Here is a 57,671-nt window from a genome sequence, read left to right as displayed (position 1 = left end):
TACCCCAAAAACAAACTTCATCTTAAACACACTAAGCATCATAATTGTATTTTTAAAGTCGATCATCGGCCCGAAGATCAGGAATCCCAGTACGGAAGACTTAGGAAATATACTGCTGAATGAGGCACCAATAAAAGCGTCGGCCTCTGAGCATAGTGACAAAACATAGGCAAAGCCCATCATGATTAGCAAGGATACTACCGGATTATCGGCATTTTGCAGAAATGTTTTTGCCGGCATATAGACTTGTACAATGGAAGCTAATAAAGCACCAATAATTAAATATTTGGCCATGTCAAAAAATTCATCGATTGAATGGGTCAGCATCGACCAAATCCTGTCCAGGAAAGAACGATTGTTTTCGCTGATGTGGGGTAAGTGAATACTATCTTTCAATTGCCCGGACTTAAAGATGATGCTCACGCTAAAGGCAACTATTATGGCAATTAGGAATCCCAGTCCCATTCGTAAGCCCGCCATTTCAAAATCGTTTCCAAAAGCCATGTATGTAGAAGCAATGACGATGGGATTAATCAGGGGTCCAGTCAGCATAAAACCAATCGCTGCATATACTGGAACACCCTTAGACATAAGCCGGCGAATGATGGGGACAATTCCGCATTCACACGCTGGAAAAAGGGCGCCTGCTACACAGCTCATGACAACTGCAGCCGTTCTATTTTTCGGGATCCACCTTTTTATATGGTCTTCTGTAATGAAAATTTGGATAAAGCCTGCAATCAGCACACCAATAAGGACAAAAGGCAACGCTTCTATTAGGATGCTGATAAAGATAACATTCAGATTTAACAGAGAAGGGGGGATATCAAAAGATAAACCTAAGCCAGAGCTGAAAGATATGAAATATACCAGAATGGCTATCAAAATTATGCCCGTTATATCAATGATATGGCTGCGAAAAAGTCGGTTCATAGTATCCTCCTGTATTTAAAAATCGTAATGATTTCGTTTTATACTCTATATTAATTTTATGAAAATGTAAATGGGATTATGAGCATTTTGAAAGGATAGGAGAATCGAAGGATAAAAAAATATAAAGTTTATCCTTGCAATCGAAAGAAAATTTTAATATGATTTAAATCGTAACAATTACGATTTGATGAAAACTTCCCAATATTCTCGAGTTAACACTGTCTGTATCTAATCACGAAGAGGGAGTATTAATCAGCTGTAAATCGGAATGAATACTGTTTATGCTGAAAAGGAGAGAAATCGATGACAAAGAAGATACCCGTCACTGTGCTGAGCGGCTATTTAGGTTCAGGAAAAACCACTCTGCTGAACCACATTTTAAATAATCGCAGCAATAAGAAAATTGCAGTAATTGTAAATGATATGAGTGAAGTCAATATTGACGCATCCATAGTACAAAAAGGCGGTTTTTCCAGAACCGATGAAAAACTCGTTGAGCTTCAAAATGGCTGCATCTGCTGTACTCTGAGAGAAGACTTGATGATGGAAGTGGAAAGGCTGATTAATGAAAGGGACATAGATTATATCCTGATTGAATCTTCCGGTATCTCAGAACCAATACCGGTTGCCCAAACATTTACTTATATGGATGAAAGTTTAGGAATTAATCTTTCAAAAAGGTGCACCCTTGACACAATGGTTACAGTTGTAGATGCAAATCGTTTTTGGCATGACTTTGCATCGGGAGAATCTCTGCTGGACCGCAAACAGGGCACAGACGAAAGCGATGACCGGGAAGTTGTTGACCTATTAATAGACCAGATTGAATTCGCCAATGTCCTGGTGCTGAACAAACTGGATCTGGTTGATTCAGAAAGTGCGGATGAACTTAAGGCCGTATTAGAAAAGTTAAACCCTGAAGCAAAAGTTATTAAAGCCGTAAATTCAGAGGTTGAACCGGAAGAAATCCTCGATACTCGTCGGTTTGATTTTGAAACGTCGAGCCAGGGAGCAGGCTGGATCAAAGAGCTGAATGAAGAACATACACCCGAAACTGAGGAATATGGAATTTCCTCCTTTTTATATAGAAGAAAAAGGCCTTTTCATCCGGAAAGGTTCATGCAATGGCTTGAGGATTTTCCTGCAGATATTGTGAGAGCCAAAGGATTTTTCTGGCTGGCTTCCCGCCATGACATGGCCGGTCTCCTTTCCCAGGCAGGACCATCCATAACGCTGCAAGGTGCTGGGGAATGGATTGCAGCCCTTCCAGAGGTGGAAAGAAACGAAATTTTAAAGGATGAACCAGAACTGCTTGATAGATGGGATAAGGATTTTGGAGACAGGATGACAGAACTTGTATTCATTGGCATGGGTATGAAACAAGAAGAGATTGCATCAAGTCTGAATGGCTGCTTACTAACCGATAAAGAAATGAGTTCAGACTGGTGCATGCTGGCAGACCGGCTGCCAGCTTTTAATTCTAATATGATGGAGGAAGTGAAATGAGATTGAAAATTACTTTGGCATGCACAGAAACAGGGGATCGCAACTATATTACAACCAAAAATAAACGAAATAATCCTGATAGAATTGAATTAATGAAATACTCTCCAAAACTAAAAAAACACACCCTTCACAGGGAAACAAAATAACATTATCGTTCCCTTTAATGTTTGGCTGAGCAATGACGAAAACTAACAGAGCAATCTGAAAAATGTGTTGCTTTTTCCTGGTCTTGCAGATATGCTCAAAATAGGAGATATACGGAAGGGGAATTGAGATTCTATTATGTGGCAGAACTTGTAATCATTAAAGCTTAAATAGAACAGCATCTTTTAATATAGGGAGAGGTTTGTCTATTCTTATAAATGATGAAACAAGGAATGCCTCCTGTGGAAACTCAGACCGTGAATGGCAGATACCTTGTTGTGTATCTGCCTTTTTATTGGAATCTTTATCTCCAGGCTAGTCGCAGCAGGCCCAAAATGGAGGGAACGCTGAATGGATCAACAGAATAAAACCGCAATTGTTACAGGCGTCAGCAGCCATAAAGGCATTGGTGCTGCTATTTGCCGAAAGCTAGCCAGCCGAAGTTTTAATATATTTTTTACTTATTGGGATGCTGAACCCCATTGGGAAAAAGAATTCAGCAAGGAAATATCGGCAAGCGGGGTTGCATGCAAAGGTCTTGAAGCAGACTTATCGGATGTTCAATCAGCAGAAAAGGTGCTGGGATCCGTTGCCTTAACAGTTGGAAAGCCGATGGTCCTCGTTAATAACGCAGCACATTCAACTAGAGATGGTTATCTTAATCTTGACGCAAACACTCTTGACGCACACTATGCGGTTAATATGAGAGCCGTATTTCTTCTTTGTACTGAATTTTCCAAAGGGTTTCCGGATTGGAAGTTGCCTTACGGACGAATCATTAATATGACTTCCGGACAAGAGCTGGGATCAATGCCCGGTGAATTGGCCTATGCTTCTACTAAAGCAGCCATAACGGCATTTACCAGATCTTTGTCAACAGAAATTGCCCATTTAGGAATAACCGTCAATGCGATTAACCCTGGTCCCACCGACTCTACATGGATGAATGAGGAGATAAGAAATCACCTTTCGCCTAAATTTCCAGCCGGCAGAATCGGCCAGCCTGAAGACGCAGCTAATCTGGCAGCATTTCTGGCAAGTGAAGATTCAAAGTGGATAACAGGGCAGGTGATTCATTCCGAGGGAGGGTTCATTCGCGGTTAACCTAAAGGCAAGTGACATTTATTTAACAAATCTCAGCTATTTATATCATTTTCGATACAAAATACCCAAACGGGTTTATGGATCTCCTCCAAATGTGTATAAATAGAAGTTAGTAGAGGGGAGAGACCTATGTTAAATTTATTAAATGACCCTGATTTTGTGCAAAAATGTGAAACTTCTTCCCCGCTTGAAATGGTTGAACATTTAACAGGCGGCAATATTAGAGGATTGGAAAAAATCGCTTTGGGTACGCTTGCAAGCAGAAAACTGCTGCCGCAAAATGTCGTGAATGTAATGATTGTTTATTTTTTCAGCACATTTGCCAATAAAGTTTATGACCGAAATGATCTTGCCAGGCTTTATGATTACTGGGCATCGAATCATGTATACAGTTTTGCAAAAGCACAGGAAATGACAGCCGAAGATATTGAAAAAGTCCTGGCCGGCTTAAAATAATAGAGTAAATGAAAAGTTCATCCCACTTGGGCTGAACTTTTTTTGATATAACCTATTTCTTTTTATTGCTGTATGCACCTTCTATAGTCTGTTTCATCATTTGATGTCCGAGAACCGCAACACCTGCCGCAACAATTCCGTTAAGGACCCCTTCAATTGAAAACCCAAATGCAAGGCTGCCTGCGGATACCGAAATGATCGCAAGAATCCATACGATGGACCAATCAGGAACTTTTGGCGTCTGTTTCAAGGCATACCCAATTACCCACAATGCAGGAACCAGCATGTAATAATTCTTGTTTAAAAAATCAAGTAAGTTCAATGCACTCACCTCCTAATTCTGTTTTCTATATTTTATGAAAGTCTCTTATAAATGGTTTGTCTGATTGTCTCTAAAAATGGGAGAAATTATTATTAATAGACTTATGCATAAATGGAAGGGGATAAATGGCGAAATAGTTTGAAAATTACTTTCTGAAGACGGCCGGTATAGTTGACATTCCTTCCTATAAGTGCTAAATTTGAATCAGCCGTTATGCATCGTGTTATATTTTGCTAGCTGCTTTTTCAACCGTTAGGGAATGGTCTGGATGAGTAATGAACGTAAAGTTATAAGCGTGTATATGGTGAATTTATACATGGCTTTTTCTAGCCAATAGGAGGATTTTTTTCATGAAAAACGGTAAAGTAAAATGGTTCAATGCTGAAAAAGGTTTCGGTTTCATCGAAGGTGAAGACGGAAACGACGTATTCGTACATTACTCTGCTATCCAATCTGAAGGTTTCAAATCTTTAGAAGAAGGCCAAGAAGTTTCTTTCGAAGTTGTTGAAGGTGCACGCGGACCTCAAGCAGCTAACGTAACTAAACTATAATCGACAGACCCATATAAAAACAGCCTGGCCATTAGGTCAGGCTGTTTTATTTTGCTCCAAATTTAATATTCCTCCATTAATTCAACACCCTATTAGAAAAAGGAGGGTGAATCCAGATGAATTTTGCCTGGCAATCAGTGATTCTGGTTTTCGCAGGAGTTTTGCTTTTACGAGTTGCCGGCAGGAAATCTATTTCACAAATGACACTGGCACAAACGGTAGTCATGATTTCCATTGGTTCTATCATCATTCAGCCAATCATAGAGACAAGTGTATGGAAAACCATCGTGGCTGCAGGTATTTTTGTTGGATCACTAATTTTGATGGAATACTTGCAGGTGTTTTGTTGAAAAATTTATTACAGGCAAATCCAAAATTGTGATTGAGAATGGGAAACTAAAATCAGCAAATATGAGGAAATTGCGCTTTACAGCTGATCAGCTGGAAATGAGGCTAAGAACCAGCGGAATCACAAAAATTTCAGATGTCAAAATGGCTACCCTTGAACCAAATGGACAGCTTGGGCATGAGTTAATGAATGATGCGAAGCCTTTGACTGTAGGAGAATTTAAAATGCTGATGGGGGAAATGATTTTGCAGTCACCCGTTCAGCCGGCCCATCAAGTATCAGATGATATTTTTCAGGAGCTGAAAAAGGGGCATTCCCCGCCAAATTCCAAAGATCTGCACTAGTTTTAAGCCGCATTGCGGCTTTTTTAATTCCAATACCCATCTTTCCCCTTTTAAAATATTATTCAGATTTTTAGTCCATAACAAAAAAGTGCTTGAAGTTTCACGAGTTTCCTGTATAATTTTCAAGCGTGAGTTATTTCAGAATAATTTCATATAAATCACTTATCAAGAGAGACTGAGGGACTGGCCCGAAGATGTCTCGGCAGCGGGCTCTATAGAGCGCTGTGCCAAATCCAGCAAGCATAGGTGCTTGGCAGATAAGAAGAGAACGATTGATTTGTTAAGATCTCTTCTTGCTTGAAGAGGTCTTTTTATTTTATGGAAAATCCATTTGGAGAGGAGATTTTTAATGAAAAACAAGGGCAATCCCTGGGCTTTATTGCCGCTTTTGGCTTTCCTTCTTATTTTTATTGGAAGCGGCATAGCAACAGGAGATTTTAATAGCATTCCAATCATTGTCATTGTATCTGCTGCAGCCGGAATTGCACTGGCAATGAACAGAAAAAAGCCATTTATGGAAAAAGTAGAGATATTCACTAAAGGGGCCGGACATCCTGATATCATATTAATGTCTATCATTTTTATCCTGGCAGGGGCCTTTTCTGGAACGGCTAAAGGAATGGGTGCGGTTGATTCCACTGTGAACCTTGCACTCTCTTTTATTCCACAGAATCTGCTTATGGTCGGAATTTTTATCATTGCATGCTTTATTTCATTATCGATGGGAACATCCATGGGGACAGTTGTGGCTCTTGCTCCAATTGGTGTAGCCCTTTCTGCAGAGACAGATATATCTGTAGCATTGGCCATGGCAGCAATCATAGGCGGTGCCATGTTTGGGGATAATCTTTCCGTCATTTCTGATACGACCATTGCAGCGGTCAGGACTCAAGGAACGAGAATGACCGATAAATTCCGTGTGAATTTCTTAATCGTTCTGCCTGCTGCATTGCTTACAGCTTTGATTCTTGGAATTTTAACAGCAGGTCAGGAAAGCGTGGTAACCAGCGGGGATTATAGCTTTTTGAAAGTAATTCCTTATCTGGGAGTATTGGCTGCAGCTTTACTTGGCATGAATGTCATTCTAGTGCTTAGCGGGGGTATAATGCTTGCTGGACTAATCGGAATTGCAGACGGCAGCTATACTTTTGTTTCATTCCTGCAAATGATTGCTGAGGGAATGGGCGGCATGCAGACCCTTGCGATAATTGCCATTCTCATTGGCGGATTGGTTGAGATCATCCGATTTAATGGCGGAATCGATTACTTGCTTCACATAGCTACAAGCAAAATAAAATCCCGCAGGGGAGCTGAATTCGGTATTGCGTCACTTGTCTCCCTGACAAATTTATCTACAGCCAATAACACAATTGCCATCATTATTGCAGGTCCGCTTGCCAAAAAAATTGCGGATCAATATAAGATTGACCCGCGTAAATCAGCAAGTATTCTTGATATATTTGCCTGTTTTGTACAAGGGACTATCCCATATGGGGCACAGATGCTCGCTGCTTCCGGACTCGCTGCGATTTCGCCGGTAAGCATTATGGCATATTCCATTTATCCGATATTAATTGGCATTTGCGGTATTATTGCCATTTTAATCAACTTCCCAAATCTAAAAAAATAATAGATGAAAGAGCCTATGCTGGGCTCTTTTTCTTTTCGAACAATGCTATGTTTTGGAAAAAAATTCTGGTATAATAAGAACGAATGTTCTGTAAAATCCTGCTGAGCCACTGCCCTTTTTTGATTTGGTATAATGGTAACATTGCAGAAAGAATCTCAGGCAAGGAAAAGAGGGTGCTAGATATGAAATTTATCCATACCGCTGATTGGCATTTGGGCAAGCTGGTCCATGGAGTATACATGACCGAAGATCAGCGTCATTTTTTGCATCAATTTATTGATGTGGTAGAGGAAGAAAAGCCGGATGCAGTCGTCATTGCAGGAGACTTATATGACCGGTCCGTACCTCCGACTGATGCTGTTGAATTGCTGAATGAAATTCTCTTTAAAATAAATGTAGAGCTCAATATACCTGTGGTAGCCATAGGCGGAAACCATGACAGCGCTGAAAGGCTGTCCTTTGGAAGCTCCTGGTATAAACAAAGCAAATTCTACTTGTCTGGAAAACTTGTAAATGATTTTATGCCCATACATATTAATGGTGTGAACTTTTTTCTGGTTCCTTATGCTGAACCCGGAATGGTCAGGCATTTGCTTGATGATGACCGGGTGCACTCCCATGATGATGCAATGAAGGCAATTGTGAGCAGAATTGAAGAGTACCTGAACCCAAATGAACCGAACGTTCTTGTCGGACATGCTTTTGTGCTGGGCGGTGCTACCAGTGATTCGGAGAGGACCCTCTCTGTCGGAGGATCAGGCTGTGTCCATTCAAGCTGCTTTGATCCTTTCTCCTATACGGCACTTGGACATTTGCATAGTCCTGATGCCATAAAGCATGACAAGATCCGCTATTCAGGCTCCCTATTAAAATATTCTTTTTCCGAAGCCAAACAGGAGAAATCCATTTCTATTATAGAAATGAAGGAAAATGGCGAATTTGACTTGCGTACCCGTTCCCTTAAGCCCAAAAAAGACTTGAGAGAGATCGAAGGGCATCTGGATGAACTGATGGATCCAGCTTTCTATGAAAAACAGAATCTTGATGACTATCTGAAAATCACCCTTTTTGATGAAGGTGCATTGCTTGATCCAATTAATAAGCTGAGACAGGTCTATCCGAATGTTCTTCACCTTGAAAGAAAGCTAGCGGTTACAGATATGAAGAAAAAAAGCTCCTTCATATCAATGAAAGAAGAGAAAAAGTCGGAGCTTGATCTGTTTAAACAATTCTATGAACAAATGACCACTTCAAAATTTACGGAAGATAAACAGCGGGTTATGACCGATGTAATCGAAAAAGTGCTGAGGGAGGAGGCGCTGAAATGAAGCCATTAAGATTAACGATGCAGGCGTTCGGCCCCTATGCAGACAGTGAGAGTATTGATTTTACCGAACTTGGAAATCGGACGATGTTTGTCATCTCCGGTAAGACGGGTTCAGGCAAAACCACTATTTTTGACGGTATTAGCTATGCGATTTATGGAAAGGCAAGCGGGGAGGATCGGAATGGTCCCGAACTTCGAAGCCAGTTCGCGAAAAATAATACACTAACCGAAATTTCCCTCGAATTCATTTTAAGAAATAAAAGGTATTACATTACAAGGTCTCCTCAGCAGGAAAAGAAAAAAGAGCGCGGCGATGGCACGACGACAGTGAGCGCCAAAGCAGAACTGTATATGCATGGTGAAAATGGAGAGCAAAAGCTCCTGGCTTCAAATGTCAGGGATGTTGATGAAAAGATAAAAGAAATCATGATCATCGACAGCAATCAGTTCAGGCAAATTCTGATGATCCCCCAGGGAGAGTTCCGAAAGCTCCTAACTTCTGAGAGCAAGGATAAGGAAATCATTCTTCAGCGGCTATTCCATACACAAATATACAAGCGCATAGAAGAAAAGTTAAAAGAAGATGCGACTGAATTAAAAAGAACGGTGGAAGAACAGATAAAGCTGAGAGATCAGTATTTTAATCAGGTGCAGGCTTTATACAGCGCGGAGCTGAAATCTTACCTCGAAGCAGGAAGTGTCAATGACATCCTGCTCCTGCCGCTTCTTGCAGAGGAAATTAAGGAGATGGCAAATGGCCTTGATGAAATGACAGAATCAGGCAGGAAAAAGAAGGAACAGAGAGATCAACTTCAGCAAAAGCTCTATGAAGCTGAAATGGTGCTCAAACAGATGAATACGAAAGAAGAGTTAAAGCTTAGGAAAGAAGAACTGGAAGGGCAAAGAGGCCAATTCGCTGGCAAAGAGAATGCCATAGCTCTTGCCCAGAAAGCAGCCCTGCTGAATCAGCAGGAGCAGCTCTGTCATGAACTGAAGAAAGATCTGGATGCGGCAAATGCCGATCTTAATGAGCTTCAGAAAAATATTGGCACTCTTGAAACTCTCCTAAAAGAAAAAAAAGATAAATGGGAGTCGGAAAAGAACCGTGAGGAAGAAAGAAAACAGGCTGCAGAACAGGTTAATCACCTGCATAGTATGAAAGAGGACATTCACTCTTATGCAAAAGTGGAAAAGCTGGTCCGTTCTCTTGAAAAAAATCTTGAAAACCTCCGGCTTCAAAAAAGACAGAAAGATGAAGCCTATAAAAAAGCTGATCTGCAAATAAAAACACTGGCTGAAGAAAAGCAGGACATTGAAAAGAGTAAGCTTGCACAGATTGAGAACGAACGAAACCTGGAGAAACTGACGGACGAAATAGAACGGCTTCAAAGATATGAAGATCTGCATAATGAGCATCAATTATTAATGAATGCCTGCAGCAATAAGAAAAATTATTTTGAAAAGATTTCATTCAGGCTGAATGATGCCAAACTGCTTGTGGAGGAACTGGAGGGCAAGTGGCTACATGGACAGGCATCAATCTTAGCAGACAGGCTCCAAAACGGGGAGGCATGCCCAGTCTGCGGCTCAGACCACCATCCAAATCCGGCTGTATCGCCACATGATATTCCGGATGAAAAAGACCTGAAGGAAGCAAAGAAACAGGCAGCTCAAATTGAAGCTGAGAAAGCTAAAGCTGAGTCGGCATTTTATGAAGCCCAGTCCCGCATGAATTCCAGCGAGAGTGGATTGGCTGAACTAACAGCCCAAATACAAAAACACCGTACTGATTTTAAACGGGATAGTTTGCTTGTGCTGAAAAATACTCTTGCCGATCAAAAAAAGGATCTACTGACACTTCATGCTGAACTGAAGAAGAAATCTTCAAGGCTGGAAAACTGTACTGCTGAGTTAGAAAAAACACAGCAGATGGAAGAAGCCTTAGCTGCAGAAATTGACCGGCTGCAAGACCAAATAAATGACGCGGCCATTATGCATGCGGAAAAGAAAAGCAACTTGGTGAGAATGACGGAAGCAATTCCTGAAAACCTGAGGTCTATTGAAGCTTATGAGTTAAGTTTGAAAAATGCGGCTGAAAAATTTGAAATTATGCAAAGACAGCTGGAAACAGCCCAGCAGAATTATCAAGATGCAAAGTCCGCCCATATGGCAGAACAGGCAAAGCTGGAGACACTTCAAAAGCAGGCTGTTAAAATCGAGGATAAGCTTGCAGCCGAAAGGCGGAATTTTGTGCAGCGCATGAAAGACCAGGGTTTTGAGGTCTATGGTGAATACCGGGATGCAAAAAAAACAGAAGATCAAATCAGGCAGCTTGAAGGTGAAGTAAGGGAATATCGTGAAGAGGTCCGTTCTGTACATGATCGATACGATGAGCTGATGCAGCTCTTGGAAGGGATTGAAAAACCTGACCTGGAAAGCTTGCAGGTATCATTACAAGAATCAGATGATCAATTGAAACTGCTGCAGGATCAATATACAAATCTGTTTATGAAGAAAAAGCAAAACGAAGAAACGATGCAAAAAATTACAGAGATAAATGAAAATATGAAAGCCATTGAGGAAAGGTACAAAGTAATCGGGCACTTGTATGAAATTTCAAAAGGGCAGAACACATACCGAATTACTTTTGAACGATTTGTCCTGGCGGCATTTTTAGATGATATACTGAGGGAAGCCAACGGACGTTTATCGAGGATGACCAGCGGAAGATATATGCTGCTTCGAAAAACTGACCGGTCAAAGGGTAACGCACAAAGCGGTCTGGAATTGCTTGTGTTCGATCAATACACTGGACAGGAAAGGCATGTAAAAACTTTATCTGGCGGAGAAAGCTTTAAAGCCGCGCTCGCACTTGCTCTTGGTCTGGCCGATGTGGTGCAGCAATACGCAGGAGGAGTTTCCCTTGAGACGATGTTCATTGATGAAGGATTTGGGACACTTGATCCCGAATCATTAGACCAGGCAATAGAAGCATTGATCGAAATTCAGAGCAGCGGCAGGCTTGTAGGAATCATCTCTCATGTTCCCGAGCTGAAGGAGAGGATTGATGCCCGTCTGGAAGTAACTGCAAGCCAGTCAGGAAGCCGCACACAGTTTCAATTTATAAATTAGGATTCAGGGGAAAAAGGATAGACCATCTATCCTTTTTCCCATACTATTAGAGTTGGTGATGACTTTTGAAGAAGAAAGTGGTTTTATCCTGGAGCGGAGGCAAAGACAGCTGCCTGGCTCTTGATGTGCTGATAAAACAGGGGTATGAGGTTGCATGCCTTCTGACAACGGTTCCGCAGGAGATTGGCAGAACCTTCGGGCATGGAGAAAAAAAGGAATTAATTCAGCTTCAGGCAAAATGCTTATCCATACCTGCAGAGTTTATTTATTGTACTTTTGAAGATTACTCGGAGCGTTTTGTGAGTGATTTAGGAAAAATAAAAGATACATATGGGATAACAGGCATTGCATATGGGGATCTTTACTTGGATGGACACCGCGAATGGGGAGAAAAAACAGCAGCTGAAGCAGGATTGGATGCGGTATATCCTTTATGGATGGAGGAGAAAGATAGTCTTAAGGCTTTAAAGGCTTTTGTGGAGTCTGGCTTTAAAGCAAAAGTCATACGTGTCCGGGAAGATGTATTAGACAGCTCCTGGCTCGGCAAAGAACTAAATCATGACTTTTTAAGCAAAATTGAAGCTGAACCCGTTTGTCCGATGGGTGAATCAGGTGAATATCATACCTTTGTTTATGACGGTCCGCTATTTTCTAATAGCATCCAGCTGGACTCTCCTGAAATTATTCAGCTTGAAACCACAAAGAAATTGGAATTTGGTGAGTTTAGGCTCGCTGAAAAATAATAATAAACGTCATTGACGAGAATGTGCAGGTAACGAAATGATTGAAATTAAGACATCAACAGTAAGCGATGGCGAACATAACAGAGGAGTCTTTGCTACTCGTGATATTAAGAAGGGTGAACTGATTCATGAAGCTCCGGTCCTTCCTTATCCAAACAAGGAGCATCAGCATATTGAAAAAACGGCTCTGGCTGATTATGCATTTGAATACGGGAAAAATCACAGTGCCATTTTATTAGGCTATGGGATGCTTTTTAACCATTCATACAAGCCAAATGCAGTATATGATATCAATTTTGACAATCATACTTTTGACTTTTTCGCCTATAGAGACATTAAAGCAGGTGAAGAGGTATTGATTAATTATAATGGGGAAGCTGATAATGATGATCCCCTTTGGTTTAATAAATAATTTAATTGGAGACTAGTCCTTTCCTGCTCGGAGAGTAGTCTCCAGCCCGGAAGGGGGAGAATTTTTTGTCCGGAGTATTTTCTCATGATTATAAAGCTTTCCCTTTTATGGTTTTTTCCGCATCTCATATTGTCATGATTGTGTTATTTGCAGCAGCAGCCGCGCTTTTATTCTTATTAAGAAAAGTGCTATACAGGCTTGATCAAAAATTCAGGCTGTATATGTTTCTATTGCTTTTTACATTGGAACTGCTTTACCATATCTGGCTTTATCTTGGCGGGAAATGGGACATTTCCTTCACTCTGCCGCTTCAGCTTTGCTCCATAAGCTTAGTTCTTTGCTTGTTATTATTAGCATCGAAATCTAAGGACGTCTTCCAGATTGTCTATTTCATAGGCGTCATGGTGGCATTAATGGCCATCCTGACTCCTGAGCTGTTTTTAGGCTTTCCTCATTTTCGCTATTTTCAATTTTTTATTACTCATAATCTAATCGTTTGGACTTGCCTTTATTTCGTATTTGTACATCAATTCAGGCCAACAGGAAAGGGTATGTACCAATCTTTTATCTTCCTGAATCTCTGCGCAGCCGCGGCATTACTCGCAAACAAGCTAACAGGAGGAAACTATATGTTCCTGTCCCGTAAGCCGGAGAATACTTCATTATTAGATTACTTCGGGCCTTATCCTTATTACATAATAACACTGGAAATATCGGCATTATTCCTGTTTTCATTACTGTTGCTGCCATTTATAATGATTGGCAAAAATAAAGCTGGAAAGGCGGAATCTGCTTGAAGCCTGCAAAAATAGGAATTGATGCTGGAGGTTCTCTGCTGAAAATGGCTTTTGAAGAACATGGTCAAATCCATTACAAAAGCTATTCGATTGATGAACTAAATAGTTCTATGAATTGGCTGAAGATGACTGCTGCTGATTCGCCAATTGCCTTGACAGGCGGGAAAGCTGAATATCTTAAAAAAGAGTTTTTTCATAATGCCCGGATTGTTCCTGAATTTGAGTCTTGCGGTTTAGGTGTATCCTATTTGAAGCAAGATGGATTATCATACGAGAATTTTCTTGTAATAATTATAGGCACAGGAACATCAATTTGCCTAAATTGCGGCGGGAAAGTCTCAAGGATTTCCGGGAGCGGCATCGGCGGTGGCACATTAATGGGCCTGGGGAGATTGCTGACTGGTGAAAAAGATTTTTCAACGCTCGTTTCGCTGGCTGGAAGCGGGAGAGCAGAGAATGCAGATTTAATGGTCAAAGATATTTATGCACCATTCGATTCACCGATAGATGGGAGCCTGACTGCCAGCAATTTTGGGAAAATTAAGGATGATCATGTAAGCAAGGAAGACAAAGCTGCCAGTTTAACTAACATGATTGCAGAAACAATTGTACTCCTAAGCACTCAGGCAGCATTTCAGCACCAAATTGACGACATTATTTATATAGGAAGCACGCTTCAGTATAATGACCCGTTAAAGCACCTTTTAGAGAAGTATACGGCCATGCTTGGCAAGAAACCTGTTTTTATTCAAAATGGGGCATATTGCGGAGCTATAGGTGCGCTGCTGTCCTTATAAAACCAAGATGATTGAAAGATTCTTTTTTTCAGGATACAGTAAAAAAAGAATGCAAAAAGAAGCAGGTGGCAGATTTGACGAAAAGATACTTTACAATCGGTATGGCAGGCCATATCGATCATGGAAAAACAACATTGACAAAGGCCTTAACAAATGTGGATACAGATAGGCTCAAAGAAGAAAAAGAAAGGCAAATATCCATAGAACTCGGATTTGCCCCTTTACATGAAGATGAGGAAATTCAAATTTCAGTAGTAGATGTACCGGGTCATGAACGTTTTATCAGGCAGATGATTGCAGGTGTTGCAGGTATAGACTTAGTCATCCTGGCTGTTGCAGCAGACGAAGGGGTTATGCCGCAGACGAGAGAACATCTGGAAATTCTCGATTTTCTTGGGATCCGCAATGGCATCGTCGCCATAACAAAGATTGATCGTGTGGACGAAGAGTTCGCCGTCCTTGTAAAAGAAGAAATTCTTGAGGAACTGAAAGGAACTGTTTTTGAAGATGTTCCATTTATTTTAACAGATAGCCTGTCGGGCAAAGGGGTTGAAGAGTTAAAGCAGCTGATTATCCATATGCTGAAAGAACAGGACACGCGGGATGCAAAAGGCGCATTCCGCCTTCCAATCGATCAGGTATTTACGGTGAAAGGCCAGGGAACCGTAGTCAGAGGCACTGTTTATGAAGGAAAAGTCGAAGAAGGACAGCTTTTGAAAATCATGCCAAATGGTATCGAGACCAGGGCACGCCAGCTGCAGGTACATCATCAGCCTGCAAAAGCGGCATTTGCAGGGCAAAGGGCAGCGATTAACCTATCGGGTGTTTCGAAGGAGGATATAGAGCGTGGGGAGGTCCTTGTATCCTCTGAGCATTTCAGCGTCACGAAAACCATTGATGTAGCTGTAAGAATGGTGGGAGATTTAGAGCATATCGTCAAACAGAGAATGCCGATCAAATGTCATATTGGTACTGCTGAAGTCATGGGCAAAATCGTCTTCTTTGACCGTAATGAATTATCCAATTCAGAAGGAGAAATTCTCTGCCAGCTCCGTTTAGAAGAGGAAATTGTCGCCAAAAGGGGAGACAGGTTCATTTTAAGACGGCCAAGTCCCCAGGAGACAATCGGCGGGGGCTGGGTTATCGATCCCAACGGGGAAAAATACCGTTTCGGCCAAAAAACCATCGAAGACTTAAGCAGGAAGAAAGAAGGGACACCGAAAGATCGCATTAAAGCGGCGTTGTCCGAAGATAAGGTCCTTTCGGTTTCAGAGATTACAGCGAAAACTTCACTGGATGAATTGACGGTTAAAGAAATACTTAAAGAAGAAGATTTCCAGAGCATTAACAGAAAGGAATTCACTTTATTAGTCATAAGAGAGGCAATAGAGGAAGAAATAGCTGACCGCCTGAATGAGTTCCACCTGGAAAATCCTATGAAGCAAGGGGTCAATAAAGCAGAATTACTGCAGGCAATGCAGAATAAATATCCTAAAACCCTGGTTGAATTTGTCTTGAATTCAGGGATTGAAGAGAGAGCGTTCCAACGAAAAGGTCAGTTTCTGCAGAATAAAGGTTTCAATCCTCATGTACCGAAAAGCTGGCAAAAACGCACTGACAATCTTCTTGCTGAATTAAAAAAAGATGGCTATAAAGTAAAGCCTTTCGATGAATATTATGCTTCTGTAGGAATCCCTGAGAATCTCAAAGGAGACTTAAAACGATATTTAGAAGACCAGGAAATCGTCGTACCGCTCGATGCTCAGTACTATTGGCATGGTGATCATTTTAGAGAAGCAGTAGAAGAACTCAAAACGAGCACAGCTGCTGAATTTGAAGTGGGCAATGCAAAGGAAGTATTGGGCCTTTCCAGAAAGTATATGATACCTTTCCTTGAAAAACTTGATTCTTTGGGAATTACACGGAGAGCAGAAAATAAGAGAATATGGATTTAAATAGTTTTCTTTAAATAGATCAGCTTGTGAATGCTGATCTATTTTTGTTTGTGAAGAAGAAAGTTTAATTAGAATAATAAGAAATATGACGAAAAACTACCTGGTTTTGCCTGTTAGAATGGAAATAACTGCTAATTAATACAGGATAAATTTACTACAAATTAACCACTTGAGGTAATACTATGAAATTATAGATATTTTTACCTGTTTATCCATTATTTTTAGATAGGATTTTACTAGAAATATTACTAATATTAGGTTGTCAAAGAAATTTAAGGAGTGTACAACTTGAAGAAACAACTACTTACAATGGCTGCGACAGCTGGTTTTTTGATTACACCGTTCAATGGAGAAGCAAGTGCACATGAAAATAAATATATAATTCAGTCTGGAGACACTCTTTGGGGAATCTCCCGCTCTAATAATCTTTCAATCGAAGAGTTAAAGACATGGAATAATATATCAGGATCGAAAATATATAAAGGACAAGCTCTGACTCTGCTGGCACCGCACAGCCATGACGCTTCAACAGGCGGGTCTTCTAGCGGTACAGTCAGCTACACAGTGAAATCAGGCGATACTTTATGGGGAATTGCAAGAACACACGGCCTTTCCGTCAGTACATTAAAGAGTCTAAACGGAATCAGCAGTGACACGATATATCCAGGCCAAAAGCTAAAAGTAAAAGGTTCGGCTAACACTGCTGCACCTTCTGCTCCTTCAAGCACTGGATCTTATACCATCCAAAGAGGAGACACTCTTTCAGGTATTGCATCTCGCCATAACTTATCGGTTTCACAACTAAAGGCAATGAACAACCTATCCTCTGATTTGATTTTTGCTGGCCAAACACTGAAAGTATCTGGTACCGCAGCAAGCAAGCCGGCAGAATCACAGGTAGCAGGCCAAACGACATCAAAGGTGAGTGAACTGATTGCTGAAGCAAAGAAATACATTGGCTCACCTTACGAATGGGCAGGAAGCACGCCTGCTGGATTTGACTGCAGCGGTTACCTGAACTATGTATATGGGAAAGCAGGAATCTCTATTCCTCGTACTGTAGCATCCATTTGGAGCGCGACAAAACATGTTGCAGCACCAAGAGTGGGCGATTTGGTTTTCTTTGAAACATACAAGTCAGGCCCATCACATGCGGGTATTTATCTTGGTAACTACAAATTCATTCATGCTGGTTCTTCACGTGGTGTAGAAATCAGCGACATGAATAATTCATATTGGAAGCCTCGTTATTTAGGGGCAAAAACGACTTTTTAATAAATCTTCTCATGGAAAAGTACTCAACGCTCTTAAGCAGCGTTGAGTACTTTTATTAATCTCTGCGATCATTGAAAGTCTTTGACAGTGCTTCCTTTGCATCTCCCCATTTTTCCTGTGCCTGCCCTTTTATTTTATCCATATTTCCTTCAGCTTCTTTGGATTCATTATTGGTCAGCTTGCCGTATTGCTTTTTAAATTCACCTTTTAATTGATCCGCATTGCCGTTTGTTTGATCTTTGTTCATAAGTATCTCCTCCTCAGTTATGGCTTTCTATTTTTTATACCCAAAACTTTTTTTCCAAAACAAATAAATCTATTTTTTCTTTCCGGCAAATGAATTTATTTGCTTGTCTAGCTGTAAGGATTGACTTTCTATTATTAAATATGGAATTTATTCTTTAAAAAGGTGAAGTTTCGATAAAGTCTTGCTAAAATAAGAAGAATCAATCTGCGGAAGCCTCAAAGAAAGGATAAAAAACCTTGCTTTTTAGACAATTAAGAAGATTTCTTGTTTTTTTATTATTGATATCAACTATCGGACTTTTATTTTATCAATATATTCATTTTATAGAAGAACCTGACTTAACAGAAGTTCCACCGCCAACTGCTCTGCACCCTGTCGTTGCTGAAAAGAAAGATGAACTTATAGCACAGGCTGCTGACAAAGGTATTAACGTAGTCATCACACAGGATTTCAGAAGTATAGAAGAACAGAATGCCCTATACGAAAAAGGGCGCACATCGGAGGGGAATATTGTTACGCATGCTAAAGGGGGAGAGTCTTACCATAATTTCGGTATGGCGATTGATTTCGCCCTGATGTCGGTAGATGGCCAGGTTATCTGGGATATGCAGTATGACGGCAACGGCAACAGCAAGGCGGATTGGATGGAAGTCGTTGAAATGGCAAAGGATCTTGGTTTTGAATGGGGAGGGGATTGGACACAATTCAAGGACTACCCTCATCTCCAAATGGACTTTGGACTTTCCATCTGGGAGCTGCAAAGAGGCAAGAGGCCGCCTGAAACTGAATGATGATATAAAAGAACCTGCACTCACAGTATATGGGTGCAGGTTCTTCCTTCTTTGTTAAATTACCATCTCTGACTGTACATAGTGATACAGCAGCTTAGCTGTATTCTCAATTGAATCCTCATGTGTACGTTCGAATGCATGGGAAGAATCAATTCCAGGACCGATTAAGCCGTGGACAATATCATGGCCAGCACGGATGGCTGCCGAAGCATCGGATCCGTAAAAAGGGTAAATATCCAGTTTGTACTCAATTCCATTTTCCTTGGCAAGCTGAACCAGACGCTTCCTTAATTCGTAGTGATAGGGGCCGCTTGCATCCTTCACACAGATGGAAACGGTATACTCATCAGTCGATTGTCCGTCTCCCATAGCACCCATATCAACAGCGAGATATTCTACAGTCTCTGGTGTGATATTGGAATTGCCGCCATATCCAATTTCTTCATTATTTGAAATGAGGAAGTGGGTAGTATATGGCAGCTCAATGTTATCGGACTTCAGTTGTTTAATCAGCTGAAGAAGGATGGCGACACTCGCCTTGTCGTCAAGATGGCGTGATTTAATGAATCCTGCTGGAGTGGTTTGCACACGAGGATCAAAGGAAACAAAATCCCCAACTTCTATGCCCAGTGCACGCACATCCTCAGCATTATGTACTTTTTCATCAACGCGGACTTCCATGTTTTCCTGGTTTCTTTCTGCTTTTCCGGCATCTTTATATACATGAACAGAGGTTTGATGCATAAGAATGGTGCCGGTGAATTTATTGCCTGAAGATGTTTCGATTTCACAATATTCGCCTTCAATAGAGTTATATTTGAATCCGCCGATCAGGTCAATCTTCAGGCGTCCGCTAGGCTTAATTTCTTTCACAATCGCTCCAAGGGTATCAACATGGGCAGTCAGCATCCGGTGATGATTTTGGTCTTTTCCGGGAAGGGCAGCAATTAGCCCTCCTTTGCGGTTGCGTTTTGTTTCAACATTAAGCTCATTTAAAAACTTTTCCACATATGTAATCACTTCATTGGTATTTCCGGAGGGACTTGGAATAGAAACGATTTCTTTCAGTAAGTTAATGGTTTCTTTTGTATTTGGATATGCCATTCAGAAAATCTCCTCTCAAATTATTCACGCGCAATTCTTATTATACTGTTATTTCTTGGGATAAGCATGCCCTATAAATAAAAAAACTGCCGGAACGGCAGTCACACTCTTTATATTTCTTCTGAAAGCAAGCTTTTCCTTGTTCTTAAACGGTAAAACCTTCTAAAGTCTTTTACAAGTACCTTAACGACGGAATAGAACGGAATGGCAATGAGGATTCCGACAAAACCATAAATTGATCCTGCAGCCATTAGGATAATAATAACTGTAAGGGGATGGAGGTTAAGCCTTTTGCCCATCACATGAGGGGAAACGAGATTACTTTCAAGCAGCTGAACAGCGATCAATACCAGTATTATTTTTAATACCATTCCGGGGCCTTGCAGTAATCCGATGAAAATGGCGGGTATGATACCCAGTACCGGACCAAGAAATGGCACGACAGTAAGGAACATCGCAAAGAATGCTAAAATTAATGCATATTCCAAACCTATTATCTTATAACCGAAATACATTAACACACCATCTACGACTGCCACAATAAACTGGCCGGTAACATAGGAAAATAAGGTCTTATCAATATCTCCGAGAATTTTATTGCCTTCTTCCTCGTGTTTATCAGGAAGATATTTTAACAGAAAAGGGCGAAGCTTGTGGTCATCCTTAAGGAAGTAGAAAAGGATAAAGGGCACCACAACCATGACAGTGAGAATGCTTGTAATGGTGGAGAAGACTTTCATCACGTTTTCGCCAGCGCCTGATAAAATGGTTTCTAAAAAGTTTAAGGCTTTGTTTTTGACTTGATCATAAGAAAACATGCCCATATTGTTTTTTTCGACCACTTTCTCCGTTTCATCCGATAAGTCTTCCATCTTTGCCGGCAGGTTTTCGCTTAGTTCAGTAACCTGACTGCCAATCAAATTGCCGATTGAGTTAGATACTAAATACCCTGCACCCAAAACCACAGCAAAAATGACGATAATGCTGGCTGTTTTGGGTAAAGACTTAGAAACCAATCTAACAAGAGGCCTCATTATATAGTAAAGAATACCGGCGATCAACACCGGAAAGAAAATGGTGGCAACCAAAGCCCGAATGGGCCATAGGAAGTAATCAATCTTCCCAAGCAGAAAAATGATGACTAATACGAAAATAGTGCCTGCTGCATATTTAAAAAATGGTTTATTAATCCACATTCATGTACCCCAACCTTAATATATGTATTTACTATCCACCTTTCCTTTTTTCAAACAGTATTAAACACAGCCGTTTAAGAATCGATGTAAGAGGAATAGGTAAAACATTAAAAACGCGACAGGTGAGGGAGTCTAAATATGCTGTTTATAAAAAATGTAACCATTAAGGAAGCAATGCTTTTTTTATTGTTTGCAGGAGTGATATTGGCTGCCAAATGGACAGTTAACTTACTTCTGAAAAAGAGGAAGGGCAAGTCAGTACAAGTCGACCGGATCATGCAGGGAATTTCTTCACTCGTGAACTGGGCAGCTTTTTATGGAATTATCATTCTATTCTTGTTCTTTTTTTCAAGGGAGAAATGGCTTTTTTATACCTTGTTCACAGCAGGGGAGGTAGATGTCACGCTAAATTTAATCATTGTAGCGTTTTTGACAGTCTCGCTTGCAAATCGGATCGTAAAAGTATTCACCAAATATGTATTAACATCTGTTTATGAATTCTATGGAGTTGATCGGGGGCTCGGCTATTCATTCAACAGAATGATCTATTATACCGTCATGATTGCAGCGCTCGCCATCAGCCTGACAGCGGTTGGACTTGATTTAACAGCGGCTGCTGCCATACTGGGTGTTCTCGGCATTGGTATAGGGTTCGGCATGCGCAATATTGCCGGTAACTTTATTTCAGGCATCATCATCCTATTCGAACGGCCAATTGAAATTGGGGAAGTGATCGAGATCAATAATAAGATCGGGAAAATAGAAAGCATCCGTCTCAGATCCACTATCGTCCGCACAGCTAAAGAAGGAACCCTCATCGTCCCAAACCAATACTTCATCGAACAAATCATCAAGAACCGGACAGGCTCAGAAATGCTTGCCCAGGTTCTAATCAGCGTAGCGTACGGCACTGATACAGATAAAGTTGAAAAGCTTCTTAGAGAAGCAGTGGACGTGGAAATGCCAAAAACAGAAGGGGTTTTAACGGCACCTGCACCTGATATCCGTTTTGTGGATTTTCGCAATAAGGCAATGGATTTTTTGATAGAAGTACCTGTTGCAAACTTTGAAGCCAAACAGAAATTTGAAAGCCGGCTAAGACATGTAATTGCAGAGAATTTTTATAAAAACGGAATTGAACTTGCCTCAGCACAGCTTCTGCCCGGTGAATGACGGGTTCAATTAAAGAAGAAAAAATGAAAACACCAGCCTCCTTTGGCTGGTGTTTTTCGAGTTATAATCTATTTCCCTAACAAAGCCTTCACTCCAAGATAAAGAACGGCAAGACCAAATATGATCATAGCCAGACCGCCGACAATGGAGAAAAAGCTGGCAATGCCTGAAGTAATAACTGCAGTAACAGGTACCATTGTCATGCCGTAGCCAGCAAGCATACAAGCAAGATATAATAATGCCAATTGATACATTATAGATCCCTCCTTTCCATACTAAAATATGAAAAGGGAGAAATCTTGCTTGGTCTAATATCACGAATCTTCCGAATAAAACAAAAACAGTTCTTTAGAATTATCTATTTTTACTGATTCTTCTTTACTTCCTTCAAAGCAATGATTTTCAGGGCAGTTAATTCTTCCTCTGATAACCTTTTTGTTAATAGACTGTATAATTCATTCTGCTCTTCAGCAGTCAGTCCGCCTTTTACTTTTAAGACACTCTGCTGGATTTCCTTCATCGAAAAGCTTTCTGAAATCTTCTTCACAGCCACTTCTTTTGTCTTGATCGGCAATGATGTCTCTTCAAGATTTACAGCTTTTAAATCATCCTGGCTGCTTCCAAGCAGGGTCTCTACATTTGGATCACTGGCAAGCATCTCCAGATCATCCTCAGTGATGCTGCCGGCAACTTCTGTCATTACTTTATTTGATATCAAATCCATTGAAGCAAAATAAATGAGGAATCCCAATAAAATAATAGACCCTCCAGTTATTGTCCAAAAAATAATTTTTTTCAACTTTTTGGGCTGCTCAAATTACGAACAGATCCGTTCACACTCCTCCCATTTTCCATCTCTTTAAATTGTATATGGTCTTTTCCTGATTTTGCAAATCTTTCTCACCTATAGAACGTATGTGCTATAATAGGGAAATAATAAAGCAAGGAGCCGTTTCCATGCCTAATAAGATAAAAATATCGGTTAGATCGTTAGTTGAATATGTTTATAAAAGCGGCAGCATTGAAACAGGCTTCCGTTCTGCAGTGCCGCTTTCAGAAGGAACCAGGATTCATCAGAGAATTCAAAAACTATATGGGGAAGAAGATCAAAAAGAAGTGTATCTGCACACAGCCTTAAACTTCAATCACCTTGACTTTCAGCTGGAAGGAAGGTGTGACGGGCTATTCATCAGAAATGAAGAACGTATTATTGATGAAATTAAGTCTGTTTCCCTCCCGCTATCTGAAATTGATGAATTTGCTTATCCTGTCCATTGGGCTCAGGCTAAATGCTATGCATTCATGTATGCAAAAGATCATAATCTTCCAGAAATGGCGGTTCAATTAACATATGTACAGTCTAAAACAGAAGAAGTGAAAAGATTTCAGCAAAGCTATTCTTTTCGTGAACTTGAAGAATTTATACTTTACCTTCTGGAATCCTATTTTCCATACGCCGACTTGAGAATTCAGCATCAACACGCATTAATAAGCAGCGTGCGAGAACTGGCTTTTCCTTTTCCTGCCTACCGATATGGCCAGAGAAAATTTGCAGGGGCAGTATACAAAACCATTTCTGAAGGGAAAAACTTATTTGCGAACGCACCTACTGGCATCGGCAAAACTATTTCTACCCTTTTTCCAGCATTAAAAGCCATTGGGGAAGGACATATTCATAGGATCATTTATGCTACAGCTAAAACCATTACCCGTCAGGCTGCTGAAGGGGCCATTGCCATGATGGAGGCTGATGGATTGAATCTAAAATCGGTTACAATCACGGCCAAGGACAAAATTTGCTTTAAGGAAGAAACCAATTGCCAAAAAGACAGCTGTGAATTTGCCAATGGATATTACGACCGGATAAACCATGCTGTACTTGACCTTCTGAAGAATGAGAACATGATAACCAGAACGACAATTGAAAAATATGCTATGAAGCATAAAGTCTGCCCTTTTGAATTTTCATTGGATGCTGCATACGCCGCCGACGCCATTATCGGTGATTATAACTATATTTTTGATCCGAGGGTCTCACTTAAGCGATTGCTGGAAGAGGAGAAAAAGAAAACGGCGCTCCTGATCGATGAAGCGCATAACCTTGTGGACCGTGGAAGGGAAATGTATTCAAGTTCCCTCGAGAAATCAGCATTTCTTCAATTGAGCAGAAGCTTTAAGGGGAAGGATAAAGGGATTCAAAAAAGCGCTAAACGAGTTAATGAAATTTTTATTGCATTAAAAAAGAAATGCGGTGAAAATCAGGAAATCGCTGAAAAGGATCCCCCTGAAGAAATTTTTAATGTTCTCGAGGAATTTGTTCATTATGCCGAAAACTATCTGGGGCAAACCAGAAACAGTACGGATGAAGAATTGCTGGAAGTTTTCTTTGCTGCACAGAATTTTATAAGAATAGGGAAACTGTATGATGAAAGATTTGTAACGTATATTCAAAAGCAGAGGAATGACCTGATTATCAAGTTATTTTGCCTGGATCCTTCGTATCTTCTGCAGAAGGCCAGAAAAGGATTTAAATCGGCTATCTTTTTTTCAGCTACCTTATTGCCTCTCAATTATTATTTGGACATGCTTGGCTTTCAGGAAGAAGATTTTATTTTATCCATTCCTTCACCATTCTCAAAAGATCAGGCAAAGGTCTACATACAGCCGCTTTCCACAAGATATCGTGACCGGGAAAGATCAATTGAACCAATCGTCATCACCATTAAGAACATGCTAAAGGGTCAAAATGGAAATTACCTGATCTTCTTTCCATCCTATCAATATATGGAGAATGTTTATGGTAGGTTCCTCGATGAGGAAATGCCAATACATACAATCATTCAAAAGACTGGAATGGATGAAAGAGAAAGGGAAGAGTTTCTGGATGCATTCCAGCCAAAAGCTGCTGGAACTCTGTTAGGGTTCGCAGTCATGGGCGGAATATTTTCGGAAGGAATTGATTTACAGGGGGATAGGCTGAATGGTGTATTTGTGGTGGGTGTGGGTCTTCCCCAGATCGGCTTTGAGCGTAATATAATGAAAGCTTATTTCCAGCTGCAAGGAAAAAACGGCTATGATTATGCCTATACCTATCCTGGAATGAACAAAGTCCTTCAGGCAGGAGGCAGACTTATTCGTTCTGAAAACGATACAGGAATAATTGTCTTAATGGATGACAGGTATGTTCAGGCAAAGTATCAGGCCCTGCTGCCAGAAGAATGGAAGGATTTTATTTTGGTAAGAAGGTAAAAACCTGCTCAGTAAGAGCAGGATGTTGGTGATCATTTGGTAATAAGCGGGCCTTTAGGCGCCTGCATTTTTTCAAGCATTTTTTCGAAAATAGGGTAAAAGAATTGTACTGCCAGACCAAGTGTTAATGTTACCACAATCGTGCCTACACCGATTGCACCTTTGAATAAAAATGCAAGAAGCAGGGCAAAGCTTTCGCTGATGATCCTTGAATTTCTTAAATTTAATCCAAATCTTGTGTGAATAGCTACCATCAATGTATCCATCGGACTTGCCGGAAATTTGGCCTGAAGATAGATGGCAACTCCCATTCCCATCGAAAGGATGCCAAAAAGCAATATGAATGATTGACCTGCCAATGTTTGCGGGGAAAGGTCACCAAAAATAACGAGAAGCCAGAAGTCAATTAGTGCGCCAATAATTAAGATGGAAATGGCTGCAAGGACTTCAGGCTTTTTTTTCATTAAAAAAGCATTTATAAAAATAAGTGCGATTCCATTAATAAAAACAAAGGTGCCAACTGTTAAGTTAAACATTTGAGATTCACCAACAGCCAAGGCATCCCATGCAGAAGCTCCAAGGTTTGACCTGATAATCAGGGCTACACCCATTGTCAGGATCAGCATCCCAATGATAAAAAATAAGAAACGTTCTTTCATGAAGACTCTCCAATCAACTATGTTTAATATTTTAGCTTGACCCTTTTTAAAATCAATACTCCCTCAGCACTGAAATTATGAAAGGAAAATTCATTTTATCATCAGATTATATTGGTTAACAGATAATTTTTTTGAAAAGTTGTTGGATTTTGCAGGAAAAAGGCGAAAGGTATTAAGAAGATATCAGTTTTCATTCATCTGAAACTGTGCTATATTATTTTACATTCATTCACCATTTATTAATGCTGGCTCTACATATTTTTTACATATAAAAACTTAGCCGCTGCTAAGTTTTTCGCATGTTTACAATTTAAGAGGTGAAACCACACTTATGGGAAAGTTATTTAAATCGCCTAAGAAATTGGCGAAAAACAGCCTTGCTGTGTTCTTTCTGATTGTTATCCTTTTTTGGCTAAAAACGTATATAGCCTATCGCATTGAATTTAATTTAGGGATCAACAATGATATACAGCGATTTCTGCTGTTTCTGAATCCTTTAAGTTCAACACTGATATTCCTGGGATTTGCTTTGTTTTTTAAAGGGAAATTGCAATCAGGCATGCTTATTGGCTTGAATTTATTTTTATCTTTCCTGCTTTATGCAAATGTCGTATATTATAGATTCTTTAACGACTTTATTACAGTTCCCGTACTAATGCAGGCAAAAGTAAATGGGGGGCAGCTGGGGGATAGTGCACTTTCTTTAATGTCTCCATGGGATATTTTTTATTTTACAGATACACTGCTGCTCATCTTCCTGGCAGTCAGGAAATGGTACAAACCAGGAAAGAAAATTAGCCGAAAACCCGCATTGGCTGTTATCGCTGCAGGTATCATTGTATTCTTCATTAATCTTGAAATTGCTGAGAATGACCGGCCTGAATTGCTTACACGTTCCTTCGACCGCAATTATTTGGTGAAATACCTTGGAGCATACAATTTCACGGTATATGATATTGTGCAAAATGCGAAGTCTGCCAGCCAAAGGGCTCTTGCGGATAATAACGATGTGACTGAAGTGGAGAACTATGTAAAAGCCAAGTATGCACCTCCGAACCCTGAATACTTCGGAAAAGCTAAGGGCATGAATGTTATTTACGTGTCCATGGAATCACTTCAGACTTTTATTATTGACTACAAGCTGAATGGAAAAGAAGTTACCCCATTCCTTAACTCACTTGCACATAGCGGCAAGACATTTTATTTTGATAATATTGTTAATCAAACCGGACAGGGAAAGACTTCCGATGCCGAGTTCATCATGGATACATCGCTATATCCGATGTCACAGGGAGCGGTTTATGTAACAAAAGCACAAAATACCTTCCATGGCACACCTGCTATTTTAAAGTCACATGGCTATACTTCAGCAGCTTTCCACGGAAACTACAAGACATTCTGGAACCGTAACGAAATGTATAAAACCATGGGCTATGACAAGTTTTTTGATGCCGAGTATTACAATATGAACGATGAAAACACTAAAAACTATGGGTTGAAGGATAAGCCGTTTTTCAAGGAATCCATGCCGATGCTGACCAGTCTTCCTCAGCCATTTTATACAAAATTCATCACTCTTTCTAATCACTTTCCTTTTAAAATGGATGAGTGGGATACTGATTTCCCTGCAGGCGAAACGGATAATGATGTGGTTAACCACTATTTCCAGTCGGCGAATTATATGGACCAGGCACTCCAGCAGTTCTTTGAGGATTTAAAGGAATCCGGCTTATATGATCATACTGTAGTTGTCCTGTATGGCGATCACTACGGAATTTCCGAAAACCACAATGAGGCAATGGCGGAAGTGATCGGAAAAGAGATTACACCATTTGAATATGCCAGGCTTCAAAGAGTGCCAGTATTCATTCATGTACCTGGAGTGGATGGCGGCATTGTCCATAATGTTGGCGGACAGATAGATGTGCGTCCAACATTACTTCACCTGCTGGGCATTGATACAAAAAATTACCTGGAAATGGGATCAGATCTGTTATCAGATAAGCACCGTGAAGTACTCCCATTCCGAAACGGCAACTTCATTTCACCTGAATATACACAGATTGAAGAAACCTGTTATTTTTCTGTAACTGGCGAAATAGCTGAGGCTATTGCATGTAAGCCATTTTCCGATCAGGCGAAAAAAGAGCTTGAAATGTCAGACAACATTGTTTACAAAGACCTGATGCGCTTTTATAAGCCGGAAGGATTTGTTCCAGTCAACCGGAATGATTACTCTTATGTAAAGAAAGAGGTGCCATTTAAAGAGGAAAGAAATGGCCCGGGTATACAGAAGTAAGATTTAGGAGCAGAGAGATAACTCTCTGCTTTTTTTTTTGAGGGATAAGAAAGTATCATTTTTGAACGCCGATATCTGTCTAGTTCCAACGCCTACCCCCTCGAGGTCACAAGCTTGTCTAGTTGCGGCTCCTAGGGACTCGGGGTCATAAGCCGTTTCCTTTCAGAAGGAAGAACGCCTTCTTACAGGAACAGTCTTATGCCTGTCGTCCCTGGGCAGTCGCCTCCACATATCGGGCAATCCTCCCAAAAAGGCAAAGTACGCCTTTCAGGGAGGCTCGTCTTGTGCTTGAGGCCCCCAGGATGGGGGTCATGCAGACGTTGCCACAGGACGTGGCGTTCTTAGTCTGCGTTCCTTTTGTGGGCAAGGCGCTTCCGCTTTTCTTGGCAGCCGCAATATATGCAGAAAGTATGCAGTTTACTAAGAGAATGCACGGGTAGAGTATCTTTGTAAAGAGATTAAAGGAAGGATGATATAATGTATAACAAATCTTTTGAAGAATGCATCCAGGCTTGTTTAGAATGCATGAAGGCCTGTAATGTATGCTATGATGCATGCTTAGGAGAAGAGGAAGTTAAAATGATGGCAGATTGTATCCGCCTGGACAGGGAGTGTGCTGATATCTGTGCCTTTGCAGCTAAGGCAATGCAGTCAAACAGCCCTTTTGCCAAGCAAATTTGCACTCTATGTGCAGACATTTGTGAAGCGTGCGGAAATGAGTGCAAAAAACACGACCACGGCCATTGCCAGCGCTGTGCTGAGGCATGCTTTAAGTGTGCGGAAGAATGCCGTAAAATGGCTGCTTGAATTAGCAGACAAAACAGACATCCAGCAGGGTGTCTGTTTTCAATGATTTTATTTGCAATATTCGGTTATGAAGAAATGTACATATTTTCCTTATTTTAAGCGAGTATTATTTTTAGACTTTTGTATGCCTGTTCCATAGTTTCTGCACAATTTATTGCCATACTAACTTCATAAAGAAAAGGAGGAATAGATATGCTAACAAGTAAAAAATTCGCCATCTGGTTTGTTTCTCTGGCTGCAGCTTTAACTTTAACTGCCTGCGGCGGAAATGACGGGGATGCCGGACAGGAAGGTACCAGCAATGAAGAAAGCACAACCAATAATGAAAGCAGCGGCCATTCAGGAGACCATTCAGGCATGGACCATTCCGGCTCCGGAGAAGTCCCTGAAGGAATAAAGGAAGCAGAAAATCCAACATATGAAGTTGGAAGCAAGGCCTTTATTACAGAAGGACATATGGAAGGGATGGAGGGAGCTGAAGCAACAGTTGCAGGTGCATATGATACAACAGTCTATACGGTCTCTTATACACCAACCACCGGCGGTAAAAAAGTTAAAAATCATAAATGGGTAGTTCACGAAGAGATTGCTGATGCGGGAGAGGAACCATTTAAAGAAGGCGACGAGGTAAAAATTAATGCAAGCCACATGGAGGGGATGGAAGGAGCATCTGCTGAAATCGATTCTGTGCAGGAAACAACAGTCTATACAGTTGACTTTACTACAGCTGACGGGAAGGAAGTAAAAAACCACATGTGGGTAACAGAAAACGAGCTTTCTCCATCAGAATAATATAGAATAAAGAGCTTATCTTCCGAAGATAAGCTCTTTAACTAAATTTATAATTTTTACACAAATAATAAACCAAAAAGGAAAAAGCAGCTAAAAGGAAAATGGCTATTTGCAGCTCCATTTTTAATTTTAGTGCATGTGAAACCGCAAAGGCTTCAATAACTAAAGCAGGTATTTTTCCGATGGTGCTGGCAATGCCAAAGGGCAGAAGCCTCATTTTGCTGTATGCTGCTGCCAGCGTGACTGCACCTGATGGGACAAATGGCAAGACTCTCAGCAAAACAACTAAGAAATACGCATCTGGACCTTCCGCATTCTGGAGCTTTGAAAAAAATTTATTATTCTTTAACCGAGGAAAAGAGGAGGTAAGCTTGGTGATTCCTTTGCGAAAAAGAATAAAACTAATAATAGCTCCTGCTGCTTCTCCGATGATTAATAGGATCAGCCCCATTTTGAGATCGAAAGCGGCAACTGTTCCCGCAGTAATAAAGGCACTAGGAAGGACACCCGTTATCGCGGCAGCAATGTTCATAGATATGCTAAAAAAAGCTGCCAATATCGGATCCTCTGATAGCCAGCCGATTGATTCAGAAAACATCCCTTAATCCTTCCCGGCCCATTTATAGCCCATTCCCCAGACAGTGGTCAGATACTCATCTGCAGGAAACCCGGCTTTCCTTAATTTTTCCCGTAAATTTCTGACATGCGAATCGATGGTACGGTCTTCGATTGACACCCCATAGCCCCATACAGAGCCTATTAAATGCTCACGTGAAAAAACTCTGTTCAGGTTGGTGAGGAATAGGCTTAACATTGAAAACTCTTTTGGAGTCAAAAGGATTTCCTTATTTTTATAGGATAGCTCAAAAGAATCTTCTTTAAGTTCCAGCCCTTTAAAAGTTTTGGTTTTTCCATCTTTTTTGCTTCTTCTCAGAACCGCTTCAATCCTTGCAGATAATTCCTCTTCATCGAATGGCTTTAGAATATAATCATCTGCTCCGATGTTCAGCCCTTTTACAATGTCCGGCTTTTCACTTTTGGCAGTAAGCATGATGATTGGAATATCCCAATATTTTTTTATTTCCTCGCATACCTTCCATCCATCCATTTCAGGCATCATGACATCCAAAAGTACGAGATCTGCAGAATGGGTTTCTAAGTAAAGCAGGGCATCTGAACCTGAAGCCAATTTTATGCACTTGTAGCCTCGGGGAGTTAAGTATAAAGAAATTAGATCAAGCATTCTAGTTTCATCGTCAACCAAAAGTATTGTTTTCACATTCCGTTTCTCCCTTAAAAACAATTTCAAATTCTGTTCCGTCACCTTCGCTGCTGCAGACAGCTATAGTCCCTCCATGCGCATGGACAAGTTCCTTAACAATGGCGAGTCCGAGACCTGTCCCTCCAAGAGCTCTTGCACGTGATTTATCCACTCGGTAAAACCGATTAAAGATAAAGGGCAGTTCCTCTTCAGAGATCCCTCTTCCGGTATCATTTATGTTAATGGTGACATGTTTTTTGGTCCTGCTTATAGTAATTGTTGTTTTATCTCCAGCTGAGGAATACTTAATGGCGTTATCCAGAAGATTAAAAACGATCTGTTCTAGCCTTGATGCATCCGCAGATATAGTGATTGATTCACAGCAAATAACAGAAAGCTGCATGCCTTTTTCAGTGAAAGCCGGAGAAAATTTTGTTTCAATTTTTCTCATAAAATCTTGCAGGTCAATAGGCGTTTTTATTATATCAAAGGTATTTTTATCGATCTTAGCCAAATCAAAAAGATTTTTAACCATATCTGAAAGCCGGTTGGTTTCCTCCAGGATAATTGATAAATACTGATTTCTTTCTTCCGGGCTTAGGTTCCGCTTCTGAACGATATCCGCATACCCCTTTATATAAGTAAGAGGTGTGCGAAGTTCGTGCGATATGCTGGATAAAAATTCATTGCGTTCTTCTCTGAGATAATTCAGGTCATTGGCCAATAACTGAATGGACCGTGCTAAATCCCCAAGTTCATCGTCACCGGTTTTAGGAAGGGAAACTGAAAAATCACCGCTGCTTAATTGTGAGGTAGCTTCCTTCATTTTAATCAGCGGTTTTGCCAGTGCCTTTGATAAAAAGATGATGATAGTAATGGTAAAAATGACGGCAATAAACCCGGCGATTAAAAATTGTTCATTCAAGCGCGAAATTAACGACTGAATCCAGGCTGTATCCTGAAACATATATACATGGCCAATCAGCACTCCATCCTGTTCGATCGGGCTGACTGTTGAGATATAATCTTCTTCTTTCCAATTGTCCTCGATGGTTTTGCCTTCCCTTATAGAAGATGATAGGGGCCTTTCTATGTACATTTGGATCAAACTGATATCAACAGAAGCACCAAGGACATCTTTATCCGAATTTGTAATGACTACATCTGTATTTGCTTCGGATTCCATCAGAGCTACATGGGAAATCGTATTTTCATCAAAATGCTTTTCGAGTATAGCACGGTGTGAATTGCCGCGTGTCTGCAGAGCTATAAGCTCTTCCTCCACACGTGATTCAACAAGGGTACTATGTAAAAAGAAGAACATAATTGTTTCAAGCCCGAAAAGGATCAGAAAGAACAGCAGGCCAAGCTTCATGGAAAGTTTATTCAAAGGACTCACTCATTTCAAAATCAATTACTTCTATTATAGTCGAAATGTTTGAAGAAACTATGCAGAAGAGGTATATGTTTTAATAGGACTGTAGAAGGTAAAATAGAATAATGATTTATCATTTTGAAAAAAGCAAGTAACAGTCATACAGGAGGTTTTTTTTTATGAGTGAATGTAAATTGGATCACACACCGGAAGATGTACAAAATAAGTTTGAACAGCAGAAAGAATTTCTGCCGGACGATATGAGTTCTTTGTTTCAATCTTTTTTTCAGCAGGAACATACACAGGATATTTTAAATGAGGTATTCCATTTGCTGAAAAAATTTGATCTTGCTTCCGAGGAGGAACGAACCGAGCGAGTCAACAGGCTTTATCTTGTATTAAAAAATGTATAATATAGAAATGCCGCATCTGATTAATTGCTGCGGCAATTTTTTATGTATCTTACAATTTTTTTGTAACTATTAAAATTTTGTTTTAACAATGTATGTTTTTATGTTAATATGCAATTATAGAGAAATATAGAGTAGTATAATAATGAAAGCGATTTCATAAAAGGGAGTGACAAAGTTGAAGGAATGCCATAGACCTGTTTTTGACTTGGCGATCCGGACCGCAGATATGCTTGTCCGAATGTTTGGCTCCCGCTGTGAAGTGGCCGTGCACGATTTCAGCGACTTAAAAAAATCGCTTATTCATATAGCAGGAGATATAACGGACAGGAAGATCGGCTCACCCATCACAGATCTCGTATTGAATGAATTAGCCAAACATAAAAACGAAGTTAATGATATAGCCAATTATAAAACACAATCCAAAAAAGGAAATATCATGAAATCATCCACGATTTTTCTCCGGGATGATGAAAATAAAGTAATTGGTGCATTATGCCTTAATTATGATATTAGTCTGCTCATGCAATTTGGAGGAGAAATTGAAGAGTTTATCAGTTTTGATGAACATTCTTCTAAATCGGAGACCTTTTTTAATTCCGTCCAGGATGTTATTCACGAGATGGTGGATCAAGTACTTCAAGGCTTTAGGAAGGCACCTTCATTGATGACGCTCGAAGAAAAAGTTGAATGTGTCCGCCAGCTTGAAGATAAAGGGACATTCCTCATTAAAGGGGCAACTGATTATGTCGCATCTGTGCTCGGGGTTTCCAAATTCACTATTTATAATTACCTGCAGAAAATCAGAACAATTAATGAGCTGCAGCCGGAAGCTGCCGTGGAGCATAAATAAGAAAATTTTTGGGAAAAGGTAACTGTAATCTTTTATTGCAGCTATCTGAATTTAAAGAACTTAAAAGTAAAGGGGCATACAAAATGAAATACAGATCAGCATTTGATATTATTGGCCCGGTTATGATCGGACCTTCAAGTTCCCATACTGCTGGAGCTGCACGCATTGGGCGTGTTGCCCGGACTCTTTTCGGAAAACAGCCGTCCAAAGCCGAGATTTCTTTATATGGTTCTTTTGCAAAAACCTATAAAGGACATGGTACGGATGTTGCAATTGTCGGCGGAATCCTCGACTTTGATACTTTTGACGAGCGTATTCCTTCTGCCCTGCAATTAGCTGAAGAAGCAGGGATTGAAGTCATTTTTACAGTTGAAGATACCGTTACAGACCATCCCAATACTGTAAGAGTCAAGCTTATCGATGGAGAACGTGACCTTGAACTTGTAGGAATATCCATTGGCGGCGGCACAATTGAAATAACCGAACTGAATTCCTTTGAACTTAAATTATCTGGTGAACATCCTGCCATTTTAGTTGTTCATAACGATCAGTTTGGAGTTATCTCCGCTGTTACGAATATTTTATCAAAGCACCAGATTAATATTGGACATATGGAAGTTTCACGCAAGGAAAAAGGAAAAATGGCAATCATGGTTATTGAAGTGGATCAGAAGATCGGCCATGATGTGATGACGGAGCTTGAAGGGCTTCCGAATATCACACAAATTATCAGAATGGTTGACTAATAGTTAGCTGGTCATCAGGAGGGAAAGTCTAATGTTGTTTAGAAATGTTGCTGAGCTTGTTGAGCTCGCTGAAAATAAAGGTGTAAAAATTGCTGAAATCATGATTCAGCAGGAGATAGAAGTTACTGGTTTAACTCGAGATGAAATAATCGCTAAAATGGACCGTAATCTGACTGTCATGGAACAGGCAGTTGAAAGGGGATTGAAAGGCGTCACGTCTGTTACAGGTCTGACTGGCGGAGATGCAGTCCTTTTGCAAAAGTACATTCAGAGCGGAAAGGCATTATCAGGAAACATTTTATTGGACGCTGTCAGCAAAGCAGTTGCAACCAATGAAGTGAATGCAGCAATGGGTACAATTTGTGCCACCCCTACAGCTGGTTCGGCAGGTGTAGTGCCAGGTACATTGTTCGCTGTAAAAGAAGTCCTCAATCCTACACGAATGGAAATGATAGAATTTCTATTTACTTCAGCAGCATTTGGCTTTGTTGTGGCAAACAATGCCTCCATATCCGGTGCAGCAGGAGGATGTCAGGCTGAGGTAGGGTCTGCAAGCGGCATGGCGGCCGCATCCATTGTAGAAATGGCAGGCGGGACACCAAAACAGGCTGCTGAAGCAATGGCAATAACGCTTAAAAACATGCTGGGCCTTGTGTGTGATCCAGTTGCCGGACTAGTAGAAGTCCCATGCGTAAAACGAAATGCCATGGGTGCTTCCAACGCCATGACAGCAGCAGACATGGCCCTAGCCGGAATTACAAGCAGAATTCCATGTGATGAAGTCATCAACGCAATGTTCCTTATCGGGCAATCCATGCCTTCAGCACTCAGGGAAACAGCTGAGGGAGGACTGGCTGCAACGCCAACCGGAAGAAGACTGCAGGAAGAGATTTTTGGGAAAAAACTGTAAATTTAAATTGGCTGTTTTGTAAGATTGTTCCTATTAAACTTTTCAATTAAGTTTAACAATCTGAGTTGATTGGAACGGAGGGTACTTGATCCTCGAATATGCATCCGCATTTTCTTCGTGCGGTGTTGATTCAGGGAAGTTTATTCAATGTCCTGCGGGAGGAGAGGGAGTGAGAGACCCCACAGGCATAGCCGAGGAGGCTCTCATTCCTCCCCGCGGAAAGCAAGTGCCCGCTGCGGAAATCAACGGCCGCGTTCATAAGCATACAAAAAATTATGAGAAAAGGGCTTATGTTCAACACCAATTCTTAAGTGAATTGGTGTTTATATTTGTGTGGAAAAAAGTTATGCTTATTTAGGATAATTGTAAAAAGGGGAGAGAAAAAAGAGTTTGAAAGTTATAAGAGGGACTATTATCACTATTGTTATTGTGTTTATGCTGTTACTGGGAATTGCAGTTCCTGCCGCACTTATTGGGTTAGCTGTCTTTTTAATTGGATTATATTTAAATAATCAGTACCGGAAATTTAAGATAAATTTTAAAAAATCTGGCTGGATTATGGCTGCTGGCTTTGTGTTATCCATTTTTTTAGCAACTGCAGATTCTGATGCAACAAAAACAGTAAGTGAACCTGAGAAAGAACAAATAATGACAGATCAGGATGAAGCAGATAAGAAGGCAGAAGAAGAAAAGCTTGCTGAAGAGAAGGCTAAAGAAGAGGAAGCTAAGAAGCAGGAAGAGGAGCAAGCACGGCTGGAAGCAGAACAGGAAGAAAAACAGAAACAAGAAGAAGCTGAAAAGCAAAAACAGGAACAGGGTCAAAAACAGGCTGCAGAGAGCTTGGGCCTGGAACTAGTAACCATTGGCAGAGTCGTAGACGGTGATACAATTGAAACATCAGACGGAAGAAAGGTCCGCCTAATTGGAGTGAACACTCCCGAATCGACAACAAGAGTCGAAGAATACGGAAAAGAAGCAAGCCAATTTACCACATCTGAGCTGACTGGCAAGAAAATCTGGATGCAAAAGGATGTCTCTGACACAGACCGGTATGGCCGCCTGCTGAGAATCATTTGGGTGGACATCCCAACTGATGATATGGACGAAAATGAAATACGTGAAAAAATGTTCAATGCACACTTGGTTCTGAATGGCTATGCTGAGCCATCCACCTACAATCCGGATGTAAAATACAGTCAATACTTCAGAGTATTTGGAAGGGAAGCTAGGGAAGCCAATAAAGGGTTATGGGCTCTCGGGGATGAGGGAACAACTAAAGGGGACCTGGATTCTGCAGCAGCCAGCAGTTCTTCATCAAGTTCGGGGATTGCCGGCGGCAGCGGGTCGAATGACAGCAGTGGTACAGCCAGCAATTCGGCTTCTGCAGAAGGCAGCACTGAGTCCTACCAAAACTGTACAGAGTTAAGGAAGGTATATCCAAATGGTGTGCCTTCTACACATCCTGCCTATAACTCAAAACATGATAGAGACAAGGATAACTTTGCTTGCGAACGATAAGAGAAGGGTTGGCTCTATATATAGTGCCGGCTTCTTTTTTTGTAAAAAGGGAACCGGGGCGTACATGACCAAATTTAAATAGAGAACACGGGCTCCTGGCCAGTGTTCTATGAGGTTCTTTTATGATGGTCATTTAATTTAATAAGGGAACCCCTTTTTATCCAATAATGAAAATTTTCTGCTGGGAAGACCCCGCGTCCATTTGATCTGTCCATCTGGATGACTACGCTGTTCTGGGTCACCTCCAGAATTTTAAGTGTTTGGGAACGGTTAAGATTTGGCATGAAGGTACTTTTGATTTCAAATTGCATATCCTTATCAAGGTTCAATGATGACACCTCCTAAATATTTTATTATTTCTAATGTTCCCATTCACTTTTATTTCTATCCAATTATTGGCCGGTATATTTTTGACTAATCGAAGTGCAAAGCTTTTTTAACTAATAGAGGATTTACAACTTTTGAATTTTTGCAATAAACTGTATAATTCAGTGGAGAACTATGAAATTTAACAAGCAGGTGAAGTGTGTTGAAGGAAAAAATTAAAGTTGGATTAATAGGAATGGGTGCAGTAGGGGAAAGGATCCTTCGTCAATTTCGACAGCATGAAGAGTTTGAGATTGCAGCACTTTGTGATCGAAATGCCGAACGATTAGATAAATTTAAGGCTGAGCTGCCAGATGCCTCATTACATACCAATCATTTGGAACTGCTTCAGGATGAAACCATCAAACTCATCTATTTAGGTGTTCCGCCAAAATTTCATTATTCAATTAGCATGGATATAATAAAGAGCCGCAAGCATCTTCTTTGTGAAAAGCCTCTGGCCAATTCCATTGAAGAGGCTAAGGATATGTATGAAGCTGCTGAAAATGCCGGAATTATACATGCAATGAATTTTCCAATGGCATACAGCCCGGCCTTTAAAGTGTTTAGGGAAAAGATACAGAATGGTGAACTGGGTGAGATTAAGAAGGTAGAACTGCAACTGCAATTTACACAATGGCCGCGTGAATGGCAGCAGAACGAATGGATTTCCAGCAGGGAACAAGGGGGCTTTATCCGGGAAGTTTCTCCTCACTTTATTCATATGATTCAGGATACCTTCGGAGAGCTGCTCAATGTCCGTTCTTTTGTGGAATACCCGGATGATGAACGTTTATGTGAAAACAGCTTTACCACATTATTGAAGCTTCCAGGCGGCATTCCTGTTCTATTTAACGGAATTGCGGGAATTGGACAAAAAGAACATCTGTCTTTTAAAGTTTTTGGTGATAAAGGAACTTTGGATATGCAGAACTGGGGTGTTCTTGTACAAAGTACGTCCGAAAACAGCGGAGAGATGATAAGGCTTGATGAGCCGGAAAACAGTCTTTCTGCAGAACTCCTCAAAGCAATAAGAGGAGACAATGCATTATTGGTTTCCTTTAAAGAAGGGTATCAGGTGCAAAAGGTGCTTGAAAAAATCCTATTAAGCTAATGTGTCTCTTTTTTATTCATCTAAACCGCACAGTTATCCCATCCTTCTTCTTATGAAACAATACTCGAAAAAGTCCTGTGTTTTAATGTATAATATTCAGGTGAGAGTTCTTCCGATTTCTGTGAAGACTCTATTACTTATCATAAATTTCATAGATCCAAAGTTGAAAGAGAGTGGGACATATGGGCCGTAAATGGAACAATATTAAAGAAAAGAAAGCATCAAAAGACGCAAATACGAGCCGTGTATATTCCAAGTTTGCACTTGAAATATATGTGGTTGCCAAGCAAGGTGAGCCTGATCCGGAAGCAAACCAGGCTTTAAAATTTGTGCTCGAACGTGCAAAAACATATAACGTGCCAAGAAATATCATTGATCGTGCAATTGAAAAAGCAAAGGGCGGAGCGGAAGAAAACTATGATGAGCTACGCTACGAAGGATTCGGGCCTAGCGGATCCATGGTTATAGTCGATGCATTAACTAATAACGTAAATCGCACAGCTTCTAACGTACGTGCTGCATTCGGAAAAAATGGCGGGAATATGGGTGTGAGCGGATCTGTTTCCTATATGTTCGACTCAACCGCTGTTATCGGCATTGAAGGCAAATCGGAGGAAGAAGTGCTGGAAATCCTCATGGAAGCAGACGTAGATGCACGTGATATTCTGGAAGAAGATGATACGGTAATTGTTTATGCAGAACCCGATCAGTTTCATGCAGTTCAGGAAGCATTCAAGTCAGCAGGCATCAATGAGTTTGCTGTTGCTGAATTAACAATGCTCCCGCAAAATGAAGTCACCCTTGAGGCTGATGCACAGGCGCAATTTGAAAAGCTGATTGACGCTCTTGAAGACCTGGAAGATGTCCAGCGTGTTTATCATAATGCAGACCTTGGTGAATAACTGAGAAGAGGAGTCCGCTTAATTGCTGGACTCTTTTTTATTCAAATATAATGTTTTACATAATTTTACTATGTAAATTAATTTTGTTATTGCCCGGATTAATAATTATATGCACCTAAATATGCTTTCTTTTGAAAACGGCTGAAACAATTGTGGTTTTATGGTGATATCATTCGATATCTGTCGAGTATCATTTTGCTAGCTTGCGCTATCTTCTCGCCGAATATAAGTTATTGCCCTTAACTTCCCATCGAGAGATACATTGGAGTTTTATCTGACTAATGGAAAATAACTGCAATAGAAATTTCTGTGTTTAAACACTGTATACACGGGAACATGAATGGGGAAAGGAGAGTTTAGCTCACATGAATACGTTTAAGGTTATTTATACTTTTGAAAAAGGTGTTACCGTAACAGAAGAGGTTGAAGCAGAAAATAAATCCGAAGTAATCGGAAGCATTAAAGACCTGGAAGGATTTGTAGAACTAACTTGTTCTGAAGGTCACTACCATCGTTTTGATTTTGCAGATGTAAAGTTAGTCACAATTACAGAATAAAAGGAAGGCCAAAAACGGCCTCCCTCTAAAAGCCCGCCTGGTCAGCGGGTTTTTTATTTTCTTACAAGATCTCCAACAAGTATATACCTCTGTGGTGCATCTCCAATAAAGTCAAAAGGATAGCAGGTTGTTACAGTTAGAGTTGCTCTTGGCTTAGGTACAATTACTGTTCTGTCATCTGCATCGACGATTCTTACTTTACGAACTTTATAGGTAAATTCACCAGCAGAAGTGTTTACGACAAGCAAATCGCCAATCTCTACTTCTCCAAGTTTGCGAAAGACTGTATCCCGGTGGCCGGAAAGGACTGAATTGTCTTCTTCTCCTGGAAGGACGCTGCCGGCATAATGGCCAACTCCCTTTTCAAGCTCATCTTCATCCGTACCATGAAAGATAGGCAGATGTGCTGATATCTTAGGTATTGATAAAACGCCCATTTCTTCTCCCATTTTAGGTCGTACGGTGTATAGGCTATGTTGTTCCGTTTTTTGTTCAGCCTTCACTTCTGTTTTTACAGTGCTGGAGGAATCTTTATGGGCTGAAGTTTTTTGACTATTCAAATATGGCATGAGATTTGAAGCTGCAATCCAAATTCCGCCCAAAATAAAAATTAGACCAATAGCTCCTTTTAATGAGAGATTCCTTTTCACGCAGCTTTCACTTTTCGTCTGCGGAAAATGGCAATTCCTATAAGGGTTAGGCCAATGCCTGCTAATACTCCTTCAGTATAGTGGCCTGCTGTGTTTGGCAGTTTTCCGCCTTTTACAGTTTTTACGTGTTTAGAAACTGGTTTCACTTTAGCAGGCTCCTGTTTTTTGATAACAGTTTCAGCCTGATCCAAATCTGTCACTGTGTCTTCAATTAGCTCTGAACTGAACATCTCTGCTGTAATAATCATATCTGCCAGGAACTGGCCTTGAGTATTATAAAGTTCAATAAGCAGGTCATAGCCATTTGTCTCTTCCAAAGCAATCATTTCAGCTGTTGTTAAATGGATCTTTTCACCATCTTTCACAAGATAAAACTCGGCATCAAGCTGGAACAGATCCATCATTTCCTGCATAATGCTGATAAGTTCAGCTATTTCTGCTTCTGTTAAATCCTCGGCACTGTCAAACTCCCCAAATGCCATTAAACGGCTTTCAAGGTCCATCATTTTATCAAGCAAGTCTGGATTCTCGAAATCCAAAGTCATAAAATGTGCAAATAATGCTTCAAGTTCTTCATCTGTAAGATCTATATCTGAGAGTATTTGGTTCATTTCGTCTTCACCAGGTAATTCATCTCCACCCAGATAAATGGATACCATGATATCAAGGTCCTCAATATATTCGTAGTTTTCAAGGGAGTCATCGTTCTCCTCAAGCAGGGAGATGAGCTCCTCTTTTGTAAGTCCGTAATCATTTAATAGCTGCTGAAGAGTTTCATCGTTAATTTCAGTGCCTGTATATGTTAAAAAAGAAACAGTGGAATCTAAAGCATCAATATATCGAAAAACATCCCTAACATCGTCAGTCGTTTCCATTTCTCCATTCTCCGCAAGCAGTGCCACTAACTCTTCCTCATTTTCAAAAGCATAGTCAGCTAAGAGCTGCTGAAGGTTTTCTTCAGTAATAGGCTCACCGAGATATTCAATCATTTCCTCCATCGTATCGAAATCTTCGAAATTCATATCCCAAAAATATTCCAGATGGTCATTTAATCCTTCTTCAGTCCAATTTGTTTCCTTCAGGAATTCAGCCACTTCATTATCGCTTGGTGCTGCATTGCTGACAGCCGGAAACAAGCTCAGCAATAGGATGAATGCAATAACAATACTTAGTCTTTTCAATGATATTTCCTCCATGTAAGATAATAAATTCTAGAATAATATAATGGAAAAAATATTTTTCGGATAGAATTGTTATTTGAAATTTTATTAGATATAATATTTGGATTTTTTTTCAGCAGAAAGAGAGGGGGAAATACTGGTTTATCAAGGGGTTTAATTATTATGCTGAGAAGATCCGGTTTAGAAGAGCGCCGGTAATTCCTTATTAATCCATTTTTTCCACTAATTAAATAATTATTATATACACATACATGTGAAGTAAAAAATGCCAAACAAGGGATTGATTAATTATTTCAAAATGTGTAAAATTACACTAATTGAACCAAGTGAATATTATTCTATTTAAAAGAGGTGAATCCATTGAACCCCAAAACAGAAAAATATCATCAGAACATATTTCAACTTGAACTCACGAAATTGAAAGAGAAAGACTATATATCAACTGAACATTATGAAATCACCTTGAGCGCCCATCTTCAGTACTATCAGGACCTTGAAGAACTGAAACAAATGCAGGTAAAAGCAGCAAAAGCTGCAGAAGAAATCAGGCAAATGCCCGTTCAACAGGCAAAAAAACCTGCGAAAAAGAAATTATCTCAGGAAGAAGTCCGTGAAAGAAACATTTCCTGGCTGCTGAATGTTGGAGTCATTTTGCTTCTCATCGGCGGGTTATTTGTTGCCACAAGCAACTGGGATACGATGTCTAATTTTATGAAAAGTGCATCCATTGCAGTAGTTTCACTTCTTTTCTATGGCTTTGCGTTTATTTCCGGAAAGGTATTAAAAATTGAAAGAACATCATTTGCTTTCATTGTTCTTGGAAGTTTATTTTTGCCAATATTTATTTTGTCTATTGGCTGGTTCGAATTGCTTGGCTCATATCTTTCCTTTTATGGGGAAGGACGCTTTATACTCGGAGCGGCTGGCAGTTTATTGATCGTCCCAGTATACAGTGTATTTGCACAGAAACTGGGCTCACGTCTTTTTGTCTGGTTTGCCTATATTGCCCTGACTGCTGGGGCTGGTTCTACACTGGCAGCATTCAAGCTTGAAAATGACAGTTTTTATCTTGGATTGATGATTTTCAATGCTATGCTGTCTGCAGCCTATCACCGCATGAAAAAACAGGCTTCCCTAAAATTGTTTTCGAGAGAAATGGTTTTCTTTGCTCAAATCAATTTAGTGATCTCTACTTTATTGATGCTTGTATTTTTCAATAGCCCTGTTTTTTACAGTGTGAATATTCTGGTGACAGCAGCTGTTTATTTATCAATGGTGTATATAACAGGCAGGAAGGAGTTTCATTTCGTCTTCAGCTTACTGATTGTCTATGGTGCCTATCAGCTGATTGAAAATACTATGTTAAATGCAGCTGGCCCAGTTTTCTTTGTGCTTGTAGGTATTGGTTTTCTGTTTGTTCCTGGAGTTATGGATAAGCAATATTCCTGGGATAAGATTTTTAGACTGACCAGTGCAGCGGTTTCGATACTTGCTTTTCTCTATATTTCAGCTGAAGGAATCCTGTTAATGGCCGGCGAACCCTCTGCATCACTGCTGCTGGCTTATATTATACTCGCGGTGCAGTTTATATATTTGGCAAGTGTTATGGCAAACAGGCTATTTGCTTACCTGGCACCCGTATTTTTATCCTCTGCTTTATTCGAAGTAGTACTAATGCTGGATAAAGCAGCCCCGTTCAATAATCTTTCTTTACCTGTTTTCTTCATTGGCTTTGTGCTTTTTATAAGTTTCGGGTATCTGCTTAAGTATCCGCTCTTAAAAGTGGTGGAATTAAGCTCACGGGATGTGGCTGTTAGTATAATGTTATTTTCGGTTGTGATTGCAGCAGGATTTCTTGATTGGCTCGCTGCAGGCACCATGTTATTAATCTTCAGCTTTGTCATGTACCTCATGAATAAGGCTGAAAATCGGATTTTTTATACAGAAGCGATTCCCTGGGCCATCCATTTGTCAATCGGGTTCGCATTTATGTTTTATGGAGAACATATACGCTGGAACTCAAGTTTTTATCAGAATGAGTTAGGAATAGCTATGAATACCATAATGGCGAGTATTTCCCTCCTTATACTTGCTGGTGCTCTTTATAAGAAGAGACAAAAAGATCAAGCCAGAAATGTATTTTTGATCGCGCTCGGCTTTTATACAATCTCCCTATTTACAGCAACAGCATTGACAATAAATGAAGTTTGGATGAGGCCTGCAGTATTTATAGGCGGCATTTTCATGTATTTGTTCTTATATCATATATTAAAACAAAAGTGGGTTCCCTTTGCTGGAGCATCGATATCACTTTTTGCTTACTTTATGATCTTGATTGGTTTACCATTTATCTTTATCTTTTTCAATTGGATAGAACTTCCAATGGGGGCATGGATCCTGCTTGCTGCAGCATATTATATTTCAAAAAAAGATCTTGTCCTGGCAAAGGGGTTCAGCTGGATTGGCCATATTTACATGCCGCTTGCCTTGATTCTGACCTATTTCATCTACAGGGAAAACAGTATCTGGCCCTTCCTTGTCACCCTGGCTGTCTATTGGATCAGTTTCAGGGTTTCTGTTAAAGAGTGGAAGGCAAAGATATTCCTCTACAGTTCATTCTTAACTTTGTTCATGGTAGTCTTGACGGGTTTGGATCATATTTGGGAGGAGAACTTAAGTGAGTATGCCGTTCTTTTAGTCAGCTGTTCAGTATTCATATTCTGGCTAACCGGAAAAACTCAAGATAAACAGAGAAGTGTTTACTTTCTTATACCTTGGTCTGTGATTGGGATCCTGGCATTTTTAACTTCATATCCCTTTGGGTATGTGCCGTTTATCATTTCTATTATCTATTCTGCAGGATTGATCGCATATTTGCATAGAACTAAATTTGATATTTTGGCTGCTGTTCCATTGTTATTATTATATGTGGCAGTGCTCAAATTCCTGTTCATTAACGGAATCGCTCCGGATATGAAAATTCTGGTTTCCGCAGGTTTTGGACTGTTTTCGGCAATCATTGGCAAAATGGTATATGCCAAAATTTTAATGAACAAAAAAGCTGATAGCTACACTATTATCTCTTTGTTATTTTTCCTTGCTGCCTATCTTTTTCCGGCAATTTCCCTATGGGCGGAAGTTCTCCCTGGACTCCTGATCAGTACACTTTTATTTTTACAGAGGGGCAGGATGGCATCAAAACACGTATGGCTGCCTGGATTGCTGTCGGGAGCTGTATTGCTGGAGCCTTATTATAGTTTATTAAAGAATATTGACTTGCCTGACCTTTTCATAAGGGAGGCTTACGTGCTTCCATGGATTATCCTGATTATTTTTATCAGGAAAGTGCTGAAAGGGCAATACGCAGCACTAACTAACAAAATTCAGTGGGCAGTCCTAATATTGGTTTCCCTGCTGCTTGTACAGGATGGCCTTGCAAGCAATACGGTTTATGATGCGCTCATAGTCGGTACCCTCTCCCTGATTTCGATGCTTGCTGGCACCTGCTGGAGGATAAAGTCCTATTTCTTTGTAGGCTCTGGCGTTCTTCTGCTGAATGTGCTGCTTCAGACAAGACCTTATTGGGGGAATCTCCCTTGGTGGGCGTATCTATTAATTGCAGGCTCTATTCTCATTTCTGCAGCAAGCTATAATGAATGGCAGAAACAAAAAACAGCAAAAGGTGAGGAGCCTTTAATATCTAAATGGAAAAATAACATAATGAACAAATTAAAAGAATGGTCCTAAGAAAGTTAACCTAGCCCTCGGGCTAGGTCTTTTTATTATTTTCCAAATAAATGAGTAAATTTTCAGAAAATAAGTTGACTTTTCCCTGTTTACACGGTATCTTTGTGTTAAATATATAACACATATTTTATCTTACGATATTTTAACGTTATATAAAATAATTATCTTAATATGATGATAATTTGGGAGGTCATGTCTTGATTCTGCATGATATTGAAACGGAAAGCCGCGATTTTATAGAAGAATTGCAGTTGGACCGGCTCAAGCAGACAGTGGAAAGAGTATTTAATCATGTGCCTTTTTATCGGAAAAAGTTTTTGAAAAGTAATATTGCACCTGAAGACGTTACCAGCCTGGATGATATTCAAAAGCTGCCCTTTACTGTTAAAGCAGATTTGCGGGAACATTACCCATTCGGGCTTTTTGCTGTGGATAAAAAAGAAATTGTCCGTCTGCACGCTTCATCGGGAACGAGCGGCAAGCCGACAGTAGTGGGCTACACAAGAAATGACATTAAAATGTGGAGCAATCTGATAGCCAGGGCAATCTTAATCGGAGGAGGCGAACCTGGCCATACATTGCATAATGCTTACGGATACGGTCTCTTTACAGGTGGATTGGGACTGCATTATGGCAGCGAACAGCTTGGCATGGCTACCGTACCTGTTTCTGGAGGAAATACTGACAGACAAATTATGCTGATTCAAGACTTTAAGCCAGACGTTATTTGCGGAACTCCTTCCTACATCCTCAATTTAGCAGAGAAGATGGAAGAGAGAGGAATGGACCCGGCGGATACATCCTTAAAGTATGGGATATTTGGTGCAGAGCCTTGGTCTGAAGAAATGAGGAAAACACTAGAAGCTAAGCTTGGGATTAAAGCATGCGATATTTATGGACTGAGTGAAGTTCTTGGACCAGGTGTCGCCATGGAATGCCATGAATCTCAGGATGGGCTGCACATTGCAGAGGATCATTTTTATGCAGAAGTGATCGATCCGATAAAAATGATACCGCTTCCAGACGGGGAGGAAGGTGAGCTTGTCTTTACAAGCTTAACGAAGGAAGCTTTTCCGGTGATTCGCTACCGAACTGGTGATATTGCCTCCCTTTCTAAAGAGAAGTGTGTTTGCGGGAGAACTACGATTCGCATGAGCCGTGTGAATGGCCGCATAGACGATATGCTTAATGTAAATGGTGTAAATGTCTTTCCTTCCGAGATTGAACGGTGCATTCTTCAGATGCCTGAGCTTTCTCCGCATTACCATATCCAAGTCTATAAGAGGGGAAGTTTAAAATTTTTGGAGCTTCATGCTGAATGGAGCGAAGAGTTTTATAGAGATATCGGAGAAGCAGAACATGTAAAAAAGAAGATCCAGGAAGCAGTGAAGCAAAATTGCTTTATTAACATCGGACTTGTCCTCCATCCGCCTAAAATGCTTCCACGATCGGAAGGGAAAGCTGTCAGAATTATAAATGCGGCAGTGAAAAATGCAGTAACCCGAATGAATAATTTTTAACTCACTGGGGGTGAATCACATGTCAGAAGCTCTTTTCTTTCAAGAAATGACGGAAGAAGAAAAATACGTGCAGTTCATGAAACGCATTAATGCAGAAGAAAAAATTGAAGCGGATGATTGGATGCCGGAAGATTACCGAATGACATTAATCAAATTGATTTCGATGCATGGAATCAGTGAAATTATGGGAGCACTTCCTGAAAAGGAGTGGGTGCCAAAAGCCCCTTCATTAAAACGGAAGCTGGGAATCATGGCAAAGGTGCAGGATGAGATGGGACATGGACAGCTGCTGCTCCGTGTTGCAGAGGATTTAATGAAGCCTCTCGGCAAAACCCGTGAAGATATTATGCAGGATTTATTCAGCGGAAGACTGAAGTTCCACAATGTTTTTCATATGGAGGCTCCAACATGGGGGGATGCAGGGCTGATTGGCTGGCTGGTTGACGGTGCTGCTATTATTACCCAGACAAATATGCTTAATGCTTCATACGGCCCTTATGCAAGAGCGCTTAAACGGATTTGCGCGGAAGAGGTTTTTCATGCCCAGCATGGTGAAGCAATCATCATGGCGCTTGCAGAAGGAACCGAGGAGCAGAAAGCGATGGTTCAGGATGCGGTTAACCGCTGGTGGGAAGCGCTGTTAATGTTCTTTGGCCCCGGTGATGCCTCTACTACCGGCACTTCCAAACAGGATACAACGATAAAATACAGAATCCGGACAAAGACGAACGAAGACTTAAGGCAAGACTTTTTTACAAAGTATATTCCCCGTGTTCTCTCGCTTGGCATCAAACTGCCGGATGAGACAATGCATTTTGACCAGGATCAGGAGCTATGGGTTTATAGGCAGCCTGACTGGAATAAGTTCAAGGACATTATTAAAAATAATGGGCCAAAATCTCAGGAGCGGCTCGGACTCCGCCGCACAGCTTATGAGACTAACAAATGGGTGCGCGAAGCGCTCAATACTGCAAACTAAACCGTTCAGATGGGAGGGATCCCTTTGGGAAACGATGGGTTTTATCAGGAATTCGAAGTCTTTAGTCAAAGAACCGATACCTCGCCTCTGCAATATCAATTTTCCCTGCTGGCGCCAAATCGAGAGCTTGCACTCGTCATGGCACAGGAAAATTTTATGAGGAGAGAACCGGTTGCTGATATCTGGGTCGTCAAACGCTCTGATATCCGGAAGCTGACACCGGAAGAAAAGCACTCACTTCAGCGTCTGGACAACAAAGATTACCGCACGACAAAAGGATACGGATATTTGAAGAAAAAGTGGCGCCACTACGAGCAGGAAATGCTTGATGAAAAGGAAATTCTGTCATGGGGAGGGATGAAGAAAGGTGACTGAGCCAGTTAGTAAAATGCCAATCGACGCTAAGGTTAAGCCGGCACTGACATCATTATTATATCAGCTTGCTGACGATGACTTCATACTTGCCTACCGGGGTTCAGAGTGGCTTGGCCTGGCACCTCATATAGAGGAGGATGTCGCCTTTTCATCCATCAGCCAGGATACCATGGGCCATGCCGCCATGTTTTATCAGCTGCTGGAGGATCTTGGAGAAGGCAATGTAGATAGTCTTGCACATGCAAGAGAAGCTTCTGAAAGGAGAAATGCTGTCCTTTTGGAAGTGGTAAATGGTCCAGGTCATTACTTGTCTTCAGCACAATATGACTGGGCATTCGCAGTAGTAAGAAATTATTTTTATATCCAATCGAAAAAAATCAGATTGGAATCTCTTAAAAATTCTTCTTATCGGCCATTAGCCGAGGTGGCATTAAAGGTTAATATGGAGCTTTATTATCATCTCCTTCACTGGAAAATATGGTTTATCCAGCTGATGCAGGCTGACGGGGAAGCCAGAACGAGGATGGAAGCGGCCATTGGGAAGGTTTTAGCTGATTTTGAAGGAGTCATAACATTGGGACCGCTGGCAAAAGATATGGCGGAACATGGCCTCATTGAGAAGGAAGAAATATTAAAGCAGCGCTGGCTGCTTACAATGAAGCCTGTTTTTGAATCTATCAATCTGGCAGTCTCAGAGGCAGACCTTGCAATGGAAAATGGAAATGGCCGCATAGGAGAGCATACTGCCGACCTTGAGTCAGCTTTAGCCACTTTGAGCGAGGTGTATAACATACATCCAGCTGCAAGCTGGTAAGTTTTTTAAAGGGTGATGTAAATGGAGCAGGATCAAATGTTGATAAAAACCGCGTTGGAAGCGCTTCATAATGTTAAAGACCCTGAAATAGATAGCATTTCAATCGTTGATTTAGGAATGCTGGAGCAGATTGAGGCGGAGGGCAATTCAGTATTGGTTAAACTCCTGCCTACTTTTATGGGATGCCCTGCACTGGATATCATTCGAAAAAACGTGGAAACCGAAATAGACAAGGCAGGGATATTTGAAAAAATAGAGGTCCGGTTTATCTATCATCCGCCCTGGACGTCTGACCGGATAACAGAAACAGGAAGGTTAAAGCTAAAGGAATTCGGAATTGCGCCGCCTCCAAAATTAATATGTGAAACAGGTGAATGGCATGTGGATTGTCCTTTTTGCGGGTCCACATATACGACAATGGAAAACCTGTTTGGCCCTACTGCCTGCCGCAGCATTTTATACTGCAAATCCTGCAGGAATCCCTTTGAAGCTATGAAACCTGTATCAACAATGATGTAGCTATAAGGACTTTCGAATTTGTTATGAAAACCGGTCAATTGTTTCTAGTGCTATTTTTAAGATGCTGGAAAACTGTTAAACCTTCAATGATAAATTCCTGGAGATAACACAAATAACATATGAATCCGGCTCCAGGAATACTATTAAATGAATCAAATCCACTAAACCTGAAAGGAAGTTGACAAATGGTAAAATTAATCGCTCTTTATAAGCACCCTGAAAATAAGGAGGCATTTGATGACCATTATTTTAATACGCACGCGCCGCTTACAGCCAAAATTCCGGGTCTCCGCAAAATGGAAGTTACAAAAATTGTTGGCAGTCCTATGGGGGGCGAAGGGAAGTACTATTTGATGTGCGAAATGTACTATGACAGCCATGAATCTTTACAGGAGGCTATGAGAACAGATGAAGGCAAGGCATCGGGAAAAGACGCCATGAAATTTGCAGGTGATATTATCACTCTTATGATTGGTGAGGAAGCAGATGAGTAAAAGCTATGAAGCTATTGAAGTTTCACAGCATGGAAAGCTTGGTTTAATTGCTTTAAACCGGCCAAAAGTCTTAAATGCAATCAACCGCCCTATGGTTTCAGAGATTCTGGAAGTGATGGAAGGGTTTGAGGCTGACAGCACCATTAATGCTATCGTATTAAGCGGCAATGGCAGAGCATTTGCAGCCGGAGCAGATATTGATGAGATGGCAAACGACCAGGCAATAGATTTTGAGCTTCGCAATCAATTTAAGGATTGGGATCGCCTTGCCATGATCAAGAAACCGATTATCGGGGCGGTTCATGGTTTTGCCCTTGGCGGCGGCTTTGAGCTTGCTTTATGCTGTGATTTGCTTTATGCCGCTGATAACGCGGAGTTTGGCTTTCCGGAGGTAAACCTGGGAGTAATGCCAGGTGCAGGCGGAACGCAGAGGCTTACTAAGCTTGTCGGAAAAACGAAAGCAATGGAATGGCTTTTTACCGGCAAAAGAATCACCGCCAAAGAAGCGCTTCAACATGGCATCGTCAACCAGCTTATATCAGAGGAGCTTCTTTTAGAAGAAACGATGAAGGCTGCTGAACAAATTGCCAATCAGGCGCCAATCGCCATACGGCTAATAAAAGAAGCAGTCCTTAAAGCAGTTGATACTTCTTTAATTGAGGGAATGGAATTCGAACGGAAGAATTTTTATCTATTATTCTCGACAGAAGATCAAAAAGAAGGAATGAAGGCCTTTATTGAAAAACGCAAGCCTCAATTCAAAGGGAAGTAGAGGAGGTGTACATAGCAAATGTTTGAAACGGTGAAATATGAGGTCGCAAACGGTGTTGCCTGGATTTCATTAAATCGCCCGGATAAACTGAATGCATTCACAGAACAGCTTAATAAAGAGGTTCAGCAGGCCATAAAACTGGCAAGCCGGGATAACGAAGTCCGATGTCTTGTTATAACAGGTGAAGGACGCGCATTTTGCTCTGGCCAGGACCTTCAGGGGGTAAATGAGGATATGGATCACGGTGAGGTACTCCGCCGGTTCTATAATCCAATGGTTTTGGAGCTTCATAAATGTAAAAAGCCGGTTATCGCTGCGGTTAATGGGGTGGCAGCAGGTGCAGGTATGAGTCTCGCATTAGCTTGCGATTTTAGGCTCCTATCTGATAAAGCCAGTTTTTTAGAAGCTTTTATCCATGTCGGGCTGGTGCCTGATGCTGGGAATCTCTACTTTCTGCCAAAGCTGATCGGTCATGCGAAAGCCATGGAGCTTGCAGTGCTCGGTGAAAAGGTTAATGCACAGGAAGCCAAAGAGCTTGGCCTGGCTACCAAGGTAATTCCTATGGAGAAATGGCAGGATGAAATAACGGCTTTTGCAGAAAGGCTGGCCAGCATGCCGACAGCAGCCATTGCCATAATAAAGAAGAACCTGAAAGCGAGCTGGGAAACCACTTTAGAAGAATGTTTGGAGAGAGATGCACAGGGTCAGCGGCTGGCAGGACTTACTCTTGACCATAAAGAGGGTGTAGCAGCATTTATGCAAAAGCGCAAGCCTGTGTTTCAAGGGAAGTAGAACTTGCTGGATTAAAAGACTTAGAATCCTATTAAAATATTTGCCCGTTTTATGTTCTTCTTGCGAGCATCTCGTTTCGGGTGCTCGTCTTTTTTTAAACTGAAAGGAGGATTACACCATGAAAAATATAGTCGTGATTGGTTCAGGCGTGATGGGGCGTGGGATTGCGTATGTCAGTGCAGTCGGGGGATTTCACACCACCCTTGTAGATATCAGCCGGGAACAATTAATCGGTGCGGAAAAAGAGGTTGATAGCATCTTTGAAAAAGGACTCGCCAGGAATAAAATAACAGCCGCTGATATGCAAGCAAGCAAAAACCGTCTTACCTATTCTGTAAGTCTTGCTCAGCATGTAAGTGAAGCTGATCTTGTTATTGAGGCAGTCCCTGAAGTGATGGATATTAAGAAAAATATTTTCGAGGTGATTGATCAGCACGCACCTGAACACTGCTGTTTTGCTACAAACACTTCTACCATGAGTCCAACCGAGATTGGATCATTTACAAAACGCCCGGACAAAGTGATTGCCATGCACTTCTTTAATCCCGTCCAAAAAATGCCGCTTGTTGAAATTATTAAAGGGCTTGAAACAAGTGAAGAAACAGCACAGTTAATTAAACGTGCTGCCGAGCAAATGGGAAAAGAAACAGTAGTCATTAATGAGTTTCCAGGCTTTGTAACAAGCAGGATCAGTGCACTCGTTGGAAATGAGGCTTTTTATATGCTGCAGGAAGGTCTTGGCACACCTGAAGAAATTGATAAGGCAATTAAGCTTGGGCTGAATTATCCTATGGGGCCATTCGAACTTGGGGACCTTGTCGGCCTCGATACGCGCTTGAATAATTTAAAATACCTTCACAGCAAGCTGGGAGAAAAATACCGGCCGGCACCGCTCCTTGAACAATATGTCAAAGCTGGCAGGCTTGGACGCAAAACAGGCAGGGGTGTTTATGATTACACTGCCAGAGAGGGAGTTAAGCAATGAGAAAAGCAGTAATTGTGGATGCTGTAAGGACTCCGATCGGGAGATATAAAGGTGGTTTAAAGGATATTCGTCCGGATGATTTGGGAGCTATCGTCATTAGAGCTCTGCTGGATAGAAATCCGAAGGTGAATCCTGCAGAAATTGAAGAGGTCATACTGGGAAATGCCAATCAGGCAGGAGAAGATAATCGCAATGTTGCCAGGATGGCAGCTTTGCTTGCAGGTTTGCCTGTCGAAGTGGCTGCTTCAACAGTTAACCGGCTTTGCGGGTCTGGTTTAGACGCTGTTAATTATGCTGCACGGGCCATTTTAGCCGGAGAAGGAGATATTTTTATTGCAGGCGGTACGGAAAGCATGACACGTGCCCCATTTGTCATGGCAAAGCCAAGCAGCGAGTTTCCAAGAGGGAATATGGAGATGTATGACACAACCATCGGCTGGCGATTTACAAACAGCAGGCTTGAGAAAATGTACGGTGCTGAAAGCATGCCTAAGACGGCAGAAAATGTTGCAGAAAAGTATGGCATATCCCGTGAAGAGCAGGATCTGTTTGCTTATGAAAGCCAGAAGAGAGCAAAATCAGCTATTGAAAAAGGCATATTCCACGATGAAATTATTCCCGTTACATATATAGATAAAAATGGGAGTGAGGTGACGATTTCAATTGATGAGCATCCCCGGCCCGAAACAACTTATGAAAAGCTCTCAAGCTTAAAACCTATTTTTCAGGGCGGAACTGTAACTGCGGGCAATGCTTCAGGGGTTAACGACGGTGCGTCTGCATTGTTGCTGATGTCTGAGGAAAAAGCGCGTGAACTAGGATTAAAGCCCCTTGGAACTTATATTGTATCCGCAGCAGCAGGACTTGAGCCTTCGATTATGGGGGCAGGTCCTGTTTATTCCACTCAGAAAGCTTTGAAGAGGGCTGGCCTTACCATGAATGATATAGACTTAACCGAATTGAATGAAGCTTTTGCTTCACAATCCCTTGCCTGCATAAAAGAACTTGGTGCCGATTCGGAGCGGGTAAATGTAAATGGCGGAGCAATTGCATTTGGCCATCCGCTTGGGGCGAGCGGTGCCCGTATTCTGACTACTTTATTGCATGAAATGAAGCGCAGGAATTCAAAATACGGCCTGGCAACGATGTGTGTGGGAGTTGGCCAGGGGATTTCAACAATCGTTGAGCGCTGACCATAGAGATTTTATTCTCTATGGTTTTTAGGGTTATAAAGACTTTGGCGGTGATGTATAAAGGCAGAGGCAGGCAAATTATTTAGTATGCCGAAAAAGTATTGTTCAAAACTGCCTAATTTTAGTACAATTGTATATAACGAATTTTTTCCGTTCAACCCACATGATGAAATGAGGATGAAAGCAAGTTGAATACAAGGTCTATGATTTTCACACTTTATGGCGATTATATTTCACATTATGGAAGCAAAATTTGGATTGGAAGCCTTATAAAGCTTTTGAGCGAATTTGGTCATAATGATCAGTCTGTCAGAGCAGCTATTTCAAGAATGAATAAGCAGGGATGGGTAAGCTCAGAGAAGATCGGCAATAAAAGCTATTATTCCTTAACGCCAAGAGGGCAGAAAAGGATTGAGGAAGCGGCTAAGCGCATCTTTAAACTAAAGCCTGAAGAGTGGGATGGCATGTGGCGCATACTTATGTATACAATCCCGGAAGAAATCCGCAATGTGCGGGATGAATTGCGGAAGGAACTTGTTTGGAGCGGTTTTGGCTCCATGTCCAGCAGCTGCTGGATTTCAGCTAATAATCTTGAGAAACAAGTATTTGATTTGATCGAGAAATATGATATTGCCGACTATGTTGATTTCTTTATTGCCAGGTATGCAGGTCCGCATAAGAATATCGAAATTGTTGAAAAAAGCTGGAACCTGACAGAGATCAATGAAAGATACCAGGAGTTTATTTCCGAATACAGCCAAAAATATATCATTGATAAAAATAAAATCCAGAAGGGAAATATGACTGATGCAGAATGTTTTGTGGAAAGAACAAAGCTTGTGCATGAATACCGGAAATTCCTCTTTGTGGATCCGGGGCTTCCGGAAGAACTTCTTCCAGATAAATGGCTGGGCAGTCATGCTGCTGCATTATTCAGTGAATATTATAAAGAACTGGCTGAACCGGCATCAAGATTTTTTGAAAGTGTTTTTAAGGAAGGAAACGAACTTAAAAACAGGGATGCTGATTATGACGCATTAAATCATCCCTATATGGTTGAGTGAGAAAGAGCCATCTTGCAGGATGGCTTTTTCATTTATACAATCATAGGATTAATGAATAAATGCATCATACCCAAAACAATATTAAATGTAGGATGATATTTAAAAAAAAGCCCTCATAAGGTGATTTAATGGTTCTGCCTGCAGCACTTGTAATTGCATTTTATACCCTAAGTTTCTTTTACTTTATAGAAAAAAAGCTTTCCTTTTTGCAAAACTCTCTCGTACTTATGCTAATTTCAATTGCAGCCCGAAATTATACAACCATACTTGCTCTTCAATTAAAGTGGATTCATATTACAGAAGATTCTATTTTATTTATTGTGTTCTTGATTCATCGTGAAATTATTGGCCCCTTTCTAGTTCTTATGTTTATTAATATTTATTGGAAAACTCAATCTGGCGTAAAAAGGATAAAATCTTCGCCATATTCTTAATCTGTCTTCTTGGAATGGATCTTTTCAGCTTAACGTCCGGAGTAATTACATTTTTAGACTGGAATTTAATTAAAGCAGGCATAGAAAATTCGGCCTTTTTGATTGCCGGGCTCGGATTGTCCAGGGGGATAATGTATCTAAAGCAGGAGCCTGCTAATTATGGAAAAGGTATATGAAAGAGCTTTTGACGTAAATGAATGGTTTGTATTAGCAAGTTTACTGGTATCGCTAATTCTTATATGGAAACTGCCCAAAAAATTATCTGGCTTGGAAACGGCAGTTCATATCACCATTGGCGTATTTATCGGAATGTTCTTCGATCATACCATTAGTATCAGGCCATGGGATTTATATGATGTAAATGATACATCGAATTATCAAATCATTGATCTTTTGAGCTATATTATGTACGGGCCATTTAGTTATTTTTTTGTTTATTTATATGTGAAACTAAATCTAAAGGGATATAAGAATATCCTGTATGTCACCCTCTGGTCTATTCTTGCAGTACTGATTGAATGGTCCTCTGCTAAGCTCGGAATATTTCATTATGAAAAAGGCTATCAGATGGCCTGGTCTTTTCCTATTTATGCATTTGTTCAAACCCTGCAAATCATGTTTTATAAAATTTCACTAAAAAGGGAAAAGCTGAGTGAATAGAGGACTGCCTGCAAAACGGCGATGTGCATGAAACGGTCATTTTTATCTGAGGCATTGACTGCACCCTTTATTGCTAAGTATGTGTGTTCCTAATTGTCAAACTATTAAAATTAGTATAACATTATTTTAACGAAGGAGGAATTTTATTGAATATATTAACGGACATTTTAAATATTAAATATCCAATTATTCAGGGCGGCATGGGGAATATTAGCAACGCCATTTTAACAGCGGCTGTCTCGGAAGCCGGAGGGCTTGGCACTATCGGGGCAGGAACAATGCCTCCTATGGAAGTTGAGAAGATAATTGAGGAAACAAAGAGTTTAACAAAGAAGCCATTTGCTGTTAACGTTGCATTAAGTGTCTCCCCTTATGTAAAGGAAATCCTGTCCCTTGTAATTAAACATAATATTCCGGCAGTTTCCCTTTCGGCCGGAAACCCGGCTCCCTTTATCCCTAAGCTGCATGAAAAAGGTGTGAAGGTCATAACCGTAGCTGCTTCGGTTCGACAGGCGCTGAAAGCAGAGGCAGCCGGGGCGGATATCATTGCTGCTGAAGGGTATGAGGCAGCAGGAATCAATAGTTCTCTTGAAACTACTACACTCGTATTGATTCCTCAGATAACAGGCGAGGTGTCAGTTCCTGTCGTGGCTGCCGGGGGAATCGGTGATGGCAGAGGGCTTGCTGCCATGCTTGCACTGGGGGCAAGCGGGGTGCAAATGGGCACTAGATTCATAGCAACCAAGGAGGCACCATTCCACCAGCAATATAAAAAGAAAATTATTGAAGCATCCGATCATGAAACTCTTATATTGGGGCGTTCAGTTGGCAGAATACGAAGAGTGCTTTCCACCGGTTATGCCAATAAATTGCTGGATTACGAAAAACAGGGCATCAGTCTTGATGAGTTTAATAAACTCACTTCAGAAGACTTTCATAAAATTGGAGCGATAAATGGAAACGGTGATGAAGGGTTTATGAACAGCGGCCAGATAGCTGGCCTGATTGATGATCTTCCAAGCGTAAAGGAACTTTTAGATACAATGATAGAAGATGCCAATCTTCAGCTTCAAAATGCAAAGAAGCTATTAAACTAGCAAGCAGGCAATTATATTCCTGCTTGCTTTTTTATGTAATCATAACTTGTTATAATATATTTAATTTTTAGAATATTATTGACACTCCAATACTTAGGGTGATAATATAACGTTGTATTTACGATATTAAAAGTAAATATCATATAAATGGTGAAAACCAGTTTACGTACTGTTTCCACTCCGAGATGTAAGCGCATACATAATAGGTTTAAATTATCAGCAAGCTGATAGTTAATAAATTTGAATAGGGGGTCATATAATGAAAAAATCGTTAAAAGCTCTTTCCTTG

The 57,671-nt window shown here is 40.7% G+C and carries 58 protein-coding genes, 1 pseudogene and 1 riboswitch (2 of these 60 running past the window's edge); of the genes and pseudogenes, 45 read left to right on the top strand and 14 right to left on the bottom strand.

Translation table 11 applies throughout. From position 1 onward, the window contains the following. Positions 1 to 933, bottom strand: the 5' portion of a protein-coding gene (locus tag QUF73_06200) for a permease (protein ID MDM5225800.1). Its footprint begins 60 nt before the window's first position; 933 of the gene's 993 nt are visible here — the first part of the coding sequence; its start codon is at positions 931 to 933; its stop codon lies beyond the left edge, outside the window. A gap of 303 nt (positions 934 to 1,236) precedes the next feature. On the opposite strand from QUF73_06200, the gene QUF73_06195 reads away from it, so the two are divergent. From QUF73_06195 to QUF73_06180, 4 genes are all read left to right on the top strand, one after another. Continuing rightward, positions 1,237 to 2,439, top strand: a complete 1,203-nt coding sequence (locus tag QUF73_06195) for a GTP-binding protein (protein ID MDM5225799.1) — start codon at positions 1,237 to 1,239, stop codon at positions 2,437 to 2,439. Beyond that, positions 2,436 to 2,585 carry a 50S ribosomal protein L33 gene (rpmG, locus tag QUF73_06190; GenBank protein MDM5225798.1) on the top strand — a complete coding sequence of 50 codons (150 nt, stop codon included), beginning with the start codon at positions 2,436 to 2,438 and terminating at the stop codon, positions 2,583 to 2,585. The genes QUF73_06195 and rpmG overlap by 4 nt, the downstream gene beginning before the upstream one ends. Positions 2,586 to 2,934: 349 nt before the next feature. Further along, on the top strand, positions 2,935 to 3,687 hold the full coding sequence (locus QUF73_06185) for an SDR family oxidoreductase (GenBank protein MDM5225797.1): 753 nt from the start codon (positions 2,935 to 2,937) through the stop codon (positions 3,685 to 3,687). 129 nt (positions 3,688 to 3,816) lie between these two features. Then, on the top strand, positions 3,817 to 4,143 hold the full coding sequence (locus QUF73_06180) for a hypothetical protein (protein ID MDM5225796.1): 327 nt from the start codon (positions 3,817 to 3,819) through the stop codon (positions 4,141 to 4,143). Positions 4,144 to 4,195: 52 nt separating this feature from the next. Here QUF73_06180 and QUF73_06175 read toward each other — a convergent pair whose 3' ends face one another. Then, positions 4,196 to 4,465 (bottom strand): phage holin family protein, encoded by a 270-nt coding sequence (locus tag QUF73_06175; GenBank protein ID MDM5225795.1) that lies wholly within the window; start codon positions 4,463 to 4,465, stop codon positions 4,196 to 4,198. 350 nt (positions 4,466 to 4,815) lie between these two features. Between QUF73_06175 and QUF73_06170 the strand changes: the two genes are divergently transcribed. From QUF73_06170 to QUF73_06120, 11 genes and pseudogenes are all read left to right on the top strand, one after another. Next, on the top strand, positions 4,816 to 5,016 hold the full coding sequence (locus tag QUF73_06170) for a cold-shock protein (protein ID MDM5225794.1): 201 nt from the start codon (positions 4,816 to 4,818) through the stop codon (positions 5,014 to 5,016). A gap of 116 nt (positions 5,017 to 5,132) precedes the next feature. Further along, positions 5,133 to 5,709: pseudogene (locus tag QUF73_06165) on the top strand (DUF421 domain-containing protein). Between the two features lie 159 nt (positions 5,710 to 5,868). Then, a riboswitch (SAM riboswitch) is annotated at positions 5,869 to 5,973 on the top strand. An 85-nt stretch (positions 5,974 to 6,058) separates the two neighbouring features. Further along, positions 6,059 to 7,339, top strand: a complete 1,281-nt coding sequence (locus QUF73_06160; protein MDM5225793.1) for a Na+/H+ antiporter NhaC family protein — start codon at positions 6,059 to 6,061, stop codon at positions 7,337 to 7,339. A gap of 182 nt (positions 7,340 to 7,521) precedes the next feature. Then, positions 7,522 to 8,667 (top strand): exonuclease SbcCD subunit D, encoded by a 1,146-nt coding sequence (locus tag QUF73_06155; protein MDM5225792.1) that lies wholly within the window; start codon positions 7,522 to 7,524, stop codon positions 8,665 to 8,667. Continuing rightward, entirely contained in the window at positions 8,664 to 11,798 is a 3,135-nt protein-coding gene (locus tag QUF73_06150) for an SMC family ATPase (protein MDM5225791.1), read from the top strand. The genes QUF73_06155 and QUF73_06150 overlap by 4 nt, the downstream gene beginning before the upstream one ends. Positions 11,799 to 11,863: 65 nt before the next feature. Next, positions 11,864 to 12,541, top strand: coding sequence for a diphthine--ammonia ligase (locus QUF73_06145; GenBank protein ID MDM5225790.1), 678 nt, complete (start codon positions 11,864 to 11,866; stop codon positions 12,539 to 12,541). 37 nt (positions 12,542 to 12,578) lie between these two features. Continuing rightward, on the top strand, positions 12,579 to 12,953 hold the full coding sequence (locus QUF73_06140) for an SET domain-containing protein (GenBank protein MDM5225789.1): 375 nt from the start codon (positions 12,579 to 12,581) through the stop codon (positions 12,951 to 12,953). A gap of 65 nt (positions 12,954 to 13,018) precedes the next feature. Continuing rightward, positions 13,019 to 13,750 carry a TIGR02206 family membrane protein gene (locus tag QUF73_06135; GenBank protein MDM5225788.1) on the top strand — a complete coding sequence of 244 codons (732 nt, stop codon included), beginning with the start codon at positions 13,019 to 13,021 and terminating at the stop codon, positions 13,748 to 13,750. Then, positions 13,747 to 14,547 carry a type II pantothenate kinase gene (gene coaW, locus QUF73_06130; GenBank protein ID MDM5225787.1) on the top strand — a complete coding sequence of 267 codons (801 nt, stop codon included), beginning with the start codon at positions 13,747 to 13,749 and terminating at the stop codon, positions 14,545 to 14,547. Before QUF73_06135 ends, coaW begins: the two co-directional genes overlap by 4 nt. 65 nt (positions 14,548 to 14,612) lie before the next feature. Next, complete coding sequence (selB, locus tag QUF73_06125) at positions 14,613 to 16,502, top strand: selenocysteine-specific translation elongation factor (GenBank protein MDM5225786.1); 1,890 nt, start codon at positions 14,613 to 14,615, stop codon at positions 16,500 to 16,502. 288 nt (positions 16,503 to 16,790) lie between these two features. Beyond that, a complete protein-coding gene (locus tag QUF73_06120) occupies positions 16,791 to 17,777 on the top strand; it encodes a LysM peptidoglycan-binding domain-containing protein (GenBank protein ID MDM5225785.1) in 987 nt (328 codons plus the stop codon). Positions 17,778 to 17,832: 55 nt separating this feature from the next. Here QUF73_06120 and QUF73_06115 read toward each other — a convergent pair whose 3' ends face one another. Then, entirely contained in the window at positions 17,833 to 18,024 is a 192-nt protein-coding gene (locus QUF73_06115; protein MDM5225784.1) for a CsbD family protein, read from the bottom strand. 236 nt (positions 18,025 to 18,260) lie between these two features. On the opposite strand from QUF73_06115, the gene QUF73_06110 reads away from it, so the two are divergent. Then, entirely contained in the window at positions 18,261 to 18,815 is a 555-nt protein-coding gene (locus tag QUF73_06110; protein MDM5225783.1) for a M15 family metallopeptidase, read from the top strand. A 54-nt stretch (positions 18,816 to 18,869) separates the two neighbouring features. Here QUF73_06110 and QUF73_06105 read toward each other — a convergent pair whose 3' ends face one another. Together QUF73_06105 and QUF73_06100 are read right to left on the bottom strand one after the other, a co-directional pair. Continuing rightward, the gene (locus QUF73_06105) at positions 18,870 to 19,919 is read right to left on the bottom strand and encodes a M42 family metallopeptidase (GenBank protein ID MDM5225782.1); all 1,050 of its coding nucleotides are present in this window, start codon (positions 19,917 to 19,919) and stop codon (positions 18,870 to 18,872) included. 110 nt (positions 19,920 to 20,029) lie between these two features. Beyond that, positions 20,030 to 21,115: an AI-2E family transporter gene (locus tag QUF73_06100; GenBank protein ID MDM5225781.1), complete on the bottom strand. Its 1,086-nt coding sequence runs from the start codon at positions 21,113 to 21,115 to the stop codon at positions 20,030 to 20,032. 138 nt (positions 21,116 to 21,253) lie between these two features. Here QUF73_06100 and QUF73_06095 point away from each other — a divergent pair, with 138 nt between their 5' ends. After that, positions 21,254 to 22,288, top strand: a complete 1,035-nt coding sequence (locus QUF73_06095) for a mechanosensitive ion channel (protein MDM5225780.1) — start codon at positions 21,254 to 21,256, stop codon at positions 22,286 to 22,288. Positions 22,289 to 22,356: 68 nt separating this feature from the next. Here QUF73_06095 and QUF73_06090 read toward each other — a convergent pair whose 3' ends face one another. Both QUF73_06090 and QUF73_06085 read right to left on the bottom strand, forming a co-directional pair. Beyond that, a complete protein-coding gene (locus QUF73_06090) occupies positions 22,357 to 22,542 on the bottom strand; it encodes a hypothetical protein (protein ID MDM5225779.1) in 186 nt (61 codons plus the stop codon). Positions 22,543 to 22,652: 110 nt separating this feature from the next. After that, positions 22,653 to 23,087 carry a hypothetical protein gene (locus tag QUF73_06085; GenBank protein MDM5225778.1) on the bottom strand — a complete coding sequence of 145 codons (435 nt, stop codon included), beginning with the start codon at positions 23,085 to 23,087 and terminating at the stop codon, positions 22,653 to 22,655. A 158-nt stretch (positions 23,088 to 23,245) separates the two neighbouring features. Here QUF73_06085 and QUF73_06080 point away from each other — a divergent pair, with 158 nt between their 5' ends. Then, positions 23,246 to 25,537 (top strand): ATP-dependent DNA helicase, encoded by a 2,292-nt coding sequence (locus QUF73_06080; GenBank protein MDM5225777.1) that lies wholly within the window; start codon positions 23,246 to 23,248, stop codon positions 25,535 to 25,537. Between the two features lie 32 nt (positions 25,538 to 25,569). Here QUF73_06080 and QUF73_06075 read toward each other — a convergent pair whose 3' ends face one another. Beyond that, on the bottom strand, positions 25,570 to 26,217 hold the full coding sequence (locus tag QUF73_06075; GenBank protein MDM5225776.1) for a YitT family protein: 648 nt from the start codon (positions 26,215 to 26,217) through the stop codon (positions 25,570 to 25,572). 310 nt (positions 26,218 to 26,527) lie between these two features. Here QUF73_06075 and QUF73_06070 point away from each other — a divergent pair, with 310 nt between their 5' ends. The 3 genes from QUF73_06070 (at position 26,528) to QUF73_06060 (ending at position 30,094) form a co-directional block, all read left to right on the top strand. Continuing rightward, positions 26,528 to 28,495 carry an LTA synthase family protein gene (locus QUF73_06070; protein MDM5225775.1) on the top strand — a complete coding sequence of 656 codons (1,968 nt, stop codon included), beginning with the start codon at positions 26,528 to 26,530 and terminating at the stop codon, positions 28,493 to 28,495. Positions 28,496 to 28,972: 477 nt separating this feature from the next. Then, positions 28,973 to 29,302 carry a four-helix bundle copper-binding protein gene (locus QUF73_06065; protein MDM5225774.1) on the top strand — a complete coding sequence of 110 codons (330 nt, stop codon included), beginning with the start codon at positions 28,973 to 28,975 and terminating at the stop codon, positions 29,300 to 29,302. Between the two features lie 192 nt (positions 29,303 to 29,494). Then, on the top strand, positions 29,495 to 30,094 hold the full coding sequence (locus QUF73_06060) for a YdhK family protein (GenBank protein ID MDM5225773.1): 600 nt from the start codon (positions 29,495 to 29,497) through the stop codon (positions 30,092 to 30,094). A 37-nt stretch (positions 30,095 to 30,131) separates the two neighbouring features. On the opposite strand, the gene QUF73_06055 is transcribed toward QUF73_06060, so the two are convergent. The 3 genes from QUF73_06055 to QUF73_06045 are packed head-to-tail and all read right to left on the bottom strand — an operon-like array spanning position 30,132 to position 32,745. Beyond that, a complete protein-coding gene (locus QUF73_06055) occupies positions 30,132 to 30,692 on the bottom strand; it encodes a VTT domain-containing protein (protein MDM5225772.1) in 561 nt (186 codons plus the stop codon). 3 nt (positions 30,693 to 30,695) lie between these two features. Further along, positions 30,696 to 31,373 carry a response regulator transcription factor gene (locus tag QUF73_06050; GenBank protein MDM5225771.1) on the bottom strand — a complete coding sequence of 226 codons (678 nt, stop codon included), beginning with the start codon at positions 31,371 to 31,373 and terminating at the stop codon, positions 30,696 to 30,698. Continuing rightward, positions 31,351 to 32,745, bottom strand: coding sequence for a HAMP domain-containing sensor histidine kinase (locus QUF73_06045; protein ID MDM5225770.1), 1,395 nt, complete (start codon positions 32,743 to 32,745; stop codon positions 31,351 to 31,353). Before QUF73_06045 ends, QUF73_06050 begins: the two co-directional genes overlap by 23 nt. A gap of 164 nt (positions 32,746 to 32,909) precedes the next feature. On the opposite strand from QUF73_06045, the gene QUF73_06040 reads away from it, so the two are divergent. From QUF73_06040 to QUF73_06020, 5 genes are all read left to right on the top strand, one after another. Beyond that, a complete protein-coding gene (locus tag QUF73_06040; GenBank protein ID MDM5225769.1) occupies positions 32,910 to 33,143 on the top strand; it encodes a hypothetical protein in 234 nt (77 codons plus the stop codon). 175 nt (positions 33,144 to 33,318) lie between these two features. After that, positions 33,319 to 33,993 carry a PAS domain-containing protein gene (locus QUF73_06035; protein MDM5225768.1) on the top strand — a complete coding sequence of 225 codons (675 nt, stop codon included), beginning with the start codon at positions 33,319 to 33,321 and terminating at the stop codon, positions 33,991 to 33,993. An 83-nt stretch (positions 33,994 to 34,076) separates the two neighbouring features. Then, positions 34,077 to 34,739, top strand: a complete 663-nt coding sequence (gene sdaAB / locus QUF73_06030) for an L-serine ammonia-lyase, iron-sulfur-dependent subunit beta (GenBank protein MDM5225767.1) — start codon at positions 34,077 to 34,079, stop codon at positions 34,737 to 34,739. Positions 34,740 to 34,773: 34 nt separating this feature from the next. Then, a complete protein-coding gene (gene sdaAA, locus QUF73_06025) occupies positions 34,774 to 35,649 on the top strand; it encodes an L-serine ammonia-lyase, iron-sulfur-dependent, subunit alpha (protein ID MDM5225766.1) in 876 nt (291 codons plus the stop codon). 390 nt (positions 35,650 to 36,039) lie between these two features. Beyond that, positions 36,040 to 37,167: a thermonuclease family protein gene (locus tag QUF73_06020; protein ID MDM5225765.1), complete on the top strand. Its 1,128-nt coding sequence runs from the start codon at positions 36,040 to 36,042 to the stop codon at positions 37,165 to 37,167. A 107-nt stretch (positions 37,168 to 37,274) separates the two neighbouring features. On the opposite strand, the gene QUF73_06015 is transcribed toward QUF73_06020, so the two are convergent. Next, positions 37,275 to 37,505 (bottom strand): hypothetical protein, encoded by a 231-nt coding sequence (locus QUF73_06015; GenBank protein ID MDM5225764.1) that lies wholly within the window; start codon positions 37,503 to 37,505, stop codon positions 37,275 to 37,277. A 188-nt stretch (positions 37,506 to 37,693) separates the two neighbouring features. Between QUF73_06015 and QUF73_06010 the strand changes: the two genes are divergently transcribed. The 3 genes from QUF73_06010 to QUF73_06000 all read left to right on the top strand — a co-directional run bounded on the left by QUF73_06010 (position 37,694) and on the right by QUF73_06000 (position 40,106). After that, the gene (locus QUF73_06010) at positions 37,694 to 38,647 is read left to right on the top strand and encodes a Gfo/Idh/MocA family oxidoreductase (GenBank protein ID MDM5225763.1); all 954 of its coding nucleotides are present in this window, start codon (positions 37,694 to 37,696) and stop codon (positions 38,645 to 38,647) included. Positions 38,648 to 38,829: 182 nt separating this feature from the next. Next, on the top strand, positions 38,830 to 39,549 hold the full coding sequence (locus QUF73_06005) for a YebC/PmpR family DNA-binding transcriptional regulator (protein ID MDM5225762.1): 720 nt from the start codon (positions 38,830 to 38,832) through the stop codon (positions 39,547 to 39,549). 365 nt (positions 39,550 to 39,914) lie between these two features. Then, on the top strand, positions 39,915 to 40,106 hold the full coding sequence (locus QUF73_06000; protein ID MDM5225761.1) for a hypothetical protein: 192 nt from the start codon (positions 39,915 to 39,917) through the stop codon (positions 40,104 to 40,106). A 53-nt stretch (positions 40,107 to 40,159) separates the two neighbouring features. On the opposite strand, the gene QUF73_05995 is transcribed toward QUF73_06000, so the two are convergent. Next, positions 40,160 to 40,756, bottom strand: coding sequence for a class D sortase (locus QUF73_05995; GenBank protein MDM5225760.1), 597 nt, complete (start codon positions 40,754 to 40,756; stop codon positions 40,160 to 40,162). Next, positions 40,753 to 41,937: a processed acidic surface protein gene (locus QUF73_05990; GenBank protein MDM5225759.1), complete on the bottom strand. Its 1,185-nt coding sequence runs from the start codon at positions 41,935 to 41,937 to the stop codon at positions 40,753 to 40,755. The genes QUF73_05995 and QUF73_05990 overlap by 4 nt, the downstream gene beginning before the upstream one ends. 360 nt (positions 41,938 to 42,297) lie before the next feature. On the opposite strand from QUF73_05990, the gene QUF73_05985 reads away from it, so the two are divergent. The 16 genes from QUF73_05985 to QUF73_05910 all read left to right on the top strand — a co-directional run. Further along, positions 42,298 to 45,684 (top strand): hypothetical protein, encoded by a 3,387-nt coding sequence (locus QUF73_05985; GenBank protein MDM5225758.1) that lies wholly within the window; start codon positions 42,298 to 42,300, stop codon positions 45,682 to 45,684. 197 nt (positions 45,685 to 45,881) lie between these two features. Further along, positions 45,882 to 47,204, top strand: coding sequence for an AMP-binding protein (locus QUF73_05980; GenBank protein ID MDM5225757.1), 1,323 nt, complete (start codon positions 45,882 to 45,884; stop codon positions 47,202 to 47,204). Between the two features lie 19 nt (positions 47,205 to 47,223). Then, entirely contained in the window at positions 47,224 to 48,183 is a 960-nt protein-coding gene (paaA, locus tag QUF73_05975; GenBank protein ID MDM5225756.1) for a 1,2-phenylacetyl-CoA epoxidase subunit PaaA, read from the top strand. 24 nt (positions 48,184 to 48,207) lie between these two features. Beyond that, entirely contained in the window at positions 48,208 to 48,558 is a 351-nt protein-coding gene (gene paaB, locus QUF73_05970) for a 1,2-phenylacetyl-CoA epoxidase subunit PaaB (protein ID MDM5225755.1), read from the top strand. Positions 48,559 to 48,571: 13 nt separating this feature from the next. Continuing rightward, positions 48,572 to 49,372, top strand: a complete 801-nt coding sequence (gene paaC / locus QUF73_05965) for a 1,2-phenylacetyl-CoA epoxidase subunit PaaC (protein ID MDM5225754.1) — start codon at positions 48,572 to 48,574, stop codon at positions 49,370 to 49,372. Positions 49,373 to 49,408: 36 nt separating this feature from the next. Beyond that, positions 49,409 to 49,891: a 1,2-phenylacetyl-CoA epoxidase subunit PaaD gene (gene paaD / locus QUF73_05960; GenBank protein ID MDM5225753.1), complete on the top strand. Its 483-nt coding sequence runs from the start codon at positions 49,409 to 49,411 to the stop codon at positions 49,889 to 49,891. A 185-nt stretch (positions 49,892 to 50,076) separates the two neighbouring features. Then, positions 50,077 to 50,385, top strand: a complete 309-nt coding sequence (locus tag QUF73_05955) for an EthD family reductase (protein MDM5225752.1) — start codon at positions 50,077 to 50,079, stop codon at positions 50,383 to 50,385. Next, positions 50,378 to 51,157, top strand: a complete 780-nt coding sequence (locus QUF73_05950) for an enoyl-CoA hydratase-related protein (GenBank protein MDM5225751.1) — start codon at positions 50,378 to 50,380, stop codon at positions 51,155 to 51,157. Before QUF73_05955 ends, QUF73_05950 begins: the two co-directional genes overlap by 8 nt. Before the next feature lie 18 nt (positions 51,158 to 51,175). Then, positions 51,176 to 51,949, top strand: a complete 774-nt coding sequence (locus QUF73_05945; GenBank protein ID MDM5225750.1) for an enoyl-CoA hydratase-related protein — start codon at positions 51,176 to 51,178, stop codon at positions 51,947 to 51,949. Between the two features lie 118 nt (positions 51,950 to 52,067). Then, positions 52,068 to 52,934 carry a 3-hydroxyacyl-CoA dehydrogenase gene (locus tag QUF73_05940; protein ID MDM5225749.1) on the top strand — a complete coding sequence of 289 codons (867 nt, stop codon included), beginning with the start codon at positions 52,068 to 52,070 and terminating at the stop codon, positions 52,932 to 52,934. Beyond that, positions 52,931 to 54,127, top strand: coding sequence for an acetyl-CoA C-acyltransferase (locus QUF73_05935; GenBank protein ID MDM5225748.1), 1,197 nt, complete (start codon positions 52,931 to 52,933; stop codon positions 54,125 to 54,127). Before QUF73_05940 ends, QUF73_05935 begins: the two co-directional genes overlap by 4 nt. Before the next feature lie 188 nt (positions 54,128 to 54,315). Then, entirely contained in the window at positions 54,316 to 55,191 is an 876-nt protein-coding gene (paaX, locus tag QUF73_05930; protein MDM5225747.1) for a phenylacetic acid degradation operon negative regulatory protein PaaX, read from the top strand. A 128-nt stretch (positions 55,192 to 55,319) separates the two neighbouring features. Further along, positions 55,320 to 55,625, top strand: a complete 306-nt coding sequence (locus QUF73_05925) for a hypothetical protein (protein ID MDM5225746.1) — start codon at positions 55,320 to 55,322, stop codon at positions 55,623 to 55,625. A gap of 159 nt (positions 55,626 to 55,784) precedes the next feature. Further along, positions 55,785 to 56,285, top strand: a complete 501-nt coding sequence (locus QUF73_05920; protein MDM5225745.1) for a hypothetical protein — start codon at positions 55,785 to 55,787, stop codon at positions 56,283 to 56,285. A gap of 146 nt (positions 56,286 to 56,431) precedes the next feature. Then, positions 56,432 to 57,382 (top strand): nitronate monooxygenase, encoded by a 951-nt coding sequence (locus QUF73_05915; GenBank protein ID MDM5225744.1) that lies wholly within the window; start codon positions 56,432 to 56,434, stop codon positions 57,380 to 57,382. A gap of 259 nt (positions 57,383 to 57,641) precedes the next feature. Beyond that, positions 57,642 to 57,671: the start of an ABC transporter substrate-binding protein gene (locus QUF73_05910; protein ID MDM5225743.1), read on the top strand. The gene runs 981 nt beyond the window's last position; 30 of the gene's 1,011 nt are visible here — the first part of the coding sequence; the start codon lies at positions 57,642 to 57,644; its stop codon lies off the right edge, out of view.

Source organism: Cytobacillus sp. NJ13 (assembly GCA_030348385.1).
In the GTDB taxonomy this organism is placed as follows: Bacteria; Bacillota; Bacilli; order Bacillales; family Cytobacillaceae; genus Cytobacillus.
Note: the sequence above shows the minus strand (reverse complement) of the source record. Positions and strands in the feature narration are given on the sequence as shown.

Coding starts and splice junctions, on each gene's coding strand:
- QUF73_06195 (MDM5225799.1), top strand. CDS start 1,237: ATGACAAAGAAGATACCCGTCACTGTGCTGAGCGGCTATTTAGGTTCA.
- QUF73_05935 (MDM5225748.1), top strand. CDS start 52,931: ATGAGAAAAGCAGTAATTGTGGATGCTGTAAGGACTCCGATCGGGAGA.
- QUF73_05955 (MDM5225752.1), top strand. CDS start 50,077: ATGGTAAAATTAATCGCTCTTTATAAGCACCCTGAAAATAAGGAGGCA.
- QUF73_06090 (MDM5225779.1), bottom strand. CDS start 22,542: ATGTATCAATTGGCATTATTATATCTTGCTTGTATGCTTGCTGGCTAC.
- sdaAB (MDM5225767.1), top strand. CDS start 34,077: ATGAAATACAGATCAGCATTTGATATTATTGGCCCGGTTATGATCGGA.
- QUF73_06095 (MDM5225780.1), top strand. CDS start 21,254: ATGCTGTTTATAAAAAATGTAACCATTAAGGAAGCAATGCTTTTTTTA.
- paaD (MDM5225753.1), top strand. CDS start 49,409: ATGTTGATAAAAACCGCGTTGGAAGCGCTTCATAATGTTAAAGACCCT.
- paaC (MDM5225754.1), top strand. CDS start 48,572: ATGCCAATCGACGCTAAGGTTAAGCCGGCACTGACATCATTATTATAT.
- QUF73_06000 (MDM5225761.1), top strand. CDS start 39,915: ATGAATACGTTTAAGGTTATTTATACTTTTGAAAAAGGTGTTACCGTA.
- QUF73_06060 (MDM5225773.1), top strand. CDS start 29,495: ATGCTAACAAGTAAAAAATTCGCCATCTGGTTTGTTTCTCTGGCTGCA.
- QUF73_06005 (MDM5225762.1), top strand. CDS start 38,830: ATGGGCCGTAAATGGAACAATATTAAAGAAAAGAAAGCATCAAAAGAC.
- QUF73_06160 (MDM5225793.1), top strand. CDS start 6,059: ATGAAAAACAAGGGCAATCCCTGGGCTTTATTGCCGCTTTTGGCTTTC.
- QUF73_06155 (MDM5225792.1), top strand. CDS start 7,522: ATGAAATTTATCCATACCGCTGATTGGCATTTGGGCAAGCTGGTCCAT.
- QUF73_05945 (MDM5225750.1), top strand. CDS start 51,176: ATGTTTGAAACGGTGAAATATGAGGTCGCAAACGGTGTTGCCTGGATT.
- QUF73_06100 (MDM5225781.1), bottom strand. CDS start 21,115: ATGTGGATTAATAAACCATTTTTTAAATATGCAGCAGGCACTATTTTC.
- QUF73_06140 (MDM5225789.1), top strand. CDS start 12,579: ATGATTGAAATTAAGACATCAACAGTAAGCGATGGCGAACATAACAGA.
- QUF73_06180 (MDM5225796.1), top strand. CDS start 3,817: ATGTTAAATTTATTAAATGACCCTGATTTTGTGCAAAAATGTGAAACT.
- QUF73_06065 (MDM5225774.1), top strand. CDS start 28,973: ATGTATAACAAATCTTTTGAAGAATGCATCCAGGCTTGTTTAGAATGC.
- QUF73_05925 (MDM5225746.1), top strand. CDS start 55,320: ATGGTTCTGCCTGCAGCACTTGTAATTGCATTTTATACCCTAAGTTTC.
- QUF73_06115 (MDM5225784.1), bottom strand. CDS start 18,024: ATGAACAAAGATCAAACAAACGGCAATGCGGATCAATTAAAAGGTGAA.
- QUF73_06170 (MDM5225794.1), top strand. CDS start 4,816: ATGAAAAACGGTAAAGTAAAATGGTTCAATGCTGAAAAAGGTTTCGGT.
- QUF73_06150 (MDM5225791.1), top strand. CDS start 8,664: ATGAAGCCATTAAGATTAACGATGCAGGCGTTCGGCCCCTATGCAGAC.
- QUF73_06185 (MDM5225797.1), top strand. CDS start 2,935: ATGGATCAACAGAATAAAACCGCAATTGTTACAGGCGTCAGCAGCCAT.
- QUF73_05940 (MDM5225749.1), top strand. CDS start 52,068: ATGAAAAATATAGTCGTGATTGGTTCAGGCGTGATGGGGCGTGGGATT.
- QUF73_06055 (MDM5225772.1), bottom strand. CDS start 30,692: ATGTTTTCTGAATCAATCGGCTGGCTATCAGAGGATCCGATATTGGCA.
- QUF73_05950 (MDM5225751.1), top strand. CDS start 50,378: ATGAGTAAAAGCTATGAAGCTATTGAAGTTTCACAGCATGGAAAGCTT.
- QUF73_06040 (MDM5225769.1), top strand. CDS start 32,910: ATGAGTGAATGTAAATTGGATCACACACCGGAAGATGTACAAAATAAG.
- QUF73_06105 (MDM5225782.1), bottom strand. CDS start 19,919: ATGGCATATCCAAATACAAAAGAAACCATTAACTTACTGAAAGAAATC.
- paaA (MDM5225756.1), top strand. CDS start 47,224: ATGTCAGAAGCTCTTTTCTTTCAAGAAATGACGGAAGAAGAAAAATAC.
- QUF73_05920 (MDM5225745.1), top strand. CDS start 55,785: ATGGAAAAGGTATATGAAAGAGCTTTTGACGTAAATGAATGGTTTGTA.
- rpmG (MDM5225798.1), top strand. CDS start 2,436: ATGAGATTGAAAATTACTTTGGCATGCACAGAAACAGGGGATCGCAAC.
- QUF73_06080 (MDM5225777.1), top strand. CDS start 23,246: ATGCCTAATAAGATAAAAATATCGGTTAGATCGTTAGTTGAATATGTT.
- QUF73_06070 (MDM5225775.1), top strand. CDS start 26,528: ATGGGAAAGTTATTTAAATCGCCTAAGAAATTGGCGAAAAACAGCCTT.